Raw genomic sequence first — 53,168 nt, forward strand, 5'->3', positions numbered from 1 at the left:
CAACAACGGCCAACCATCGTCATAAACCGTCAACCGCACACGAACATGGGCATCTACAACAACATCGTCGAAACCGTCGGCAAAACGCCGCTGGTGAAGCTCAACAAAGTCACCGCCGGCCTCAACGCCACGATTGCTTTGAAGTGTGAGTTCTTCAATCCGCTCGGCAGCGTGAAGGATCGTATCGGCATGGCCATGATCGAGGACGCGGAAAAGCGCGGCATTTTGAAGGCCGATACCGTCATCATCGAACCCACCAGCGGCAACACCGGCATCGCGCTCGCGTTTGTTGCTGCGGCGAAGGGCTACAAGCTCATCCTGACGATGCCTGAGACGATGTCTCTGGAACGACGCACGCTGCTCGCGCTGCTTGGTGCCGATCTCGTGCTCACTCCCGGCGCTCAAGGCATGAAAGGTGCCATCGCCAAGGCCACCGAACTCGTCGCCAGCACGCCGAACGCCTGGATGCCGCAGCAGTTTGAAAATCCCGCCAATCCTGCCATTCACTCGAAAACCACCGCTGAAGAACTGTGGAGCGACACCGATGGCAAGATCGACATCCTCGTCGCAGCCGTCGGCACCGGTGGCACGATCACCGGCGTCACGGAAGTGCTCAAACCGCGCAAACCGAGCTTCCAGGCCATCGCTGTCGAGCCCGAGGCCTCCCCGGTCATCAATCAGACCCTCGCTGGTCAGCCCGTGCAGCCCGGCCCGCATAAGATTCAGGGCACCGGCGCTGGCTTCGTTCCTGCCAACCTTCACTTGAAGGATTCTGCCGGTCATCCGCAGATCACCGAGTGCATCAAGATCAGCAACGATGACGCCTTCGCCATGGCACGTCGTCTTGCTAAGGAAGAAGGCATCCTCGTCGGCATCAGCACCGGTGCGAACGTCTGCGCCGCCATTGAGATCGCCAAGCGCCCTGAAAACGCCGGCAAACTCATCGTCACCATCGCCTGCTCCACCGGCGAGCGTTACCTCTCCACCGCGCTGGCCGACGAGGCCCGCGCCAAAGTGGGCGCGTAATCGCCCTTGGTTTTTCATTCACGTTTCAAACCCTCCCGCATGTCTCAACTCGACACGATCTCTCAGGAAGTCCCCGCCACCGGCATGGAAAAGTTCCTGGAGGACAACTTCCGCAAGCTCGTCTGGCTGTTCGCCTTTGTGGTGATCGCCATCATCGCCTATGGCTTCATCCGCCATCAAAGCACGCTCAAAAACAACGAGGCTGCCGAGGCGTTCACAAGCGCGAAGACCGTCGAGGATTGCGACCTTGTCATCTCGCGTTACGCAGGCACCAACGCCGCCGCCAATGCGCTGCTTCTGAAGGCCGACCTGCTTTGGGATCAAAACAAAAAAACCTCCGCCGTTGATGCGCTGAAGGAATTCACCAGCAAGTACAGCTCGCACCCCTTGTTCGTTCACACGCTGCTCGGCCTCGGCACCAAGCTCGACGCCATGGGCGACCGCAAGGAGGCGCGGGCCATCTTTGAGCGCATCGTGAACGAGTTTGCCTCCAACGAGGCCGCTCCGCTCGCCCAGGTTCGCCTTGGCGATCTGTTCTGGGCCGATGGCAAGCAGGACGAGGCCAAAAAAGCCTACGAAGACCTCGCTGTGAAGTTCCCCGACATGGCCGAATTCCAAAGCGTGAGCCAGGACCGCCTCGGATGGATCGCCGCCTCACTTCCGACCAAGGAAGTCGATCCGCCGCCAGCACCGAAGGTCGAACCGAAACCCGGTGACGTTCCGGCCATCCCCGGCATGCCGAAGCTCAATCTGACGCCTGGCGCAGGCGGCATCGGTGCCACCATCGCTCCTCCAGCCATGCTGACTCCAACGCCTGCGGCGGCCACCACACCAGCGGCCGTGACTGCACCATCTCCAGCAGTTCCTGCTCCGACGCCTGCTGTTCCGGCACCAGCCCCGGCTACCGCACCCACGGCACCGACAACGCCTGCTCCTGCGCCACCTGCTACCACTACTCCTCCGGCCACTCCGGCTCCGGCAACACCTGCTGCGGCTCCCGCTCCGACGCCGCCTCCTGCCGCACCGAAACCCTGATGTAAGTGCCGACGATTGTCGGTATTCCATTCATCGTTGAGCGATCACGATGGGCTTGGATTTCTGCGTGGCGTTGTTATCCGCAAAGGTCCGCGAACTCGGAACCACGGCGACATTCATGTCGCTGAGAACCGTGCAGCCCAGCAAGGACTCGTGCGTTATTGTCTTGTCATGCTGCGTGCGCAAGGAACTCAGCGGCACCATCCAGGTAATCGTTTTTTTCGGTTCCAGTTCAATGATGGGCTCGCTCCAAACCGAGGTGAGAAGCAGTCCAAGATACTTTGCATCGTAGGCTTTGTACGGCTTTCCGGCGGGACTGCTGATGATCAGAGTGGCGTGGAACTCCCTATCGTTGACCAAAACATTGAGTTTATGATCGGAGACATTGGTCAGCATCGCCACGAATCGTGCTTCCTTGTCTCCTTTGGCAGCTTCGAACACGAGGCTGTGGCTGAATAGATGAGAGTAACTCCCTCCCTTGGTGGGATCAGGGGGATTGTCAGCCAAAGCAAAGCTGCATCCGATGATCCAGAGGCAGCAGGTGGCGATGGCTTTCATGGCAGGAGCCTATCACAGCCACTCGCTGATAGCAGCGATCACTTCATTCCGCTGCGCTTCGGTGAGTTCACCGTAGATCGGGATGCTCAGCACCTCGCCCGCCACGCGATGCGAGACATCGCAGCCGCTGAGTGAGCTTGCTGGCAGATTCGCAAAGCACTTTTGCTGGTCGAGCGTGACGGGGTAGTAGATGTCGCAGCCGATTTTCTTGGCCACGAGGTGATCACGTAGCGCGTCGCGTTTACCGTCGAGCACGCGCAGCGTGAACTGGTTCCAGATGTGATCGTTGTGCGAGTAACCGACCGGGAGCACGATCTTGGCGTTCTGGGAGGTCAGCCAGGTGTCCTGCGTGCTCACGCACTTGCAGTGCGCCGGATCGGCCTGCACCACGCCGTTCAACTTGCTCAGTTCGGCAATGTAATGAGCCGCGTTGCACTGGCGATCCGCCGTGTACTGCGCGTAGCGCTTCACTTTCACGCTCAGCAGGGCGCATTGCAGGGTGTCCATGCGGAAATTCGCGCCGACGTAGTGATGATAGTACTTCGGCTTGCCGCCATGCACGCGCAGCACGCGGGCGTACTCGGCCAGAGCATCGTCATTCGTCACCAGCATGCCGCCGTCGCCGAATCCTCCGAGGTTTTTGCTCGGGAAGAAGCTATAGATGCCAAAATCGCCCATGGTGCCGCTGTCGCGGCCTTTGTACTTCGCGCCAATCGACTGCGCCGCGTCCTCGACCACCTTGAGGCCGTGTTCCTTCGCCAAAGCGAGAATTGGGTCCATGTCCGCGCACTGACCGAACAGATGCACCGGGATGATCGCCCTCGTTTTGGCGGTGATCTTCTTCCGCGCGTCATTCACATCCAGGTTGAAGCAGATCGGGCAGATGTCGGTGAAGACCGGCACGGCTCCCAGGCGCGAAACCGCGCCCGCCGTGGCGAAAAACGTGAAGGCGGGGCACAGCACCTCGTCGCCTGGTTTGATGTCCAGCGCCATGAGCGCCAGCAGCAGCGCGTCCGTGCCCGAGGAAACCGACAGCGCGTGCTTCACGCCGACCATGGCCGCGATTTCCGCCTCAAACGTCTCCAACTCCGGCCCCATGATAAATCGACCATGTTTCAGCACCTGGGTGAAGGCGGCCTGGAGTTCGGATTCGAGCGGGTGGTTCTGGGCGTTGACGTCGAGGAGAGGGACCATGGGGAAAGCCGAATGAATGAATGACGAATGACGAATGTGCCAGCGATTACTCGCATCGGGCGCTTCTCACGTGGCGGCGAAGGCCTGTGCAAGGCTTAGAGCCTCGGCGCAAGAATGACGCAATGAAGTTTCACGACATGGCGGCCCAAATGCTGTGTCTGCTGTCATGGCAAAGTTTTCATGGATCGGTTTCATCTTGCTGCTGACCGTTATTCCAGCAGGCGCGGATGAATGGTGGACCTGGGTCTGGCTGGAGGCTTGGCGGCAGGAGAAAACCAGCGCGGGGCTGTTTTTTGCCGGTCGTCAGGATGCTCACGATGGCTCGGTCGTTCAGCTTGCCAGTCCACGCATCAAACGTGAGCTGCTGCCGTGGCTGGATGGCGGCCTTGGGTTATCCTTGCTGCAAATCGAGGATGTCAAAAGCGGGCGGCGTTATCTTCAAGGCCGCCCCGAGTTGGAGTTGAATCCGCACTGCAATCTCACGCCAAATCTGCGCCTGGACTGGCGGAACCGGATGGAGTGGCGCTGGAATGAAGACGCCGCGCTCACCACGAGCCGCCTGCGGCATCGCTGGCAGCTCGGTTGGACGCTGCCAGAGGCCATCGGCCCGTTGACCCGCGTCTTTGCCAGCAACGAATGGCTCTTCGACCTGCATCGCAGCCAGTGGAGCGAAAACCGCCTCGTCCCCGTCGGTCTGAGCTTCAAAACCAGCAAACGCACCGACCTGGATCTCTTCTACATGATCGTTTCCACCCGCACACCCGCCGAATGGCGGCACGAGTCCGTCATCGGCACTTATCTGCGGGTGCGATTTTGAGACGGATCACATCCGCTCCGTCGTCTGGATGCCCAGCAGGCCAAGGCCGGTCTTCAAAACACGGCTGGTGGCCTCGCAGAGCGTGAGACGTGTGTTGCGCACGGCTCCTTCGGCACGCAGCACGTTGCAGGCTTCGTAGAAGCTGTGGTAGGTGTCGGCAAGCTCGTAGAGGTAGCTGGCAAGCAGGTTCGGGCGGAAGTCGAGCAGCACGTCGTGCGTGATTTCGGCGAGCTGGGCCAGTTTAAGGGCCAAGGCGCGTTCGGCAGGCTCCGTGATTGTCAATTCAGGCGTGAGCGTGACCTCGCCATCCAGCTTGCGGAAGATGCTCTTGGTGCGGACGTAGGCGTTGATGAGGTAGGGGGCGGTGTTGCCTTGCAGCGCCAGCATCTTGTCCCAACTGAACTTGTAGTCGGTCATGCGGTGCTGGCTCAGCTCGGCGTATTTCACGGCACCGGTGCCGATGACTTCGGCGATCTGGATTTTCTCCAAATCGGTAAGCCCTTCACGTTCGGCGACAACAGCGGCGGCGCGTTCGATGGCCTCGTCGAGCACTTCAAGCAGGCCCACGCTCTCGCCGGAGCGTGTTTTGAACATCTTTCCGTCCTGGCCGAGAATGCTGCCAAAGGCGACGTGCTGCATGCGCGTGGTCTGGCCGCGCTTTTTCGCGACTTGGAAGAGCTGGCGGAAGTGCAGTTCCTGCGGTGCACCGACGACGTACCAGATTTCATCCGCCTTCCACTCGTCGATGCGGTGATCAATCGTTGCGAGGTCGGTGGTGGCGTATAGGAAGCCGCCGTCGCTCTTGCGGATGAGGCAGGGCTTGTCAGCAAGTTCCGGCACGTCACGGAAGAACACGCAGGCGGCACCATCGCTAATCTCAGCTATACCGCTGGTGAGCAGATGCTCGACGAGTGGCGCGAGCTTGTCGTTGTAAGCGCTTTCGCCGAGGTAGTGGTCGAAGTGAATGTCGAGCTTGCCGTAGATCTGGCGCAACTGCTCCAGAGACAGCGCCACGCAGCGCGTCCAGATCTCCACGTTGTCAGGATCGCCCTGCTGGAGCTTCACCAGCTCGGTGCGGCAGGTGGTCAGCACGGCCTCGTCGGCCTTCGTCTGCGCGTTCACCGCCTTGTAAACACGCACGAGTTCCTGGATCGGGTCTTTGTCGAGCGCCTCATGATTGAGGATGGTCTTCCAGCCGTGCAGGATCATGCCAAACTGCGTGCCCCAGTCGCCGATGTGATTGTCAGTGATGACCTGGTGGCCGATGAAGCGAGCGATGCGTGCCAGCGAGTCGCCGATGAACGTGCTTCGAATGTGGCCGACATGCATCGGCTTGGCGATGTTCGGCGCGGAGAAGTCCACGACGATGCGCCGCGCCTGCTCGACCTGCGGCACGCCGACGTGGTCGTCTTTGACGATCACGGCAAGCCTTTGCGCGAGCGCCGCTGCGCTGAGCGTGAAATTGAGGAAGCCGGGGCCGTCCACTGTGATTTTCTCACACAGATCCTCCACCTGAAGCGCCGCCTTGATCTGCTCGGCAAGAGCGCGGGGATTCGTCTTGAGCTGCTTGGCCAGCGTCATGGCCGCGTTGCTCTGGTAGTCGCCGTAGCGCGTGTCGGAAGCGATGACGACGCTTGGCAGAAAACCTTCAGGCAGCTCGATGCCTGCCGCGGTGAAGGCGGCTTGAAGACGGGACGTGAGAATGGCGCGGAACATGGGGCGCGCATTTTGAATGACGAATGACGAATGTCGAGCCGAGAGAAGCGAGACAGACTGCCGTAGGCATCCCGAAGGGAAGCGAAGCGCATCAATGCGGAATTACACCCGGCGCACCTCGTCGGCGCTGGTCAGGGTGTGAGAACTGCCGTCGGCGAATTCGAGGATGAGGTGGCCTTCCTCATTCAAATCGAGCACGCGGCCAAAAACTTCGCCTTGAGGAGCTTGGGCGCGGATCTGGCGGCCGAGCAGCCAGCTTCGTGTGCGCACTTCGGCGATGGCGGCGCTGAAATCATCATCAATGCGTTGGAACTCGGCATGAAGTGACTCAAGGAGGCGGCTGGCGATAGAATTGCGGTCCAGTTCGCCGTGGGGCGTGGTTGGCAGTTCGTTGAGCAGCGAGGTGGCGACGATGCCGGGGGCGAATTCGCGTGAATTGACGTTCAAACCGATGCCGAGCACCAGAACCATGCCCGCGCGCGTTGAAACCGTCTCGGCGAGCAGGCCGCTGACTTTGCGGTCGCTCAGGTAGATGTCGTTGGGCCACTTGATGCGCGGCTGGAGCGGTAGCTCGGCCTCGATGGCCTTGCAGATCGCCAGTGCGGCCAGCGTGGTGACGCGCGGCCATTGTTCAAAAGGTGCTTCAGGACGAAGCAGCAGCGAAAACATCAAATCTTTGCCTCGCGGGGCGATCCAACGGTTCTCACGTCTGCCACGGCCTGCGGTTTGGCTTTCGGTGAAAACGACGCTGCCGACGGGCAGCTCTGCGGCGCGTTGTTTGAGCCAGTCGCTCGTGGAGCCGACTTCATCCAGCACCGTGACATGCCACGGCAGCGTGGGATCGTTCAGGGCGGTGGCATCAAGAGGGATCATGCGCGCTTGCTGTTCGGATCGCTGGCCTCGCCGTGCTGGTGCAGTTCATCGTGATCTCCCTGGCATTCGAGATGGGTGGTGATGAGCACGGGGCGGTCCACGCTGGCCTGCACGGCATGTTCGATCTCGGTGGCGGTGCGGTGGGCGTCGCGGAGCATGATGTCGTCGGCGAAGAGCAGGTGGACCTCGACGTAGTGCATCTCACCGGCATCGCGATGGCGCAGGGCGTGGAATTTGAGGCCGTGCTTTTCGGTTTCACGGCGCAGGGCGGCATCGAGCGCGGCATCGAGCTTGGGATCGGCGCTGTCCATCAGGCCGCCGACGCTTTGTCGCATCAGGCCGTAGCCAGTCCAGATGATGTTCGCGGCCATGAGGATGCCGAAGATGGGGTCCCAGCCATGCCAGCCGGTCAGGGCGACGAGTCCGAGGCCGACGAGGGTGCCGAGGCTGGTCCACACATCGGTGAGCACATGCTTGCCGTTCGATTCGAGAATCAGCGAGCCGCCGCGTTTGCCAGTGCGGATGAGGTAAGTGCCGAGCGCCGCATTGATGGCGATGGTCAGCGCGGTAAGGGCTAGGCCCTCATCCAAGTTGGCCGGTGGCAGATGCAGGAACCAGCGGCGTACGGACTCATAGATGATGAACAGCGCCGCCACGACGATGAGGCCGCCTTCAATGCCGGCGGAGAAGAAGGCGATCTTGCTGTGGCCGTAGGGATGATCGGAGTCGGCGGGTTTGTGCAGCAGGCCGAGGCTGAAGGTCGCAAACATCACTGCGGCGACATGCACGACGGATTCCGCCGCATCGCCGAGGATGGCCGCCGAGCCGGTGAGGACATACGCGCCCATCTTGAGCACGAGCATGACGAAGCCGATGGCCAGCGAGAGCCGCATTGCGCGGGTGGCATCAGAGGAAAGACTCATGGTGGATCAGCTTCGCAGTAGCAGTTCGACCATCGCAGGCACATCGGCAAAGGATTCCACAGTGCGCCAGGGATTCAGGGCGCGGAGTTCATCGGCGGAATACTGGCCGGTGGCGACGGCGAGGCATTTGGCACCGAAGGCCTCGGCGCAGCGGATGTCCTTGGGTGTGTCGCCGATGACGATGACGTCGGCGATGTCGTAACGCATGCCTGTGGCGTTTTGCATGCGTTGCAGCGCCACGGGGCCGAGCTGATTGCGGTCGTGGTGGTCGCTGCCGAAGCCGCCGTCGATGAAGCGGTCGAAAAGGCCGTGCCGCGTGAGCTTGATCTCGGCACCGCGTTTGACGTTTCCGGTCAGGAGGCCGAGGTGCGCCTCGGATTCGACGCTTATCGCATCGAGCAAGGCATTCACGCCGGGGAGCGTGAAGCCGCTGAAGTCGTCGGCATGCAGGCGACGTTGCAGATTGGCGAGATAGCGGTCGAGGAAGGCGAACACATCATCCCGCGTGTGCTCGCGCTTGATGAGATTGAAAATATCCATCGCGATCGCCGGGTCGGTGGCTCCGGCGAGCTGCAAGGGCGGCAGTTCATCGCGATGAATGCCGAAGTGTTCTTCAGCCGCGTCGAGAATCGCGGCCCCACCGGCACCGTTGCTGTCGATGAGCGTGCCGTCGATGTCGAAAAGGAGAAGGCGGGGCATGGTGGGCAGAGGTCAAGGCTTCGCAGTCCAGAGGAAGTCAAGAAGGTCAAGGGGGCGTGTTTGACCCGCTTGACGGCACTTGACCTGCCTTGACGGCATGGCTGGCTCCATCAATGCGGTTTGGCCGCCGCACCGGGCTTGGCACCACCGGTATTGGAAGGCGAGTATTTGGCGACCATCACGGCACCTGCAGCAGCCATGAGGCAGCCGAGGATGAAGGGCAGGGGCAGCGCTTTCAGGCCTCCCTCCGGCGGATGCAGGAGCATGGCTGTGATGGCGTTGATCACCGGTGCGCCACCGAAAACGATGGGCATCACCGCCGCGGCTGCGGCGGAGCCTTTGATGGGCGAGGCGGCGCCGAGCGCGAGAACGAGCGTGAAAGCACCCAAAGCACCCGCGACCCCGGCGATGAAGCTCCAGGTGATGCCGCTGCCGGTGAAGCTCCAGTTTGAGCCGCGCAGCTTGATGAGCACGGCGGCGGCGATGCCAATGACCGCATAGGCGATGCAGACGAAGAGGAAGGCTTTCAGGCTGGCATGCGGCGTTTCAGCGCCCATCGGCATCAGACCGCGGCCTTTGTGAAGAATGACGCCATACACGCCCCAGGAGAGCACGGTGAGCAGGGCAAAGATGATCCAGGTTTCCATTTTCTTGCTTTTGGGTTGGGAGTTCACGGTGGGTGGGAGTGGCAGGCGATGAATTGCCGAGGGAGAACGCCCGCGACAACGGCTTTGTTTATTTTTTGTCACGCCGGACTGATGCTTGTGCGGGCAAGAAAACTCGCCAGTGCCTGGAGCCGCTTGTGGGTCTCGAGCCTGAGCTGCGGGAGCATGATGGGGTGAAGCAGCCAGCGCAGGCAGCGTGGTTTTGCGGTGAACTGAAACTTGTAAACCGCCATGGAGCCGTGCTCGTTGTCCTGATGCCGGATGGAGGCGGCAAAATGATCGAAGAAGGGCGGGCGGTTGATCATTTCCACGGCGGCGACCTCGCCGGGCTTGAAGGTGACGTAACGCGTCTCCATGCCGATGAGACCCAACCACGGCTTGCCGACACAGAGCGACGTGGCTCCCAGTCCGGCTTGCTGATGTCCGCGTGTCAGCCTTGCCTCGCACAGCAGTGTGTCCCACTCCAGGCGGCGCGAGTAATCATGCAGAAGCGCGAAAACTTGCGCGGCAGCGACCGGCATTTGCTGTTTGATAGTTACTGAAGGCATGCTGGATGGATTTTCGGGCCGACTGAGCGCGGGTGACTATTCACCGATAAGTTCCACCGATGTGAGCCCGGTAGGCAATGAGATCTTCGCCGGACACTATGGAGCCGGTTGCTCGTGTTGGTGTCGCCGGGCTATCCGCCGATGAAGGAGCTGGAGGGAGTCAAAACCACCATTACACCGGCCATAACACCGGCTCCAGTTACGAAAACGACGCAGCCAAACGTGCCTTCGCCCCAGCACCAAAAACTCCTGAAACCCAAGCTGACGAGACTTCAAAAGCTTCCGAATCAACAATCTGGCTTCTCGTTGTGCTCTTGCTGGCACTGCGGAAGAGATGCGTCTGATGCTTTATCGCGATGAACATGCTCGGCTTCCTTGGAGGCTGATGACGGCCAGCAGGCGTTCGACATCCCCTTGCGCAGCGGCGGGAAAATCGACGCATGCCTCTGCCGCTGGGTGCACCAAACGAAAAGGCACCCGATCTTGCGACCGGGTGCCTTGAGAGTGAGGGGTGATGAAGGCTCGACCGATCAGGCAAAAATGTCGAGCAGCGGGGCACCCTTGTCGCCGACCGTGAACGGACGGTTGGAGGGGGACATGACCACTTCGTCCACCGGCAGGCCCATGGCGTGGCCGATGGTGGCCTGGAAATCCATGGGGGTGGCCTGTTTGTCGGCCACACGGCGGCCGTCTTTGTCGGTGGCACCATAAACGAAGCCACCTTTGACGCCTCCGCCTGCGAAGACTGTGGAGTAGGCCAGCGGGTAGTGGTCGCGACCGGAGTTTTGGTTGATATCGGGTGTGCGGCCAAACTCAGACCCCATGACCACCATGGTGGACTCCAGCAGGCCGTTGGCGGCGAGATCTTGAATCAGCGTGGCAAACACACTGTCCATCGTCTGACCCGTGCCACCGAGGGCTTGGTCGATGTTGTTGTGCATGTCCCAGCCGCCAAACTGCACTTCAACGAAGCGGACGCCCGATTGCACCAGTCGGCGGGCCAGAAGCGCGCCCTGGCCGAAGCTGCTGTTGCCGTATTTGGCCCGTGTGTCGGCTTTCTCAAGCGTAAGGTCAAAGACTTTGAGGTCTTCGCTCTTCATGAGCTTCATGGTCTCATCGTAGAATTCCGTGTAAGCCTTGACTTCCTCGGACTGATATTTTTTGCGGAAGGAATCGTCCAGCTCATTCATGAGCAAGACGCGCTTCTTGAAATGCAGCTCTGAACTAGTCTGCTGGATGTTTTGCAGGCCGGTCTGCGGATTCGCGATTGGAATCGGGCTGGTGGCGGGGGGAAAGAAGCCAGCTCCGGGGTAGGCGCTGCCGCTGTTGACGATCACGCTGTCAGGCAGGGTGACGCCTTTGATGCGACCCAGGAAGTGGGAAGCCCAGGCTCCCATGCAGGGGTGCACAATGGTGCCACGCGGCTCATAGCCGGTTTTCATGATGTAGGTGCCGGCATCATGCACGCCGGTCTTGGAGCTCATGGAACGCACGATGGTGATTTTATCTGAAACCTCCGCCATCTTGGTCATGGTGCCGCCGAGGTAGTCGATGCTGCCCTTGCCCTTGATGGGTGCTGTCGGGCCTTTGGTCTCACCGGTTTTGGGATCCCAAGTGTCGATGTGGGTCATACCGCCGTTCATCCAGAGGAAGATCACGTTCTTGGCCTTGCCGTAGCCAGGTCCGGGAGCTGCGGCTGCCGCGCGCAGGTTGAGGGCTGGCATGACGGTGACGCCAAGGGCGGTCTGGGCCGTGCGCATGATGAAATCGCGGCGGGCAAGCGGGCTGAGTTTGTTGAGTTCGGTTTTCATGAAGAGTGTCGGTCTGGATCAGTGAATGTGGTGGCTTGAGAAAGGCTGGATTATTGGATGAAAATGAATTCGCGGGTGTTGATGAGCGCCCAGACCATGTTGGCGTAGCCGTCATCTCCACCGCCGATGGCGCGCTGGGCGATCTGTTTTTCATTCATGGTCGGACGGCGGCTCAGGACGGTGAGATACATGGCCTCGACGCGCTCTGAAGGAGTGCGCACTTTGTCCATGGTGCGGAAAATCAGCGAGTCGCTGCTGGTGAGCATTTGCTGCGCCTGACCGTTCATCATGGACAGCACCTGCGGCACCGTGCCGATCTTGGAGCTGCCATCGATGATGTTTCGCGGCGACTGGCCGAAGTCGATGAGGAAATGGCCGTTTGGCGCGGGCTGCTCCAACTCGGAGGCGCGGCGCAGCACGAGTTTTCCGAAGCTCAATGAAGCGTTCTCCATCATCATGTCAGGCTCGGGCTCCTTGGATTTGGACTTGCCCTTTTTGGCATCCTCCATGGTGCCTGCCTCGGCCAGACCACCGCCCAGCAATGCCTCCTCTTTTTGCTGCATCTTCCTGAAGGCATCGTACTTCATCAAAACGGTTTGAGCATCCAGCTTGGGATTGTTCAGATCAAGGTCGATGGTGTTGCCATACAGGTCATCCAGCGGCTTCTCGTATTTGTCGGGCTCTCCGAGCACGAGGGTCATGTAAGAATCCCAGGTTTGTTCAGCGGTCATGCGGCGGAGCAGGGGCCCCTGGAAATAATAAGGCTCGCCCATGGCAACGAACTCGGTGGTCGATGCAGCTTGGTAGGCGCGCGTGTTGTAAATGATGCGCATGAAGGCCTTGAGGTCGAAGCTCACCCGCTTCATTTCCTCCGCCAGGAACTTAAGGAGTTCGGGATTGGTGGACTGGTCTGGATCATCAATGTTGGTCGTCGGTTCGGAGATGCCCAGGCCGAAGGCGCGCTTCCACATGCGGTTGGCAATCGCCATGGCGAAGCGCGGGTTGCTGGGGTGAGTGGCCCAGGCGGCAAACGCCCGGCGTGGGTTCTCAGCGGTGGCCTCACCCGCTATGTAGCATTCAAGATCGCCATCATCCTTGGTCCACTTGATGAGTTTGGGGGCGACCGGCGAGTTTGGTGCCGCGTCGGGGTACTTGTAGTCATGCGGCATCTTGGTGACGTTGCTGCCCGTGTCGTTGACCTCATAGCGGTTGGCATTGATGAACTGCTCAATGCCGTTGCGCAGCCGGGTCATGTCCATGCCGTTCTTCTCGACGATTTTTTCAATCTCCGGCATGATTTTCCCTTTCACATCAGCCATCTGCATTCCCTCGCCGCCTTTGCCGCGCTGAGGGCGGTAACGAGTCTCCGTGGTGCCAAAGAAAGAGGCCATTTCATAGAACTGGCGTTGGGTCCAGTCAGAAAACGGATGATCATGGCATTGGGCGCAGGCGACATCGGTGCCGAGAAACACGGCCAGCGTGTTGGCCAGGTTGTCGAGCGGCATGCCGGAGTCACGGAGGAGGTATCCTGCCGCGCCGTTGTGCCACATTTTGCCGGTGGCGGTCAGCATCTCGTACACCATTTTATCCCAGGTGACGTTGGCTGAAATCTGCTTCTGCAGCCAGTTGATGTAGGGAATGCCGCGGATGTTGTTGCCGCCGTCCATGCGGTCTTTCACGCGCAGCATTTCCGCCACAAAGTTGTACATGTGGCTGCTGTATCCGGGGCTGTCGAGCAGGAGATCAATCAGCTTAGCGCGCTTGTTAGGCTTGGAATCCTTGATGAATGCGGAGGCTTCAGCGTGGTTGGGGATCCGCCCGACAATGTCCAGATACACCCGCCGGACAAACTGCTCGTCACTTGCCAGCGCGTTGAACGTGGTCAGCGGATTTTTCCCGCTTTTGACGCGTTCCGGGTTGGCGCGCTGAATGCCAGAAAGCACCAGGCTGTCGATCGTCACCGGTCGCTCCGCCGGCTTCAGGGTTTTGGCCAGCGCCTGATCTTCCGCGGACAGCTTGGTTAGCGGGAAGGTGTGGGTGCTGCCATCGGCGACCTGTAGGACGATATTCTCACCCTCGAGCCCGATGAAAGTGGCGTTGACTTGACGGCCGGAGGTGTCCGTCCAGGTGCGAACTTCCGCCAGGGCGGAACCCGTGATTAGGAGGGTGACAATGAGACTGCTGAGCAGTTTCGTGGTTTTTTTCATGGTGATATGGAGTCGAAAATGCAGAGTTATCGGGGTGGGAACGCGGTGGGGGGGCATCAAATTGGACAAAAGTGCGTGTTTGTAGATTTAGTTTGGGGCGAGACCAAAGACAGCCCGGCTCTTTCCGCCCTCATCTTTCCCCTTTTCGACCGCCGCAAAGGCGCTACCATCCGCGCCCCATGATCAAAGTCGGCCTCGTCTCCCTCGGTTGCGCGAAAAACCTCATCGACTCGGAAATCATGATCGGCCACCTTCAGCAGGCGGGCATGGTCATGACTCCCGAAGCCGATCTGGCGGATGTGCTCATCGTCAACACCTGTTCCTTCATTGATATGGCCAAAAAGGAGAGCGTGGGGGCCGTGCATGATGCCGTGGACCAACGTGGTGCCTCCAAAAAGCGGGCGAAGCAGAAAATCATCGTCGCTGGCTGCCTCTCGCAGCGTTTTTCCCAGGAATTGCCCGGCTTGATGCCCGAAGTCGATGCCTTCATTGGCCTGGATCAGATCACGCAGGTGGCCCCGATCATTCAGAAGCTCATGGGCACCAAGGAGCACGAGCAGGAAAACCTCGTCACCCGCCAGCCGCAGTACATCCCGGACTATGACACGCCGCGCTTCCGCCTCACGCCGAAGCACATGGCCTACATCAAGATCGCCGAGGGTTGCAACCATCCCTGCTCCTTCTGCATCATTCCGCGCATCCGTGGCCGCCACCGCAGCCGCACGCAGGAGAGCATCATCAAGGAAGCACGTCAGCTCGTCGCCAGTGGCGTGAAGGAGATCAATCTCATCTCCCAGGACACCACCTACTTCGGCATGGACAAGTGGACCGAGGAGCGCCCCAAGCCCCGCAGCGGCGTTGATTCCACCAAGGGCGAGTCGCTTTCCTCCCTCATCCGTGAGTTGAACAAGATCGAGGGCGATTTCTGGATTCGCCTGCTCTACACGCATCCGGCGCATTGGAGCGATGACCTCATCCAAGCCATCGCCGAATCGCCCAAAGTGGCCCGTTACATCGACATGCCGCTGCAGCACATCAGCGACAACATGCTCAGCCTCATGAAGCGCGAGACTGACGGCGCTTACATCCGCGATCTTATCAAGCGCATCCGTGCCGGCATCCCCGGCATCGCCATCCGCACCACCTTTATCGTCGGCTTCCCGGGCGAGACCGAGGCCGACTTCAATGAGCTGCTCCAGTTCATCGAAGACACCAAGTTTGAGCGTGCCGGTGTCTTCAATTACTCCCGTGAGGAAGACACCCGTGCTGCCAAGATGGAGGATCAAATCCATCACATGACCCGCAAGGCCCGCTGGAACGAGGCCATGCGCGCCATCCAGCGCAGCATCGAAGGTTTCAATGTCAGCCAGGTCGGTCGCAAAATGCGCGTCCTGGTCGAAGAGCCCGGTGTCGCCCGTAGTGAAATGGACGCCCCGGACATCGACACCACTGTCTTCGTGAACAAGAAGCTTCCTGTCGGCAGCTTTGCTGATGTCACCGTCAAAGAGTGGCGCGGCTACGATCTCGTAGCCGCCTGATGGCGGATTTATGGCTGCCCGAGCCTGCGCACAGGAACGAGCTGCCACAGGCCGATCACATGCTCCCAGCGCCGGATTCCGGTGTCGATGAGGAAAGTCATGAGCAGCAGCACGAGCAGCGGCGGCCAGAGTTCTTCATGCTGGATGGCCTTCGTCGTCTCCAGATTGGGCACCCGGCCTGCATCGGCCAAAAAATCGCCTCCGGTGATTTTCACGGCTTCTTGGAGCAGCGCCTCATTCACCGTGCCGAGGCTGGCTTCGGACGATGGATTGTGAACGAGTCCCGCCGTGACCATTTCGGCTCCGGATTGGGCGCGGATGAGGTAAACGCCCGCCTGCGTCGGCTGGAAGCTGCTCTCATACGTTCCAGGGGCGCTTTGACGCAGCGTGAGCTTCTGCACCGGCTTCATCGCCGCGCCGAGGGCATCAGCGGCCACATGAAACACCTCGGCCTCGACGACCGCGTTGTTCGCACGCGTGCCCGCATCGGCCAGCAAATCGACGCTGACGCGGGCATCGTCACCTTCGAGCTGGGTTGACAAATCCATCAGCCGTCCCTGCGGTGCGCGGGCGGTTTCGCGCAAGACTTGCGACCAGAAGCGGCCATAACCATTCCAGCGTGCGATCCACAGCGAAGCCCAGCGGCTTTTCGCGTCGGAAGTGAACGCGGTGGCCTTGCCGAGGCCGAATCGCCAGTGCGCGAGCAGCGGATCACCCGTTTCAGTGACGAGTGGCACCTGCGCGGAGGTGCGGCGCGTTGTTTTCACATAACCGAGCAGTGGTGGCGAGTCCCACTTCTCAAATCCGGCCAGGATCGGCTGCTTTTCCTTCAGTTCCGGCGTGAACGGCTCCTCGCGGATCATGCGGCCGGTGTGCATGAGCGTGTCCTGCGTGAAGATGCGCGTGATGCCGCTGGCATCGAGTGTGTTGTAGCTCTGACCGCCGCCGCTGGAGGCGATGGCCTGCAGCAGCGCCACATGCGAGCCTTCACCGATCGCCACGGTGGAGATCGTCATCCCTTCGCCTCGGCACTGCGTGGCGAGCTGTTCGTAGCCCGCGCCTGCCGTTTGACCGTCGGTGAGGATGATCATGTGCTTCACGCGTGCTTTCGCCCGCAGCAATGCCTCGCGGCCAAGCTGGAACGCGGGCTGCAAGTTCGTGCCGCCACCGGAGGCGATGGCAGCGATCTGTCCCGACACGGCATTCGTTGAAGTGAGGCGCGTCATCGGCGCGACGACATGCGCTTCCGAATCAAAGGCCCACACACCGAGCGAATCGTTGTGCCCCAGCACTTCAGCCGTCGCAATCGCCGCGCTCTTGGCCATTTCGAGCTTCTCACCGGCCATGGAGCCGGAACGGTCCATCACGATGGCCACGGCTGCGCTCTGTTTTTCTTCTTCATCTGGCGCTTTGAGCCTCACTGGCAGCACTTCTTCAATCGGCGTGCGGTAATAGCCTCCCACACCGAACGAACCCGGTCCACCGAGCATCACGAGGCCGCCGCCGAGTTTATCGACGTAGTCGCGCAGCGCGTTCATGAGCGGATCGCCGAGCTGATGCGCGGGAACATCGGAGAGAATGACGCCATCGTAACCGCTGAGCTGGTCAAAGGTGATGGCGAGATTACCCGGTTGGCGCAGATCGAGCTCGATGCCCTCCTTTTCCATCGCCTGCATCAGGTAGCGCGCCTCGTTGGCATCGGACTCGATGTAAAGCATCCGCAAACGCCCGCGCACATCGACGATGGCGAGGGCGCTGTCGTTTCCAGGCAGTGTGTCGCCGCGCACGCCTTCAAGCACGGCGCGATATTGAAACGTGTTCCGCGTCGAGGGCGTGCGCGTGAAGGTGATCTCCTGCGTCGCGCCCGGTTTGAGCGTGACGGGCCGTTTCTCCACCTCGATGCCGTTCTCGTAGAGCTTCAGCGTGCCGCTGCCTTCGAGGGTGCTCTCAAACACTGCCTTCAGGCTCAAGCTCGCACCTTCAAACAAGCGTGTGCGGTTCGGCGTGAGCGCAATCATGCGCGCATCGGGCCTGCGCGGGCCGGAAACCGGCAGCGCGTGCAGTTGGATGCCGGAAACCGCGGCCTCGCGTGCCGCATGGAGCAAACTGCCGCGTGTTTCGTGTCCGTCGCCAATGATTAGGATGTTGCGGCTCACACCGGGAGGAAACATTGCCTCCGCATATTCGATGGCGGCGGCGTAATGGCTGTCGCCCCCGTTTTTCTTCTGCCACTCGGCCTGCATGGCCGGAGTGCTGCCTTCGGGCAGAAGTTCCGGCTGCGAACCGAGCTGCACGACGAACGAATCAATCCCGCTGCCGAGCGCCGAGCGCACACGAGCAGCTTCAGTGAGGGATTTCGTCAATCCTTCCGCGCCCATGCTCTGGCTGGCATCCACCACGATGCCGAGCGCCTTGCGGCCGGTCTGCGTCACCCGCGCCGGACCCGCCAGCGCGGCGAGCGCCAGCATCACGCCGATGGCACGCGTGACCAGCAGCAGCCGCTTCCGCAAACCGGACATCGGGTGCGATGAACGCGACTCGATCCACAGCAGCAGGGCGACTGCGGGCAGGATGAGCAGGAGGAGTTTTGGTGATTCCCAGTCCAAGAGATGCGTGAGGTTCGGTGGCGGGCGCTATTTAGAGCGCGCCGCGCAACGTTGCCAGCAGCTTCTCGATGTCCTCCGCGGTGGTGTAACCATGCACGGCGATGCGGATGCGGCCGACTTGGTGCATGACGTGGATGTTTTGCGCGAGCAGCGCTTCGTTGATGTGCGCCGTGTTTTTATGAAGGAAGGCGACGATGCCGCTGGAGCACTCGGGCTGCGCGGGAGCCAGCGGCGTGATGCCGAGTTCCTTCAGCCCCTCATGCACGCGGGCAACGAGCGGATCGGCATGGGCGATGATTTTGTCCATTCCGACGGCATCGAGATAACGCAGCGAAGCATTCAGCGCATACAGCGCGGCAAAGCTGGGCATGCCGACGGAAAAGCTGAGCGCGCCGGGCTTGATCCGGGCGCTTTCAAAGCGGTCGGCGTCGAAGGCGTTGGCGATGTGATACCAGCCACCGGCGCTGGTGGTGAGGCGTGCGGCGGATTTTTTCGGGATGCCGATGACGCCACCGCCGTGGATGCCGAGCGTCCACTTGTGCGTGCTGGAAATCATGATGTCCGCGTCCTGGCAGTCGAGTGCGACGCGGCCGAGCGCCTGGGTGACATCGACGGCGATGAGCGCCTGCGGTGCGAGCAGACGGATCATGTCGCGAAGGCGGGGAAACGCGATGCGGTGGCCGTTGTAAAAGCTCACGAGGCTCACTTGCACGAGCGCGGTGCGGTCATTGAGCAGCGAGGCGAGATCAACGAGGTTAAGGGAACCGCTGCTATTCTTCCACAGCCTGGTTACAGGTCGCGAAGCTTCCGGTGCGGTGAGCCAGGGCGTGGCACCGGCGGGGAAGTCGAGATCGGTGACGACGACTTCGTCCTTCGGCGTGAGTTGCAGGGCGTTGGCGAGCAGGTTGTAGGCTTCCGAGCTGCAGGAGCAGAAGGAGACTTCGTCTGTGGCGAGTCCTAGATGCTTCGCGGTGATCTCGCGGCAGTCTTCGACGCGTGGGAAGTGGAAATCGCGGCCACGCATGCCCAGCGACTTGTGGTACATGTATTCGGCCACGGCTTCATTCACGCAAACCGGCGGGATGCTCTCGGCGGCGGTGTTGAGATAGTGGATGCCTTTGAGGCTGGGGAAGTCGGCGGCGCGGGAGGTGTCGGTGAGCATGAGATGAGGAGTGGCGACGAATCGTCGCCAAAGCAAGACGGGAAAGGCGACGTATCGTCGCCACTCCATAAGCGCCCGGTGCTACTCGGCTTTCAACTCGGGCGCGTTCTCTGGAAGTTTCACCAGCGGTTCACCACCGAGATAGCCGAGGGAGATGAGAAACTCGTCCATCTTCTTCGCTGTGACTCGAATCCACGGCTCCCGATTGAAAAAGCCATGCGGCATGTCGGCAGCGGACCACATCTCGGCGCGCAGGCCGAGTTCGGTGGCTTTTTTCACATATTCATCGCCGCCGGCTTTGAGTTTGTCAGCCGTGCCGAAGAAGAGAATGGCAGGTGGCGTATCCTTCGCGACGAAGCTGTTCGGTGTGATGGCCTCGGCCATTTCGAGCGTGATCGGGCTGTCGCCGGTTTCGCGTTGCTTGAACAGCGTGGCGATGTTCATGGCCGGATTGAACAGCACCATGGCGTTCGGCTTGGCGGAGATGGATTTGTCGTCGGATTCGGCGTCGTAAGCGGAGACGAGGGCCGTGCAGGCGGCGAGATGACCGCCAGCGGAACCTCCGGCGGCGATGACTTTGCCGGGATCAATGCCCAGCTCGGTGGAATGGCCACGCACCCAGCGGATGGCGCTCTTGGCATCCTCCACGGCTTTGTCGGGCGTGGTTTTGTGGATGTTCGCGATGCGGTAATCGGCGCTGATGGCGGTGATGCCTCGGCTGGCGAGGTATTCGGCCTGCGGGACGAATTGCAGGTAGGAACCACTCTTCCAACCGCCACCGAAGAAGAACACCACGCACGGGCGCAATGCAGCGATCTGGACTTCGCCTGCGGGGGAGAAGACGTGCAGCTTCAACTCGCCCTGTGGCGTGGTTTTATAGACGATGTCCTTCGTGGTGACTGCTGCGTCGGTCAGTTTGATCGTGGGCTTGGTTTTACCGTTTTTTTGAGCGAAGGCGGGCAGTGTGAACGCGAGGAGGAGTGTCAGGAGGAGGCGCATGGTGCGGGTGAAACGACGGAGCGGCGCGGATGTTGCGGAGCGCGAGTATGGCGGAGCCTACTCGCCTGTTTTTGAGCGATACGTTGGAGCTGGGACTGACAAGTGGCGAGTAGGCTGAAGCCATACTCACGCTCCATCTGGCGGCGTTGTTTCGTTACTTGAGCGTCATGAGCCACGCGACGAGATCGGCGAGACCTTGCGGTCCAATCGCTGCTGCAAGTCCCGGAGGCATCAGCGAGTCCTTCAACTCGTCCTTCTTGACGATGCTGGACTTCTTGATCGCCATCGTCGCGCCGCCATTGATCCGCATCGTCAATTCATCGGCCGTTTCGCTGATGATGTAGCCCATGGCGGTTTGACCTTCTTTGGTGGTGATGCTGAGGCCGCCAAAGCTGTGCTCCACGGCGGCACTGGGATACAGCACGGCGGTGAAGAGGCCGTCCTGGCTGAGTTTGTTGCCGATCTGGCTGAGGTCGGGGCCGAAGTTGATGAACTGGCCTTTGACCTGATGGCAGGCCACGCAGCCGGCCTGCATGAACATCGCCTGACCTTTCGTGGCATCGCCTTTGAGTTTCATGAGATCGGCGAGCGGCGGGAACTTCTCCGCGCCGAGCGCGGCGGGCAGCGGGAGTTCGGTGGCGGCTTGATTGCGCAGGCCGGCATCGGTGCTGCGGCTGAGGGCCAGCGCGGCGGTGGTCTTGACGGTGTCGGGCAGTTTTTTCTCGCTTTGCCATTTCAGGAGGGCGCGTCCACCTTCACTGCTGAGAGCGAGGGCCTCGACGATGCTGCGGCGCACGTCGTCGCGCTTCTCGGGCCAGAAGGCCTGGTTCAAAACGGCCACGCTGGGCCGGTCGCTGACCTTGCCAAGCGCGGCGGCGAGTTTCTTCGCCGAAGCGGCATCCGCCTTCGTGAGGAAGGCCACGGTCTTGCCGGTGTTCGCGGCGAGAATGCGTGCGGCGTTGATGGATTCGCCCGCATCAGGATGCGCGGTGATGTAATCGACGAGTTCCTGCTCAAACCCGGTCAAATTAAGCCGCTGCACGAGGTCGATGAACTCCGGTTTGCCGATGACGGGCTTCAGCAGCGCATCGAGCCGTGCCTTGGCCTCGGGATTCGACGCAATAGCGTTGCGGTCGAGCAACGCGGTGGAGGCGAGGGCTGTTTCGGCATCGGCTTTGAGGAAGATAGTGAGCGCGGCTTTGGAGACTTCCTCGCGGTGGTTGAACTGTTGTAACTGCAACGCGCGAAGAAACATCAATGGTTGCAAGGGTATCTCGGCAAGCAGGCTGTTCAGGCCAATAGTGGGTGTCTTGGTTTGCTCACGAAATTCCTTTGCAATGAGCGAGTTATTTTCAGGAAACCACATGCTGATCACTTCAGAGATTTGTTCTGGAGCTCCACAGCGCCAAATGAGCCGGGCTTTCTGAACGACCAGATCTGCTTCATCGGCCCAACCTCCCAAATTGGATTTCCAGCGGGCCTCCTGATTTAAGTCGGTGGCAATGCCGGTTGCTTCTACGGACCAACGATCAAAAGGCCAAGCTACCAAACTGACAAGCTTCGAAGCTTCTGCCGAGCCATCAAACCGCAATGCAATCGACGCTTCGCGGCGAACCGCAGGCGAAGCATCCTTCACGACCTTGCCAATTACCTCACGCAGCATCTCAGGATGCGCTTGCTGCACCAGACGACGAACGACGCGGATGGCGGTGATGCGGATGTTGGGATCGGTGTCGGTGAGGGCTTTGGTGAGGCACTCGGGCAGAGCCAGGTCGTGCGGGTTGGGTTTGTCGGCACCGGGATTGAGGCGCTCCCATTCATGACTAGCGAGCAGCCACAAGGCACGGGCGCGATGCTGTGGGACGGATTGGGTGTCGTGGAAGAGCTTGTGAAGCTCGGGCTCGGCTTCGGAGCCGATTTCTTCGAGCTTCTTCCACGCGAGATAACGTGCTTCTTCATTCGGCGACTTCAAGGCAGCCACAGCACCTTCGACGGTGTCCAACTTGAAACTTGGAACCTGAAACTTCTCCGCCGCCTTCGTCGTCACGCGGAACAATCTGCCGCGCGTCACATCTCCCATGCCGTGGCCGCCGACGCCGGGGTCATACCAGTCGGCGACGATCAAAGAGCCATCGGGGGCGACGGCGACATCGCTGGGGCGGAACCAGCGGTTCTTGCTGCCTTCGAGGAGGTTGACGATTTCGGCTTTGTAGCCGGCGCCGTCGGGCTGGGTGATGTAGCCGCGGACGACGTTCGGCCCGGCGTCGCAGTGGATGGACTGGCCGTGGAAGATGCTGGGCAGCAGGTCACCTTCATAGACCTGCATGCCGGTGGGGCTGCCTGCGCCGGTCATGAGCATGTTTGGGACGACGCCGGGATCGTTTTGATGCCAGTGACGCTGCGGGATCTCGCTCTCCCAGCCGATGCGCGGAGTCTGCCAGCCTGCGCCGGTCATTTCGTCGGAGTAGCCGTAGTTGCCGAACTCCATGACGTAGTTGATGCGCACGCCTTTGTTGCCGTCGTCGTCGTTGTCGCTCTGCCACATCGTGCCGAAGCTATCGACGGCGACTTCCCAGTTGTTGCGGAAGTTCCAGGCGAGCACCTCGACGTTGCTGCCATCCAGCTCGCAGCGGAAGACCATGCCTTGCTGATACGGGCGGTTGTTTTGATTGGTACACTTCACGCCGTGGATGTCGGTGATGAGGTTGCCGTCTTTGTCGCAGAGCTGCTTGCCGGCGTTGCCGAAATTGAAGTAGAGGCGGCCATCGGGGCCGAAGTGGAAGGCGTGGATGCCGTGGTCGTGCTGCGCGCCGCCGATCTTGGTGAACATGAGTTCTTTGCGGTCGGCTTTGTCGTCGCCGTTGTCGTCGATGAGCCAGAAAACGTCGTCGCCGCAGGAGATGAGCGCTTTGTTGCCGAGCACGCAGATGCCGTGGGCGCTGTCCACATCGCGGCCCTGGTGGAAGACGGTGGATTTGTCCGCCTTCGCGTCGCCATCGGTGTCTTCGAGGATGAGGATGCGGTCGCCCTCGGCTCGTTCGCCGTTGTGCTTGCGGTAGTTCACGACCTCACACACCCAGACGCGGCCGCGATGGTCGATGTCGATGCTGGCGGGCGAAAGCATCATCGGCTCGCTGGCGAAGAGCTGCACGGTGAGTTCGGGATGCACGTCGAGCTGCTCGGTGGCGGATTCGGGCTCGTGCGCGGCCGTGTTGTTGTCGCTGGCCGTGATGGGACCGGGATTCTCGGTGTAAACGGCGAAGGTGACGCTGGTGCTGCCCTGCCTCGTGCCGCCTTCATCGAGAGCGCCGCGTGCTTTGAAGCGCTTCGTGCCCGCAGGCAGGTTGAAAGCGATGACGCTGTTCGCGTGCGTGCCGAGGCCGTATTCGATGGTCTTTCCGGCGCTGCGCAGGGTCTGACCTTCGCAGTTCGAGTTCACGCGCACATTGCCCCAGCCGGACAGCGCGGATTTCCACTCGACCTCGGTGAGTTTTTTCTCGCTGCCATCGCCGAGCACGAGCCGCGGCTCCGCCCAATCCGCCCAATCAGCAGTGAAGCCGTTTCCGCCATCGGTGACGACCAGAAAGAGCTCTTTCGCACCTTCGAGCGAGACGTCGATGTTCACGCTGTGGTTCGGCGTCTTCTGGTCGATGACCTTGGACTGGAAGAGCGGCTTGGGAGCTGCGAAGACAAGTGCCGGAGCGAGGAGGGCGAGCAGGATGGGTTTCATGCGAAGGTCGGAGAGTACGCAGACATGAAGAATGCGCTATCTCGGAGATGGACGGAACACCGTTGGCGTTCGGCCTAGGGAGAAAAGGAGCGCTGGGAGTAAACCCAAGGGAGCACTCGCCAAGGCTCGGCACCCTTGGGCTGCATGACGCAAGCCCGTTGGGCTTGGTGCGGGTGAGGCATTTGGAGGCGGCGGAGAGCTTCGCCATCGACTTGAGCCGGACACGGAGTGTGCGGACCGCTTTACTTCACATCCTCGCCGAGATGGATGGCGAGGTGCTTTCGCAGCTCGTTGCGGGCGCGGAAGAGGAGGCTCTTCACGGCGGGAAGAGACATCTTCAAAATGGTGCAAATTTCCTCATAGGGGAGGTCTTTGCGACCACGCAGGATGACGGCGAGGCGTTGCTTCTCGGGGAGCGCTTCGATGGCCTTGTCGAGGGCGTCGTGGAACTCGGCTTTGGCGAGGTTTTCATCCGCGCCGGGGACGCTGTGGTCGGCGAAGTGCTTGGGCGCGTCGTCTTCATTCTCCTGCTCGATGCTGACTTCCTTGCGGCGGGAGCGGCGGCGGGTTTCGTTGAAGACGAGGTTGCGGGTGATGGTGTAGAGCCAGGTGGTGAACTTGGCGGTGACCTCGTAACGCGGGGCGCTGCGCCAGACGCGGATGAAGACCTGCTGCGCGATGTCGTGCGCGTCGTCGATGTTGTTCAACATGCGGGCGCAGGTGCCGATGATGGCGCTTTGATGCAACTCGACGAGGCGCTCGAAGGCTTTCATGTCGCCCTCTTTGACGCGGAGCATGAGGCGGACGCTTTCCTGGTCGGATGACTCCTCCAAACCGTCGGCGGCGGCCTGCGGCGTGGAAGTGGGAGCGGTCCGTTCCGGTTCGGGCATGAGATAGGCTGGCAGTGTGAGCGCCATGCTAGCGAGGGTCATGAGCGCTGTAAACCACGGGAGGGGTGGATTGGTTGCGCACGAAAATTTGACGCTCCCAACGGCACCGCTAGTTTCGCGCACGATGAATAATCAAACCTGGGACACGACTTTCGCCGAACTCTTCGAACGCTGCGCCAAACTGCATCGCGGCGGCGACACAAGAGGTGCGAATTGGTTCACGGCGGCGGACAAGGCGTTTCTGGACGACATCGGCCACACGACACAGGAATTTTTCGACTTTGTGGACGATCACTGCCGCTATGGCGCGGAGGGGCCGTCGTTTGAAACCGCGTTGCTCGTCGCGGCGGTGCGGCGGGATTACTTTCGTGTGGTGCAAAACGGCCAACGCAGCGGCAAAATCGTGCCGCCGGGTGATCTGCCCCCCAAACCGGCGATGGTGGACGGGATTCCGTGGCTGCCGCGCTTGATCGTGAAGGCGCGGGCAAAGTTGAAGGGCGAGATGGACCCGGACACGATGTTTGGTTGCGGCGGGGACCGCGCGTTCTTTGAGCAGCACAAGCTTCATCCAGCGGACTTTCTGCGAGTGACGTGGGCGGCTGGGGACGATGATCGGAAGATCATCGAGTGGGTGAAGACGGGGAAGCTATAAAACAGAGTTTCAAGTTTCAGGTCTCAAGTTACCTGTTTCATGGCAGCACTTGGAACTTGGAACCTTGAACTTGAAACGCGAAGCCCTTACTTCTTCGGCTCCACACCGCCTTCTTTGGCGACCTCGTCTTTCTTGCTCTGCACGGCGTCGGAGGCGACTTCGAGGAGCTTGGGGGCTTCGCCGCCTTTGGGGACGAACTTCAGGGCGATGCCGTTGATGCAAAAGCGGCGGTCGGTGGGAGTCTTGAAGCCTTCGCCTTCGAAGACGTGGCCGAGGTGGGCGTCACAGCGTTTGCAGACAGTTTCGACGCGGCGCATGCCGTGGCTGTTGTCCACTTTTTCGAGCACGCCTTTGGCCTTGGACGAATCATAGAAGGAAGGCCAGCCGCAGCCAGAGTGGAATTTTTCCTTGGAGGTGAAGAGCTCGGCGCCGCAGCACACGCAGTAGTAGGTGCCCTCGCCCTGCTTCTCGAAGTCCTCATAAATCTTGCCGAACGGGCGCTCGGTGCCGCGTCCGCGCGTCACCTCATATTGTTCGAGCGTGAGGAGTTTCTTCCAGTCGTCTTCGGTTTTCACAACTTCGGGCTTGGGCATGGCTTTGGGGGCAGGTTTGGGTTTGTCCTCAGCCTGGGCGATGCAGACGGCGGCGAGGAGAACGGAAAAGAGGGCGGGGCGGAGTTTCATGGCGTTGGGAGTTGCTGATACGTGGGAGACGTGTTGAAGATTGCGTATTCCCGCAAAAGAGGCGTCTTCAATCCTCATCCGCACGTGCCATCTGGCCGATGTTCCAGAGCAGGAGACGGAATCCGGCGTCGGGATGGCGGTCTCCGGCGTTGGCCTGACGGCGGAAAGAGGCTAGCAGTTCCTGGCGCTCGGCGGTGGTGAATGATCCACCGCGCAGCACGCCTTGGTCTGGCATGTCCTTCCACGGGTCGGCCACCCATTCCCAGACGTTGCCGGAGAGATCGAAGAGCCCACGGCCATCCGCACGGAAGGAACCGACGGGCGCGGCACCGGCGACGCCGTCGATGTAACCGGCGATGGCCGTCTTACCGCTGCTGTCGGCGGTTTTGTCGAGGTAGTTGCCCGATTTGACCGGCGGCGGCCAGATGAAGCCCCAGGGGTAGATGCCTTCGATGCGCAGGCTGCGTTCGGAGGGTGTGGCACCGAGCTCACGCGAGAGATAGGCGGCCATGCTCCATTCATCGTCACTGGGCAGGCGGTATTCTTGATCGGGTTCGAGCAGGCCCTGGGCGCGTTCGCGGTCGGTGAGCCAGCGGCAGAACTGCTCGGCCTCGGAGCGGTTGACCATGGTGACGGGCAGTTCGGGATCGGTGTCGAGCACGCGGCCATCGATCGGTGGCTGGTTGGTGGCCTTGGCAAACTCGGCAAACTCTTTCCGGCGCGTCTCGGTGCTGGCGAGCATGGCCTTGCCGAGCGGCACAAACTTGATGCCGAGGCTGTTCTGCCACGATTTGCCGAAGACGACGGCTCCTGTGGCCTTGAGGCGGAGATTGAAGCTGATGCTTTGCTTTTCCTTGAGCTTGCCGCTGGCGATCTCGGGCTTGTAGCCGGGCAGGCGCACTTCGTAACTGAAAGCATCCGCGCGTACCTTCGGCAGCGCGAGTGGTGTTCGACCGACAAGGCGCTCGCCATCAAACACATCGGCCCCCACAGGCGTGCTGGCGATGTTCAGGCTGCCGAACTTCACACCCACGACTTCGCAGCGGATGGCGCTGTGGCCGGGCTTGGGAGCGGTGGTGCCGGCAGGGCGGGGGATGTTGGCCGTGCGCCAGACATACTCGTGCTCGGGGTCGAGCCGGTTGGTCTGGCGGTCTGTGGCGGTCATCCAGGCGCAAAAGGCGTCCGCTTCGCTGGAGGGAATGACCGCCGCGTAAAGCGTGGTCTTGTCTGGCAGCGTGAACGGGGCCACCTCGTATTCGGCGGCACGACCAGTGGCTTCGAGGAAGTTGCGGAAGAGCAGCGCATCAAGCGGCAGGTCGGCCACATGACGGTCCTGTTTGAACGTGAACCACTGCTTGAGCCGGTTCTGCCATGGCTTGCCCGGTGTGGGTGGCTGCGGGCGTGCGGGCAAGACGGGCTGCGGCTTCACCGGCAGCGGGATTTCGTAGGCCCACTCGCGCTGATGGCGGGCCATCACCAGACCGCTGGCGAGGAGAAACGACCCCAGCACCGTGAGGATGGCCGCGCGGCTGAAGCGGCGCGCGAAGCTTTCCGGGCGCTTGATGCCCACCTGCTGAAGCGATTCGGCGAAGTCCGATGCTGTGGCAAAGCGCCGCGTGAGATCGCATTCACAGGCCTGGCAGATGACGCGGTTCAGATCCAGCCAGAAGGGCCATTCCTCGTCGGAGAGATTGTCTGGCACCTCGGGGAACTCCATGCGGTCCTTCCCGCTGCTCATTTCATAGAGCACCTTGCCGAGGCTGTAGATGTCCGCCTGCGGTGTGCCGGGGCCTTCCGGTGGCACGAAGCCTTCCGTACCCACGAACGTGCGCTCTCCAAACGCCGCGACGAGGCCTATGTCGGCCAGTTTGCACACGCCACCGACGAAAATGATGTTCGAGGGCTTGATGTCACGGTGCGTGAGGCCGTGGTTGTGCATGTAGTGCAGTGCATCGGCCATGTACACGCCCGCATCGCGGCAGAAGAAGGGATCGAGCCGTCCGTGCCGCCGCATGTCCGTGGTGAGCGTGCGCGGAACGTAGGTCTGCGTGTTGATGATGTTTGCGCCATCCTCGGCGTCGTCCGCCAGTTCCATCACGCAGTAGTAAAAGCCGCGCGGTTCATTCCAGCCGACGTGCAGGATATGAACGAGGCAGGGATGGCCGCGTGAGATCGGCTCGAACTGCTGGATGCCCTGAAACTCGCGGTGGAAGGTGCGGGTGAGCTCAAAGTCCTCGCGCCAGACGATTTTCACCGCGCGCAGAGCCCCGGTGACGCTCTGGGCCAGCCATACTTCGCCATACGCGCCGGAGCCGATGCGCTTCATCAGCGTGTAGTCGGGAATGACGATGTCGTCGCGGTGCGAGGGCGGGCCGTCCTTGTCTCGGCGCTTCACTTTTTCACGCGCCGCCTCTGGATCGATCGGTGGCGAGGGCAGTTCCACACTGGAGTCACCCGCCTCTGACAAATCCGCCTCCGCGACCACCGGCACGCCCGCTTCATCGTCCATGGGCTTGGACGGGGGCGGAAGTGTGTTGGGATCACTCATGAGACAGTCGTGTCAGAATCAACGCGCAAGATCGGGGCGGCTGGTTTAAGCGCATGGAAGTCTCCCACCAAAGCGCGGTGTTCTCAAGCAGTCGGTTGGCTTCTTTGATGGCCGGGCCGGGCTAGAGCATGGTGTGCTCAAGCGCCTGCACCTCTTTCTTCACCAGCGCACCCACGCGGTGCTTGGCCAGATAGACCTGCGCCGCATTGATGCCGAGCGCCTCGGAGGTCTTCTTCACGCCCCAGCCTTTCATCACATAGCAGTCGAAAATCTGGAACTGACGGGGGGAAACCTTCGCCTTCACACGTTCGAGGGCGGCGGCGGTGATGTTGTCACGCCACTCACGGTCCCAAATCTTCTCCAGCAGGTTGTCCTTGTCCTGGGACAGGCGGTCCACGATCTGCGAGCTGGTGTCCTCCGTGTCGGCATTGCCCTGGTCGGCGAGCGAGGGCTGGCGCTTGCGGGCACGGAACACGTCCAGGATGCGCCAGCGCGTCATTTGCAGCAGCCAGGCCTTGAACGAGCCGGCGCGGGGGTCGTACTGCCCCTTTTGGACCTGCCGGGCGATGGCGATGATCGTTTCCTGAATCACGTCAAAGGCCTCCTCACGGGTTAGGCCGGCCTTGGTAGCCACGCTGAAGATCAGGCGCCAGTAGGTCTGGTAGAACTCATTCCACGTCTTCTGGTCCTCCCAGTTGTTGAGACGTTCGATGAGGCTTTTGCGGGTTTTCTCCCACAAGCCTTTGTCTTTCTTCACTTCCTCCGGGATTGGAAGGTCTGGTATCGGGTCGCTCATGAGCTGTTGATTCTCAGCGGATGGCCGACGCTGTCAAACCTTTGAAACCCTTCGTGGAGCACGAAAATCGCCGATAGAACAAATCGTGTCGCGGCGGGGTTGTGGGTTGGACTCCCATCAGCGCGGCTCATGACGGTGATGAAGTCATTTCATCCAACTCGGCGGCGTGGTCACGCATCGCGGGTTGCCATCAGGGGGCGGCGGGTTAGTCTGGCCGTCCTGCGCTGCAGTTGTGGCGTAATCCCTGCTTTAAAGCCATGCCCGAACAGGAAAATCCCTTCCAAGAAACCCTTCTGTCCCGCCACCGTGCGGAACCCTGCACCGTGGTCATTTTCGGTGCCACCGGAGATCTCACGCATCGCAAGCTGATCCCTGCCATTTACAACATCGCCGCCGCCGGTGACCTGCCGCCGCAGTTCAAGGTGGTCGGCTTTGCCCGGCGTGAAAAGACGGACGAGGGCTTCCGTGCCGAATTGGAGACCGGAAACCGCAAAAACAGCCGCCAGGGTCACAGCGACGAGCTGTGGGGCAGTTTCGCGCAGTGCATCCACTACCACCGCAGCGAATTTGAAGACCCCGCCGGTTATGTACAGCTCAAGCTGCTGCTCGATAAATTCGACCAGGAGCGTGGTGCGCCTGCCAACCGCCTGTTTTACCTCGCCTCGGCTCCTGAGGCCTTCAAACCCATCCTGGAGATGATCCGCGCTGCTGGACTCAACGAGGGCGTGGGCGGCAAGTGGGCGCGCGTCGTGTGCGAAAAGCCGTTCGGCAAAGATCTCGCCACCGCGCGTGGCTTGAATGCCGTCGTGGCCGAGACCTTCGAGGAAAAGGACACCTACCGCATCGACCACTACCTCGGCAAAGAGACGGCGCAGAACATCATGGTGCTGCGTTTCGCCAACTCCATCTTCGAGCCGAACTGGAACAGCCGCTACATCGACCACGTCCAGATCACCTGCGCCGAAAACCTCGGCATGGAGGGCGGACGCGGCGGCTACTACGACACCGCCGGGGCGCTGCGAGACATGGTCCAAAATCATCTCTTCCAGCTCCTCACCCTCGTCGCCATGGAGCCGCCCACCGATTTGAGCGCCGACAGCGTGCGCGATGAAAAAGTGAAGGTCATCCGCGCACTGCGTCCGCTCGTCGGCCCCGAGGCCGTTGGCAAAAACGTCATTCGCGCCCAGTACACCGCCGGCAGCGTCGATGGCGTGTCGCGCGTCGGTTATCGGCAGGAGGATCGCGTCAATCCTGAGTCCAAGACCGAGCCGTATGTCGCGTTGCGTATCATGATCGACACCTGGCGCTGGCAGGGCGTGCCGTTTTACATCCGCGTCGGCAAGCAATTGCCGAAAAAGGCCACTGAGATCAGCGTCCACTTCAAAAAACCGCCGCAGGTGCCCTTTGCCACCTCGGATCTGCTCAAGAACAGCGAGAACACCCTCGTCATCCGCATTCAGCCGGACGAGGGCATCGCCCTGCGCATCCTCTGCAAGCAACCCGGCCAGGCCATGAACGTGCAGCAGGTGAAAATGGATTTCCGTTACTCATCGAGCTTCGGCAAGGCCAGCCCCGAGGCCTACGAGCGCCTCCTGCTCGATGCGATGGCCGGCGATGCCACGCTCTTCGCCCGTCGCGATGAGGTGGAGAACGCCTGGAAGTTCATCGACGAAATCGAGCACGCCTGGCACAAGTCCGCCACACCGCCCCCGATGCACGAATACCCCGCCGGAAGCTGGGGGCCGAAGGAAGCCGACGATTTGCTGCGCGCCGATGGTCGCGAGTGGCGTCTGCTTTAACCAACGTGAGGAATCCAACCATGCCCTCCACGCTTCCCTCCGATTCCGACCTCGGCCGTCTCGGCCTCGAAACGCCCATTGCGCACATTGACCGGGCCTTGAAGGAGATTTGGAACGATGACGAGGCCAAAACCCGCGCCTCGCTCATCAATCTGGCCATCTACACCGAGGACAGCGCCATTCTCGCCGCGAACAACGATCTGCTCGCTCACGTCGCCGCCGAGCACGCCTGTCGCGCCCTGCTCATCCTCGCCCTGCCGGAGGCGCGGCCGCCGCGCGCCCGTGCGTGGATTCAGGCGCTGTGCCGCCCGTATCAGGGAAAGCAAATCGTGTGCAGCGAGCAGCTTAGCTTTGTGCTGGAGGGCGGTGATGCCGCGCAGGTGCAAAACATCGTCTTTGCCCACCTTGATTCCGATCTGCCGCTGGTCGTCTGGTGGCAGGCTGATCTCACCCAAAACTTCGAGGAGCGGTTCTATTCCCGCATCGACACTCTTATCATCGACTCCAGCCGCTGGGCCGACCCTGCCAGGCAGTTCGACGCCCTGCTAGCCGCCATGAATGCCGAAACCGCCGGCTTCGATGTGCGTGACCTCGCCTGGACGCGTTCGCACTTCATGCGCACCGCGCTCGCCAGTTGCTTCCAGGACGCCGCTGCGCTGCAAAACATCGGCAAGCTTCAAACCATCCGCATCACTCATCTCAAAGGCCAGCGCACCGCTGCGTTGCTGCTCGCTGTGTGGATCAACCAGCGCCTCAAAACCACACTGCGGCTTGAACTGATCGAAAAAGACAGCGGCCCCGCGCTCCAAAGCCTCGTCCTCGAAGGCGAGGGCGTGCGTGGCGAGGTGCGCCGTGACTGCGACTCCTCCTTCATCCATGTCTGCACCTCCTGCGGCCAACACGAGCACAAAGACCTCCTCCCCGCCGACGTGGACAGCGACGCCGAACTCGTCACCGAACAGCTCTCCCGCTTCCACGGCAGCACGCTCTATTCCACCATGCTTCCGCTCGTGCGCAGCATGCTGAAATGACCGTTCCACCCTTCCCGGTTCGCGGTTCTCTGTTGCAAACCGCGAACAGAGAACTGAGAACAGCGAACTGATGAAACCCTGGCTCCATCTCGCCCGCATCTCCAACCTGCCCACGGTCTGGACCAATGTCACCGCCGCCTGGCTCCTTGCTGGAGGCACATTCACGGATCCACGTCTCTACTGGCTCATCCTTGCCGGTTCATTGCTCTACACCGGCGGCATGATCCTCAATGACGCCGCTGATGTGAAGTTTGACCGCGAACATCGCAAAGGTCGTCCCATTCCCAGCGGCCAGGTCAGTCTGAACACCGCCTGGATCGTCAGCATAGCCATGCTGATCGTCGGCGCGACACTGGCTACCTGGTTCGGAGCCAATCCGCGCATCACCGCCATTCTCGTGGCCGCCATCGTGTTCTACGACCTCTATCACAAGCAGTGGTCCGGTTCCGTCATCATCATGGGCGCATGCCGCATGCTCCTTTATTTGATGGCCGCCAGCGCCGCGCCCGCCGCCGCCCTGCCCGCCGCCGTCGCTCTGGGCTGCTACGTTGTGGGCATCACCATCGCCGCGCGTCTGGAGCACAAAAACGGTGCGCTGCCCGCTGCATCATCCATGCTCGCCCTCGGGCTGCTCTACACCCCTGGCATCGTCTTTGTGATGCGTTTTGCCTCCCCAGGCGGCTATTCGATGCAAATCGTGATTCTGGCCGCCTTTGCCATCCTCATTGCTTATGCCACGCAAATGCTGCGCAAAGGCGGTGCAGCCATCGGTCAGGCGGTCGGCACGCTGCTGGCCGGCATCGCCATCGTCGATGCTCTCGCCGTTTCGACTGTGTCTGTCACTCTCGCGCTCGGCTTTGTCGCGCTTACTCCCGTTTTGCGCCTCTGGCAGCGTTGGGTGGCCGCGACGTGAGGGGAAAGAAGCCCCTCGCAAGATTCGTTTGGGCTTTCCCTTTGACCTCCAACCCATTGCAGGCAAAGAACCCGCCCCCAATGCTGGAGAAACCAATCAGGCTCGAACACACCCACCGCATCTTGTTCACGAGGGAGGTTTTTGCGCCCCGAAACAACACCATCTGTGAACTCCTGGCCCTCGACAAACCGCACAAGCTCCCCCGTGTGCTCGTCTTCGTCGATGAGGCCGTCGCCAACGCGAATCGCGATCTGCTCGATGACATCGTGGCCTACGGCGAGGCGCATGCGGAGTCCTTCACGCTGACGGACTCGCCCATCGTCATCCCCGGCGGCGAGGCCTGCAAAAACGACCTGCGCCTCGTCGAATGCTGCTGGGACGCCATCAACGAGGCCGCGTTGGACCGCCACAGCTACGTCTTCGTCGTTGGCGGCGGCGCCGTGCTCGATCTCGTCTGCTTCGCCGCCTCTACGGCGCATCGTGGCATCCGCCATGTGCGTTTTCCCACCACCACCTTGTCTCAAGGCGATGGCGGCGTCGGCGTGAAGAACGGCGTGAACTACTTCGGCAAAAAGAACTGGATCGGCAGCTTCGCCGTGCCCTTCGCCGTGGTGAACGACTTCGCCTTCCTCGAATCACTCCCGAAACGCGAGCGCCGCAACGGCATCATCGAGGCCATCAAGGTCTCGCTCATCCGTGACCGCGTGTTCTTCGAGCAGATCGAGGCCATGGCCGACGATCTCGCCGCGTTGAAGCAGGACGCGCTCGAAAAGGTCGTCCAGCGCAGCGCCGAGCTGCACGTCGAGCACATCGCCACCGGCGGCGATCCCTTTGAACTCGGCTCCGCACGCCCGCTCGACTTCGGCCACTGGGCCGCGCACAAGCTGGAGCAGATTTCCAAGTTCGCGGTCAGCCATGGCGAGGCCGTGGCCATCGGCATGGCCGTGGATCTCGTTTATTCGCGCATGCAGGGCATCCTGGATGAGCAGACCTGCGAGCGCGTGCTCCAGCTCATCGAGCGCATCGGCTTCGCCACCTACTCACCACATCTGCTCGACAACGGACGCAGCGGCGAGCCCGTCATTCTCGAAGGTCTGGAGGAATTCCGCGAGCATCTCGGCGGCGAGCTGACCGTCACACTTGTGCCGGAGATTGGCTCGAAGCTGGAAGTTCACGAAATGAACCGGGTGAAGATTCTGAACGCGCTGGTTGATTTGAAGCACCGCCAGACCGCCGAAAAGTAAACGCCACCAGCGACAGCGTGCAGAGCGAGCTCAGCGGCATCAAAATCGCCGCCGCCAGCGGACTCAAATGTCCCGCCAGTCCTGCGATGGCGGTGGCGATGTTGTAAGTCACCGAAAACGCGAACACACGCCGCGTCGCCCTGCGATGCAGCTTTGCCACATGCATGAGGCCGCTCACAAAACGCAGGCTGTGGCCCAGGAAGAAGAAATCCGCCTTCTGCTCCAGGAAACTGCGCCCCGTGACCGGACTGCCCGCGCACAGCGCCTCGTCAAAGGCCAGGCTGTCATTCGCGCCATCGCCGACATACAGCGTGTCATCGCGATTCCGCTCCCGCAGCCACTCAGCCTTCGCTTCCGGCGTCAATTCAGCCCGCCAGCAGGATTCCGGCAGCTCCAGCTTTCGTGCGATGTCCGCCACCTTCGGCGCACGATCGCCGCTCAGCACGCAGACCTCGATTTGACGCTCTCGCAGATGCCGAACCTCCTGCAACGACTCCGCGCGCAGTTCATCGCGGAATCGAAACGCCGCCAGCACCGCGCCATCACGCGTCAGCACCGCATCACCGGCGATGGCCGCCTCCGGCCGGCCTAAGCGCCATTCACGACCGCTCGCATCGCTGAACGCTAGCCCATGTCCCACGGTTTCCTTTACCTTGCAGTCATCCAGCGCATGCGAATCGCCCTCAAACGCCACCGCGTCATACAAGCTGCGGCTCACCGGATGCAGATTGCCCGTCACCAGATGACGCAATGCCGCGCGGGCATCCGCATCCAGCCCGCGCAGCACCTCGGGATTCTCCAAAACGGGATTCTCCAGCGTCAGCGTGCCTGTTTTATCAAACACCACGCGCTTCACGCGCATCAGCCGCTTCCACAGGCCCAGCGTGCGTACAAACACGCCCAGCTTCTCCGCGCGTGACGCCGCCATCTCCTCGGCCAGCGGCACCGCCACGCCCAGCGCGCACGGACACGACACCACGAAGATCGAAATCATCACCTGCAAAGCCTGCACGATGCCAGAGCCATGGCTCCACCACCAAATCGCGCCCGCGATGCCGACGATCACCACGATGGCCAGATAAACCCGCAGCAGTTTCTCCAGCCGCACATCGCGAAACTCCGCCTCGCGCCGCGCATCCAGCAAACGACGCAACGTCGAGTCCTCCCACGTCTCCACCGCCTCCACCGTCAGTGCCTGCGTGCCGATGTTCAACGCGCCCGAGGGCAGCAACTGCCCCGTCTCACGCTCCTGCGCCTCGCTCTCGCCATTGATCCATTCCAGGCTCACCGAAGCGCTCTCACTGACCAGTTTGGCCGCCACCGGCACGGTTTGTCCCGGCTTCACCACAAACTGCACGCCTGTCTTCAAGGCCGCCACCGGCTGGATCTCTTCCATGCCGGTTTCGTTGATCACACTCACCGCATCGGGGATCGACGTGTCACGCATCAAACGTCGGCGATTACGATCCACCGCCGCCTGCTGCGCCCAGCGGCCCGTCAGCATCAGGAAGATGAAGATCGCCACAAAATCAAAATACTTCAGCCCCTCCACGCCCGCGATCCAGCCGCCCATCGATCCCACATACGCCGCCGTCACGCCCAGCGCGATCGGCGTGTCAATGTGCAGCACGCCCGCGCTCAGGCTGCGCCACGCACGCTCGATGAAATAACTGCCACCCACCGCCATCGCCAGTGTGGCGGAAAACGCGGCGATCAGATCAAACCAATGCGCGAAGGCAAAATCACGCGGCATGCCGAAATATGCGGGCAGTGAAAAGGCCATCGCATTCATCGCAAACGCCCCGCACACACCCATGCGACGCTCCAGGCCGGAGGATTCCTTTTTCTCGCCACCCTGTCGCGGTGGACCGAGCAGGTAGCCAAAACTTTGCAGATCACGCGCCACCGCCACGGCATCAAACTGCCCGCGCTGCCACGTCAGCCGCACCTCGCCATGCACCACATCGACATTCACCCGCAACGCGCCCGCATGCCGTGCAAACAGCCGCTCGATCAGCCACACGCAGCCCACGCAGGACAAGCCCTGCACCGCCAGCCGCAGTTCCACCGCGTTTGCTTCAGTCGTGCGCTCCGCTTCCGCGCTCAACAGCGTCAGCCATTCATAATCTCGTTCACGCAAAGCTTGTGGTGCCACCGGCGGCAGCGCCGCGTTGCCTTTCAGGTCGTAGAAGTGATCCAGCCCCTCACGATGCAGCAAATCATGAACGTAACTGCATCCCGCGCAGCAAAAACTGTCGTCACGCCCCGCCGGAACCGGCGAGCCGCAATGGATGCAGTTGGGGTGATCCTGAGGCGCGTTCATCTGGTCACTATGGGCGGGTCATCCTCGCCCTCTCGTCCCGCCTTGGCAATGAGAGAGCGTGGTTTGCGCGGAGAGATCAAGACCTTCGTTCTTCATCTGCCCATCTGAGCCAAATACGCCACCAAATCCCGCAGTTCATCACGCGTCATGTTCATGATCAGCCCCTCGGGCATCAGCGAGCCCGCTTCCTGACGCTCGGCGATCTGCGCTGGCGTGAATCGGCTCGTCTGACCACTCGCCAGTTCCCGCAACTGCATCTCCCCGCCCGCTTCGCTCACCTTGTAGCCTTGCAGCTTGCGACCGTCCTTCAGCGTCAACGTTGTCGCCACATAGCCTTCTTTAATTTGCCGGTTCGGCCACACCACGGCCTCGATCAAAAGCTCAACGGGCACGCCACGGCCCACCGCATCGAGTTCCGGTCCCACGATGCCACCTTGGCCGCCGATCTTGTGACACGCGACGCAGCCTGACAGCGGTGCATGGAAAACAGCCTTCCCCTTCGTCGCATCACCATTCGCCTTCACCTCGGCGGCCAAAGCGGTCACCCAGGCCGCGTCATAGGCGGGCACCACATTCTTCACGCCCAAAATCTTCCCAAACGCCGTCGTCAGCACCGCATCGCCACGACCTGCGGCTGTCAGCACGGTCATCGCCAGCTTCGCCGCTTCCGCTGAGCACGGTTTTTCGTCCAAGGCCTTCGCTAAAGCCGCAAGAGAGGCATCACGCGACAACAATGATGCCAGCCACGCCCGCATCGTTTCCGCATCAGCAATACTCGAAATCGCCTCCGCGGCCAATTGACCTGCCACCACCGGCTTTTTCTCCGCCAGCACCGTCAAAGCCGCCGTCCGCACCACCCACGGCTGTTTGGCATCCTTCGCATGCTTCTCAAAAGTCTCCGCAGGCTCACCCAATTTCGCCAGCGCCATCAAAGCCGGAGCCCGCACACCTCCATCGGCCTCCAAAAGTCCGCGCATCGTTGCTTCGGCACTTTTCAGCCGCCAGGCACCCACCAGCGCACACGCCGCCGCCTTTTGCGCCTCATTTCCGTCCTTCAAAATCCCCAGCAGAACCGGCTCCGCGCCTTCTGGCGTCTTGAAACCACGCTGAGCCGCCGCAGCGGCCAAATCCTCCAGCACAGCCTGATCCTTCACTCCCAGCTTCAGCGCCATCAGCATGTCACCCGGCTCGCCCTTGCGCACCAGCGCTGCCACCAGGCCACGCCGCGTCTCAAGCGACATCGACTCGCCCTTCTGCGCCAGCATCGTGCGCACCACACCCAGCAACTCCGCGCTGCCCTCCTTCTCCACCAAGAACGCCAGATGCTTCGGCGGCAGCGAGTTCAAAATCTCAAAAGGCGGCTTTTTCCACTGCGGAGCCGTCGCATGCACCGCCAGCCACAACGCCCGCTCAATGAAACTGTCCATCGGCTTGTCGAGTACCTTCAACGCCACTTTGATCGCTTCGGGTGATTGAATTTTCGCAGCGGCAACGACGGCTTCGAGGCGGACGAGTGGAGATTCATCCATCGAACGTTTTTCAATATGCTTCAATGCCTCCGGCAATTGCGATTCGAATGCTCCAACAGTTCTGGTTAAATACACCTTCACTTCATCTTGCGGATAGTTTTCCGCTAAACTCAAAAAGTCGGCACCCGCCAACTTCTCAAACCACTCACAAACTTGGATCGAGAATATGCCTTGTTTAGCCCAAGGAGCTAAACTCTCGTCATCGTTATAACGCGTCCAATCAAAAAAACTGTGAGCCACTTGCTTGTAGTCGAGCTCACGGAGCATCCTACTTGCCTGGTATGCTTCCCATCGACTTTTCTTCCTCATGCATGAGTCGATCAACTCGGGACACGATTCATCCGCGAGTCCCATATCTCCAACGACGCACAAATCTCTCCCCTTCGCCACCACTCGCCAAATCCGCCCATGCGTCGCATCGCGGTTCGGATGCCGGAAACTCGCCTGATAGTGGCCGATGATCGGATCATACCAGTCGGCGATGTAGAGCGCGCCTTCGGGCCCAAAACGGATGTCGATCGGACGGAAGGCCACGTTGTCGCTGGTGATGAGCGCGGGCTGCTCCACGGCCTCCATGCCGCTGGGGAATTCGCTGTGCGGGATCAGTTTGTGGCGATACACCGCGTTCTCAAAGAAGCCGCCAGTGATGACTTCCTCCTGCATCGACTCCGGCCAATGCGAGTTGCCCACGATGTCCACGCCGCAGAACTTCCGCAGGCCGTCCGTCTTGATGATCTGGCCGCTGTAGGGCAGTTGAAAGCGCTCCAGCAGGAAATGCGGGATGCCGTGGCGATTAGAAACGTGCGAGTCCTCTTCCAGCGACGTGCTCACCTCCATCGGCCGCGCCCAAAACATGCCTGCTGCGCCCGCCACCATGATCGGCTGGCCCCATTTCGTGAAAGCGGTGCCCCAGGCGTTCGCCGGCATGCCGGTCGGATACGGATTCAGCCGCCCGCTCTTCGGGTAGTAGTGCCAGAAGCCCGCGCCGTAGAGGGTCTTCGTGCCATGCACCGTCGTCACCCGCGAGTAACAGTGCAGGCCCTGATGCATCACCAGCGCACCATCCGGCGCCCAGATGAAGCTGTTCAGGCACTGATGCGTGTCCCCGGTGCCAAAGCCGCTGAAGACCACCTCACGCCGGTCCACGCGATCATCGCCATCGTCATCGTGCATCAGCCAAAGCTTCTCGCCCTCGCCGACATACACCGAGTGGCCGTTGGGCGACTTTACACCCGCATCACGCGGTGCCAGCTCCATGCCCATTGGCTGGCTCAGCCCGCCGGTGAAGACCGTGCTCTTGTCCGCACGTCCATCGTGATCTGTGTCCTCCAGAATGATGATCTTGTCATCCGACACGGTCCCCGGCTTCGCCTGCGGGTAATCACTCGTCTGCAGCACCCACAAGCGCCCGCGCTCATCCCAGCGAATCGCGATCGGATTTGGAATCCCGTCCGCCTCACTCGCAAACAGGTTTACCTCGAAGCCATCCAGCACCTTGAATGACTTCAACTCTGCTTCGGGAGAATGATCCGGCGGAGGCTCACCGACCGAGATGCCCTTCTTCGCCGACTGCTGGGCGAAGGCGATGCCGCTCAGAAGGAGCGCGAATAACAGCACGAGGGGACCGCACGCGTCCCGCGTGCTGATTGCGGTGTCCCGCCGCAATCCGTCTCCTGACGCCCGCGTTCCTGATTTGTTGACGCCTGAGCCAAGCGCACGACAGACCGGCAATCCGCGAGACGCGGATCGCTGCACGCGGGACGCATGCGCTCCATTCACGGAAGCTTCCCTCCCAGTTCGTTCGCCAGTTTCCATAGCTCGTTCTCCTTCGCTTCGATCAGCGGTTTGAATTGCTCCACCTCACCGGGGAACCAGCGCTGCGTCGGATCGGTATGATCCCGACTGCTCGGCTGCGCCGTGCGGTCCCCATGCAGAAACGCCCAGTTCGCCGGACGCCAGTAGCGATGCCACAGCTTGTTCTTCTCGCCGATCAGCGCCTTCAATCGCCCATCCGGCACTTTCACATCGCCGGACCAAAGCTTCGCCACACGCATCCCAAGCTGCGCCGAGCCCGTGGAAGTCAGATTCAGTCCATCACGAGTCGATCCCGGCTTCAACTCGCCATCCTGAGCCGCAAACAACGCCCCATGCGCCCTTGCGATCTCCGCCATCACCGCCGCATACTTCTTCAGCGTCGCGTTGTGCTTCGACAGCTCACCTGCAAACGCTGGCGGTTCCACCAGCACCAAGCGCGGCGTCACTTCCGCGCATAACGTCACTAACGTCTCCAGCGCCTCGCGAAACTCCGCCAGTCCGGCCTCGCCACTCTCCAGACACTCCTGTCGTCCAAACATCAGCATCGCCGCCGTGGCACCAGAGCGCACCAGTTGCTGCCTCAAGCCACCAAAGTTCATTGGACGATCCATGCGAAACACCGTGTCCGCTTCCCACGCCAAGCTGCGCACCTTCACGCGACTGCCGGGAAACTGCGTCAGCATCAGCGCCTCCATCGTCCCCTCCTCCATCATCGCCACCGCCTCCGTGCCACCGAGCACGGCCACGACTTCCTCCGTCATCAGCTTCATCGAGTCCGTGAACGGCTCCAGCTTTGCCTTCAAACCTGCCATCGGTGCCATTGCAGCCAGTTCGAGAATCTCCGGGCGGGTCAAAGCACGATTGTAGAGGCGAAGATTCGCGATCTGGCCGCCCAGTCCTCGACTGCACGGATCAAACAACGTTTTGGTGAGCACGATGGGACCAGGAGCCTCGCGCCAGGAGTTCATCTCGACGCCGTTCACCCAAATACCGGAAAGCGCCTGTCGGGCATCTCGCTTCACATTGAGCACCACCTGCCACCAACGGCCTTCCATGGGCTGCGACACAGAAACCGGATGTCCAAAGCCACGACCTTCGAGCGTGATGGAAAAACCCTTCGTGCCGAGATGCCAGTCCAGCAGCCCGCCCTGTGATTCATTGATCAGCGCCAGAATGTGGCTGCCATGCTTCATGTCTGGTGCCTTCTCGACTTGAAACGCGAATGCCACCGCGAAGTCCTCCAACTTCATTGCCTCCGTCTCAGCCGGCAGCCGCAATGTCTTCTCGGTGTCGAGCGGCATCACCTCATCCCACTTCGCCACCAAGCCCGCCTGCAAATCCGACACATCACCACTCACCTGCGCCGTCACCCAACCGAATGACAGCAGCGCAAACAACAGCACGAGTGGAGCGCACGCGTCTCGCGTGCTGATTGCGGTGTCCCGCCGCAATCCGTTCCCTGACTCCTTCTCAACTAATTCGTCCGCACTTGAGCCAGCCTCTGGACAGACCAGCAATCCGCGAGACGCGGATCGCTGCACGCGGGACGCGTGCGCTACTACCGATCTTCGGCTCGCCATGAGTTGATTAAGCATAGAGCCGACAAAACTCGCGCTGTGGAGGCCTTCTTGCAGTTCGTTCTGTTCATGACGCGGCATTGCTGTTATGCCTGAGGAGTTCCAACCTCACACTCATGAAACTCAAGATCGACCTTCACGACTTCCGCGTGCCCGATGGCAAACCGTTTCGCATCAAGAAGGCGAAGACGAAGGTGAAGGATGTTTACCAGGATGACGCGCACTACGAGTCGCTCATCGCCGAGTTCCGCACGGAGATCGACGACTTGCAGCAAAAGATGTACGCGCAGAACCGCCAGGGACTGCTGCTGGTGTTTCAGGCGATGGACGCCGCCGGCAAGGACAGCACGATCAAGCATGTGATGAGCGGGGTGAACACGCAGGGCGTCGAGAGTCATGCGTTCAAGCGGCCCACCGATGCTGAGCTCGACCGTGACTTCCTCTGGCGCACGACGCGTGTGATGCCGCCCCGCGGGCGCATCGGCATCTTCAACCGCAGCTACTATGAGGAGGTGCTCGTCTGCCGCGTGCATCCTGAGATCGTGACCAAGATTCAACGCCTGCCAGCCGCGACGACCAGAAACATCGACAAGCTCTTCGCCGACCGTCTCAAAGACATTCGCAACTTCGAGGGTTACAGCCATCGCAATGGCATCCGCATCGTGAAGTTTTTTCTGCATGTGTCGAAGGAGGAGCAGAAGAAGCGTTTTCTGTCCCGCATCGACACGCCGAGCAAGAACTGGAAGTTTGAGGAAGGCGACGTGAAGGAACGCTCCCACTGGAAGGATTACATGGTGGCCTATGAGGATGCCATTCGTGCCACCGCCACCGAGGAATGCCCGTGGTATGTCGTCCCTGCCGATGACAAGAAGAACATGCGCCTCATCGTCAGCGCAGCGATCCTGGCCGAGATGCAGACGATGAAGCTGAAGTATCCCGAACTGCCGGAGGAGCAGAAGAAGCATCTGCAAGCGGCGAAGCGGTTGCTGCTGGCGGAGTAGGAACCAAACAGTGTTAGGTGTTATGAGTTATGTGGGTTCTGCCTCATAACCTCTAACCCTTAACTCCTAACTTACCCCTCCCACTCACTTCAAACTCCGCAGCCATGCCACGAGGTCGAGCAATTCGGCCTCTGGCATGGTTTGATCGAGACCCATGGGCATGAGGCTGGTCGCTAGCGTGGTGTCTCCAGTGATCATTTGATGGGCGATGGTTTTTTCCTGACCGGCGATGTCCGCGACGAGCAGACCTTCCGCCGTGTGGGATTTGATGACACCGAGGGTTTGCTGGCCGTCGCTGGTTTCAATGACGTGGGCCTCGTAGTCGCGGGCGAGCGTGTTGGAGGGGAAGAGGATGCTTTCGAGCAGGTCGCGCTCGGTGCGGATCGCGCCGATGTGGGAGAGGTCGGGGCCGATGGGGCGGCCAACATCGCCAATCTTGTGGCAGGCGATGCAGGTGCCTTTGCCGACCTTGAAATGTTTTTCGCCGTTCGCGGCGTTGCCGCTGGCGATGACTTTGTCGGCGAGCGGGCCAAGCTGGCGTTTTTTGGCCTCGGTGGCTGCCACGGCGGTGTTGTAGGCGGGCAGGATGATGGTCTCGAAAATCTCCGGCGGCAGATCGGCGAGCGCCGTGCGGTACAGACTCTCCTGCTGGCTGGCGATGGTCGGGTTCTTCGCGATCTCGTGAGCGAGCGTCTTGGCGATCTCGACGTCCTTGTGACGTTTGAGCAGTGGCAGCAGCGTTTTGAGCTCGACGGGGCCGACTGTGGCAAGCAGCGGTGCGATTTGCGGCATCTGCTCCTTCGTCATCGGCGCTACAGAGAGCATGCCTGCGGCCTGAATCTTCGCGGCGGAGGATGATCCAGCATCGGCGAGGACGTTTTTGACCATGTCGAAGGTTTCGCCAGTGAGTTTGACGGATTTGGCGGAGTCGAGGGCTTTAAGACGAATGGCAAGCGGCCGCTTCGTGTCATTCGCGATGGCCTGGAGCGCGGTGTCGAAGTGCGGGGACTTGAGTTTCTTGATGGCGTCGAGCACGAGCGGCGAGGGCGACCTCATGGCAAGAAGTCTGTCGAGTGAAGGCAGCCAGTCGTCATCACAGACGACAGCCGATTGCGAGGCAAGAACCCGAAGAACGCACTCCAAAACAGGCTGGCGATCGTCGCTGAGCATCGATGCAACCGTCTTCTGGCCTTCTTTTGTGTGCAGGGTCCCAAGCAGTAACCTCTCGATCTGCGCGATGTCGTTCGGAAGGATGTTTTTTTCGATCCAACGAGTGACGTCTGGGTTGTCACGAACCGTCTTCCGACGAGGCGCGATTTTGCGCATCAGCCCTTCGAGGCAATCCTTGGCAATCTCATGATCACGCACCGCGAAAGAGACCGCAGCCTCGACCAGGGCTTTGTCAGACAACGCCGACAGATGAACAATCACTTCCGAGTACTCTTTGAGCGATTTCACATTCGCCAAGGAAGCTTTCAGAGCCCTCGCCATGAACACATGCCCAAGTTCATTGTGTCTGGCCAGCGCTGCGCCAAGAAACTCCCCTTCCTGCCCAGGTTGAATGAACCTTGAGCAGGCATGAATCACCGCATGCTCCAAAGAGGGATCAAGACTTGAGGCGAGTTGCTTGAACCAGTCTTCTTTTGAAAGGAATTGGGCGTCTCTGCTTGCTCTGGCGATCTCCTCCAGCGCTTGACGTCTTTCGTGCATGTCCGTTGAGTTCAACGCTTCGATTTGCGATTGGATGTCAGTTCTGCGGACGGGGGCGTCCGCGCTCCGGGTGGCGAGCAGCGGCTTCTTCGGTTTGATGCGATACACAGCGCCAAGCAGATCCGACTTCGCCATCAGGCTGCTGGGGCAGCCGATGCGGAACCAGCCGCCGGTGTCGATGAGGAGGAGGGAGCCGTCGCGTGGGTCCTCCATCACGTCGGTGAGATGGATGTCAGGGTTGTGGAGTTTGAGGAATTCGTTTTCGACGGCTTTGTAAGTGCTGCCTTCGGGCGTGAGTTCCATGCGGACGAGGCGCTGGGTGTTGAAGTGGGTGACCAGGAAGTTCTGAGTTCTTGGTTCTTGGTTCTTGGTTGGATAACTGCGCCAGAAGCAGCAGCCGCTGACGGCGACGTGGCCGAAGTTGTACATGACGGGCATGGTTTCGAGCGTGCGTGGCAAATGCGCGATGGCTTTGAGCTGGTCGGGGCGCTCATAGACGCCGCCATAGAGCCAGTGGATGATGGTGTCGCCGCGTGGCTGGCTGTAATAGAGGTTTTGCACGCCGATGATGTCGCCGTTGCGGGTGAAATCGACTTCGACGGGGTTGTCGCCGCAACCGAGCGAGTGCCAGGCAACGTCGCTGCCGTCCGGCTTGCAGCTCCAGATGCCGCAAGCGAGTGAGGCATCGACGGGCGTGCCGTCCTTCTGCTTCACGTCGTGGCCTTTGCGGCCGTGACACCAGTAAAGGCGGCCGTTGGGATGCAAAAAAGGGCCGTGGACGTCGGCGGCGTTGCCGGTGTATTCGAAGCCGCCGACAATCATCTCGCGCTGGTCGGCGACGCCGTCGTTGTTGGTGTCGGTGAGCTTCCACAAACCGGGCGGCGAGCAGACGTAGAGGCTGCCGTTCAACCAGCACGCGCCTTGTGGAAAGGTCATCTTGTCGGCGAAGACGGTGCTTTTGTCGAAGGTGCCATCGTTGTCGGTGTCTTCGAGCATGAGGACGCGGTTGGGCGGATTCTCCTCAAGCTGCTTCTTGTTCCAGTTCACACCGACGCCATCGCCGACGAAAAGGCGGCCCTTGTCATCGAGACAACCCATGATGGGATGCGTGACGAGCGGTGCGGCGGCGGCGAGTTCGAGCGTGTAGCCGTCGGGAAGATCGTGCTTCGGCAAAGCTTGCGATGATTTGCCGTTGACGACGACCGGACGTTTGCCGCTTTCGGGAATGGTGTTGCCTTTGTCCGGCAGGAGATCGGCGGCGAGGGCGGGGACGGCGAGAAGAGGGAGGATGAATCGGCGCATGATGGGAAATCATACGCTGACCTGGGTCCGGCTTTATTGCGGCAAAGCGAGATAGCCTTACAAACGCCGCACTTCCTGGACTTCGAGGCCGGTGAGCTTCCACTCGCCTTTCGCGGGCATGATGGTGACACGGGCGTTGTAGATGTTCACGCGGGGGTGGCTGTGGCCCCAGTGGCCGACGATGCCGCGCGCCATCCAGTTGCAGTCAGCGATGAAGCCTTCGCCCTTGGTGTTGGCCTCCACCTTGTCCACCGTGGCGGAGAATTCGGCGATGGTGACGCGGGTGCCCTCACGGCCCTCAAGCGTGAGGGCCTGGATGGTTTCGAGGTAAAGCTTGCGCAGCAGCTCGCCATCGACGCTGCGTTCGAGCACGTCGTACACGTCGGATTCGACACGGTGGTCGAAGGCACGGTAAACATTGCGCAGCAGCGGAGTGACAATGCGCTGTGCTTCATCGACTTGGGTGATCATCGGTCCGGCGGCGCTGGTTTGCATGGGAATGACCAGAAGCTGGCTCATCAGGACGGCTCCAAGCAACCAGACGGCGAGGTAGGGCATGCTGCCACCGGGGAGATGATAGTCTTTGACCTTGAGATAGGTGTAAAAAATGATGCCGCCCAGCAGCCATACGATGGCCCCAAACGGCACACGCACGGCCACCGGTGCCTCATACTGTGGCACACGGGCGAGCGGAGCCGGACGCGGCAAACGGCCCTGATTGCGCCAGCGATGCGTTTTGATGGTGGAGTTGATCTCAGCCGTCTCGCTCTGGGTGCCAAAGAAAACTCGCAGTGGCAGCATGCTGCGTTCTTTGAACCAGCCCTTCCAGGTCACTTTCAATTCATCGGGTGCGGGCGGTGTGGCAAACTCCCACATGAAACCGACCATGGCCTGATTCAACGCCACGTCCTCGCCTTCAGCGATGGGGAGTGTGTTGCCCGGCAGGCCTTTGATCACGGACACATACAATTGCGGCGTCGCCAAGGCTTCATCCCCGCTGCTCATGGCACACCAGCCCTCCGCATGTGTGGCGGCCTTCTCGCTTAACTGTCGCTGCTGTTCGGACGTGAGTTTAGCAGGCGGGGTTTCGTCTGGTGACAGCCACGAGAGCATGGTGGCGGCATCAAACAGCACCTCGAAGCGTGTTTGATACGGCTCCACATAAAGATAGGCCTGTGCGAGAGGCTCCTTGATGATCAGAGCATTGCTCGTGGGCAGTGGTGGCGGCGCTGCCTGCGCCGGAGGAGGCGCAGGTGTGGCGGGCTTCATCTCCGCCGCTGGCGTGGTCACAGGAGGTGGCGTTGGCTGGGACGAAAGCGAGGGCAGCGTCTGCAGCGGTTTGAGCGGGCCGATTTTGATCGTCTCGGCGGCGTCTTGGGAGTATGCGGCGGCCAGCAGGCAGGCAATGACGAATGTCGAAATCGGAATGACGAATGAATGCCGAAATCCGAATGACGAAGGTGTGGCCAAACCATGGGTTGAGCCTGTGTCTTCGTGCTTCGTCATTCGGGATTCTCCTTTGTCATTTTGAATTCGTCGTTCGCCGCACATCTCAGAGCGCCCAGGGCTTGCGCCACTCTTTGGAGAGCAGCTTCGAGGCGGCGGCGTTGTCAGCGATGGTCTCGGTCTTCGGATCCCACTTCAAACCCGTGCTGCCACTGCGCAGGGCGACATTGGCAAGGTGGGCGATGCTGATGCTGCGGTGCGAGACCTCGATCGGCGTGGCGGTGGGTTTGCCGTCGTAGATGCAGGAGAGGAAGTTGTCCGTGTGGTCTTTGCTCTCGTAGAGATGGATTTCGCTCTCGCCAGCCTTGTCGCGGAGGATTTCAGGAGTGCTGGCGGTGATCTTGCCACGGTTCACATAGATCCACTTGCCTTCGTCCCCTTCAAACATCACGCCGACATGATCGAAGGGCTTCTTCGCGTTCGGAGTGGCGAGCGCGGCCTCGACTTCCGGCATGAGCTTGTGCTCCGGGCTGGCGACGTGCATGACCACACCGCTTTCATACACACATTCAAAGGAGAAGGCGGTCGCGGTGTTGTAGAGCGCTTCCTTGTTCAACGTGCCGGAGACATTTCGCAACTCGACTGGGCCGGTGTTATCCGTGCCCATGCCCCATTGGGCAATGTCGATGTGATGTGCGCCGAAGTCGGTGATCATGCCGCCGGAGAAGTTGAAATTGTGACGCCAGTTCAACGGCAGCAGGGCAGGGCGGTAGTCCATGTGCTCCGCCGGGCCGAGCCACATCTCATAATCGAAGTCGGCAGGCACAGGCGCGGTGTTGATTTGATCGGCCATGCCGTTCCAATTGGAATGACCGCCAGGCAGGCCAACGCGGACGCGCTTCAGCTTGCCGATGCGGCCGTTGCGCACCTGCTCGCAGGCGAGGCGGAAATACACGTCGCTGCGCTGCTGGCTGCCGGTCTGCCAGGTGATGCCTGCCTTGGCGACTTCATCGGCCATGAGGCGACCTTCGGCGATGTTCAGCGCCAGCGGCTTCTGACCGTAGATGTGCTTGCCTTTGCGGGCGGCATAAATGGCCAAGTAGGCATGCCAGTGGTCGGGCGTGGAGACCTGCACGGCGTCGAGATCTTCTTTTTCCATCATCTCGCGGAAATCCGCGTAGCTGGCGCAGGCCTTGACCGGTTTGTTTGCCGCCTGCGAGTAGTGCGCGTCGATGATCTTCTTCCCGGCCTCACGTCCGCCGGTTTCCTTGCCGTCATAGCCGTAGTGGCCGTATTCCTTCATCGGATCGGCCACGGCAATGACCTGACACTTGTCATTGTTCAAGAAAGAAGGCGTCCAATCACCCGCGATGGTGCCCCAGCCGATGGCACCGACGGTGATGCGCTCTGAAGGCGCTGGACGACCACCTTTGCCGAGCGCGGTGGCCGGAATGATGGTGGGAAAGCCCAGTGCGGCGGCGCTGGTGGTCAGGAAACGACGGCGGGAGAAGGAAGGCTGGGCGGTTGGCATGGTGTGGTGGTTATAGCGAGGCGTTCTCACGAGGCCAAGAAAGATTTCGTGATGAGGTTGCAGCAGAAGCCGTGCTCAACACCTTTCGCGCCCATGTCCCGCATCCCGGAGGAAACCATCCAGCAAGTGATTGCCGCCACCGATATCGTGGCGCTGGTGGGGCGTTCCGTGAAGCTGCGGAAGGCGGGCACGAATTACCTCGGCCTGTGCCCGTTTCACAACGAGCGCTCGCCGTCCTTCAATGTGAGCCCTTCGCGCGGCACCTATCACTGCTTCGGCTGCGGGGCGGGCGGCACGGCGATCCGCTTTGTCATGGAGCATGACGGCATGTCGTTCATCGAGGCCGTGAAACGCCTCGCCGACGCCGCGGGCATTCGCATCGTCGAGGAAGTGTGGGATGCGAACGCTGAGGCGGAGGCAAAGCAACGCGCCCTGCTGCTGCGGGCGAACCGCGAGGCGGCGGAGTGGTTTCACCTGCTGTTGATGAAGCACCAGCTTGCCGCGCCCGCCCGTGATTATCTCAAGGCACGCGGCATCAACGCGGAAATGGCCAAACGCTGGCAGATGGGCTACGCGCCGGAGAACAAAGGATTGTACCGGGAATGGGCGATGCAGCAGAAGCTCTCCGAGCAAGCGCTAGTGGAGGCGGGCATCTTCAGCGTGGCCGACCAGGATGAAAACGGGCGCGGTGGCCGTGCCTACCCGCGCTGGCGGCATCGGCTGATGTTTCCCATTCGCAATGACAACGGCGATGTGATCGCCTTCAGCGGCCGACTGCTCGAAAAGAAGGAGAACACCGGCAAATACGTCAATTCGCCCGAGACGCCGGTGTTTAGCAAAAGCCGCGTGCTGTTCGGTTTCGACAAATCGAAGCGTTTCATCGCGAAAGCGGACCAGGCGATCATCTGCGAGGGCCAGATCGACATGATCATGGTGTTCGAGGCCGGGCTGCAAAACGTCGTCGCAGGGCAGGGGACCGCCTTCACCGAGCATCACGCGAAAATGCTCAAGCGCGTCTGCAACGAGGTCATTCTCTGCTACGACAGCGACAACGCGGGTCGCGAGGCCACGGAAAAGGCCTTCCGCATTCTCTCACCGCAGGGCATCAGCGTCCGCGTCGCGGCGTTGCCGCAGGGCGAAGACCCGGACTCACTCATCCGCAAGGACGGCGCGGACGCGCTGCGCAGCATCATCACGGACGCACCAGAGTTTTTGGAGCATCAAATCCGCCATCTACGGGCCAGCGCGAAGTCTGAGAGCACCGTCGAGCGCGTGCGCATGGCCGAGCAGGTAGCATCCGCCATCAGTGTCTTCTCTGGCGTGGCCCAGCGCATCACCGCCGTGAACAAGGTGGCCAAGCTGCTCGAAATCTCCGAGGAGCAGCTCAATGCCATGGTGAAACGCGCTGCGAACGACACGAAAAACAGCGCGTCACAGCGGCGCGGGTCGGATTCGTCCGTCAATGTCGTCGATGACGCGAAAAAGCTGCTCGCCTCGCAAAACAAGACCGCCGTGCTGCTCTGCCAGATGGCGTTGAGCGACGCCGAGGTGCTGCACTGGCTGCGTGAAAGCGGCTGTGAGGACATGCTGCGCGAAGTGCCCGGCACCGAGTTGCTCTCCCTGCTGGCGCATAGCCGCTACAATCCGACGGATGAAACTTCCCAGCCCGCCTTCATGGCCGGCCTCGACCGGCATCAGGAGGCGGCCTTTACCCAGTTGCAGGCGCACACCCGGCCCCCCGGTGGGCTGCATGAGGCACGGCAGGCGCTTTACGCGCTGGAGATCGTGCGGCTGCAGAGTCTCATTCAGCGCGCGCAGTCCAAACTGCGCCAGCCGGGACTCTCCGTGCCGCAGATGGAGCAGTTGCAGCAGGAGGTCGTGGAACTCAGTGCGATGAGGAAAGAATGCCTTGACCGTGCCAAGGCCTCCCCAGATAGTCCGAATCCCTGACCGACGCTCCCGGAACCCCCGTGGCATGTATGGCCGTCTCCAAAAGCTCCCATAACGGAAATCATCATTCATCCAGCGACAGCCATGCAGAAAAGCCTGCGGCCGCGTCGGGTGAATCTGCGCCTGCAAAGCGCGGACGTGGCAGGCCCCGCATTCATCCGCCGAAAGAGAAGCCTTCCGTCGTGCTCGGCGAGGATGGTCTTCCACTCCGCCGTCGCCGTGGTCGTCCGCCAAAGGGCGGTTTTGCCGGACGCCTCGCGCAGATCACGAATGTAACGCATGATGACATTCACTCGCCGGACGTGCAGGCGCGTCTGCGCAACCTCATCCGCACCGCCCGTGAGCATGATCATCTGACCTGGGATGACATCAATGACGCGCTGCCTTCCGGCTTCGTGACCCCGGATCTGATGGACGCTCTTCTGACGCGTCTGCGGGCGATGGAGATCAAGATCATCGACGAGGCCGAGGTGGATGGTGGTCCTGCGCGTGTCTCCGCCGCGCGCGAGCGCATCGCCGCCGAGCGTGATGCCGCAGCCGCGAAGCTGGACGTGTTTGACGATCCTGTGCGCATGTACCTACGTCAGATGGGCCAGGTGCCACTGCTCACCCGCGAGCAGGAAATCCAGATTTCCAAACGCATTGAGAAAGCGGACCTCAGCCTGCGCCAGTGCCTGCACACCATCGGCTTCATCGGCCAGGCTTATCTCCAGTATGCCGAGGCGCTGCACAACGGCGTGGAGCGCTTTGACCGCATCGTGAGCGACCGCAAGGCCGACGAGCGCGAGTTGTATTTCAAAAAGCTCAAGCCGCTGCTCGACCAGGCTCGGGAAGCGCATGAGAAGGCCGCCAAACTGTTTGTGACCCTTGGCGAGGCCGGCCCGCGCAAGCGCCAGGCCTGCCAGGAGGAGTTCGACGCCACCCGCTTGGCGTTTTTTCGCCAGTGCGAGAAGTTCTACTTCAAATCCAAGCTGGCGGAGGATTTCGTCACGCTGCTGCGCCAGCGCCTGACTGATCTGGAGAACCTGGAGCGCCACGCGCATGACCATCCACGTCAGGAGTCGGCCAAGGAGGCGCTGCGCGCTTTTGAACGCGAGTGCTGGATGACCACCGCAGATTACCGCTCGCTGGTAACGGCGATGCTGAAGCACGTCGCCGACTCTACCAAGGCGAAGACCGAGATGATCGAGGCGAACCTGCGCCTGGTCATCTCCATCGCCAAAAAATACACGAATCGTGGCCTCTCGTTCCTCGATCTCATTCAAGAGGGCAACATGGGACTCATGCGCGCGGTGGAGAAGTTTGAGTACCAGCGCGGCTACAAATTCAGCACCTATGCCACCTGGTGGATTCGCCAGGCCATCACCCGCAGCATCGCGGATCAGGCGCGCACCATCCGCATCCCGGTCCACATGATCGAGACGATCAACAAGCTGATGCGCGTCCATAAGCAGCTCCTCCAGGAGATGGGACGTGATCCGACGCCGGAGGAGATCGCCGAGGAGATTCATCTGCCTGTGGATCGCGTGAACGCCGTGCTGCGCCTTTCGCAACAGCCCGTCTCCATGCAGACCAAGGTCGGCGAAAGCGATGGCGACACCGAGTTCGGCGATTTCATCGAGGACAAGGAGGCCGGTAATCCCATGGAGCTGACCGCCATGCACCTCCTGCGCGACAAACTGCGCGATGTGCTCGACACGCTCAATCCGCGCGAGCGCGAGGTGCTGGAGCAGCGCTTCGGCCTCTCCGACGGCGCGGGTCGCACGTTGGAGGAAGTCGGCAAGCAGTTCCAGGTCACGCGTGAGCGCATCCGCCAGATTGAGGCCAAGGCTCTGCGCAAACTGCGCCATCCGACGCGCATTCGGAAGCTTGGCGGATTTTTCGGGGCGGGCTAAAGTGGTCCGCACAGTCCTCTGTGCGGCTGTGGCAGGCTCTTGGTTGACTTTACGCAGAGGAACTCCGCACATGACAGCTCTGGGAAAATTCGGAGTCTGAGAAGATCTCCGAGCGCCGCACAGAGGACTGTGCGGGTGATGGTGTCATGAGTGCTGCGCGTAAACCCTCGTATCTCCAAGCTTTCCTGCAAAGGGAATCGCGGGTGCAAATACATGATTTCGCAATGTGGTGAGCGTCAGTTGTCGTGTTTTGTCATGCTCCAGTTCTTCACGTTATGATGAATGTGCCGCAGATGGGGTAGCGGGTGGCTTCGGCAATGAGGGGATCGAGGACGGATGGCATTGGCTGAGATTACCTCGGGGGTGGACCCGCATCAAAAGGCAGATTGAAATACTCGAATACGGCCTTGGTGCGATCGAAGATCT

The 53,168-nt window shown here is 61.0% G+C and carries 36 protein-coding genes; 12 read left to right on the top strand and 24 right to left on the bottom strand.

From position 1 onward, the window contains the following. Window positions 1–45 precede the first annotated feature (45 nt). Both cysK and ACILSI_RS16345 read left to right on the top strand, forming a co-directional pair. On the top strand, window positions 46–1,026 hold the full coding sequence (gene cysK, locus ACILSI_RS16340) for a cysteine synthase A (protein WP_395723001.1): 981 nt from the start codon (window positions 46–48) through the stop codon (window positions 1,024–1,026). A gap of 39 nt (window positions 1,027–1,065) precedes the next feature. Next, a complete protein-coding gene (locus ACILSI_RS16345) occupies window positions 1,066–2,061 on the top strand; it encodes a tol-pal system YbgF family protein (protein WP_395722966.1) in 996 nt (331 codons plus the stop codon). Window positions 2,062–2,091: 30 nt separating this feature from the next. Here the strand turns inward: ACILSI_RS16345 and ACILSI_RS16350 are convergent, their stop codons facing one another. Then, a complete protein-coding gene (locus tag ACILSI_RS16350) occupies window positions 2,092–2,619 on the bottom strand; it encodes a hypothetical protein (protein WP_395722967.1) in 528 nt (175 codons plus the stop codon). Window positions 2,620–2,631: 12 nt separating this feature from the next. Then, window positions 2,632–3,813 (bottom strand): DegT/DnrJ/EryC1/StrS family aminotransferase, encoded by a 1,182-nt coding sequence (locus tag ACILSI_RS16355; RefSeq protein WP_395722968.1) that lies wholly within the window; start codon window positions 3,811–3,813, stop codon window positions 2,632–2,634. 166 nt (window positions 3,814–3,979) lie between these two features. On the opposite strand from ACILSI_RS16355, the gene ACILSI_RS16360 reads away from it, so the two are divergent. After that, window positions 3,980–4,630, top strand: a complete 651-nt coding sequence (locus tag ACILSI_RS16360; protein ID WP_395722969.1) for a DUF2490 domain-containing protein — start codon at window positions 3,980–3,982, stop codon at window positions 4,628–4,630. A 6-nt stretch (window positions 4,631–4,636) separates the two neighbouring features. Here the strand turns inward: ACILSI_RS16360 and argS are convergent, their stop codons facing one another. From argS to ACILSI_RS16400, 8 genes are all read right to left on the bottom strand, one after another. Further along, a complete protein-coding gene (gene argS / locus ACILSI_RS16365; protein WP_395722970.1) occupies window positions 4,637–6,346 on the bottom strand; it encodes an arginine--tRNA ligase in 1,710 nt (569 codons plus the stop codon). 102 nt (window positions 6,347–6,448) lie between these two features. Continuing rightward, the gene (locus ACILSI_RS16370; RefSeq protein ID WP_395722971.1) at window positions 6,449–7,219 is read right to left on the bottom strand and encodes a biotin--[acetyl-CoA-carboxylase] ligase; all 771 of its coding nucleotides are present in this window, start codon (window positions 7,217–7,219) and stop codon (window positions 6,449–6,451) included. After that, window positions 7,216–8,142: a cation diffusion facilitator family transporter gene (locus ACILSI_RS16375; RefSeq protein WP_395722972.1), complete on the bottom strand. Its 927-nt coding sequence runs from the start codon at window positions 8,140–8,142 to the stop codon at window positions 7,216–7,218. Before ACILSI_RS16375 ends, ACILSI_RS16370 begins: the two co-directional genes overlap by 4 nt. Window positions 8,143–8,148: 6 nt before the next feature. Beyond that, window positions 8,149–8,841 (bottom strand): HAD family hydrolase, encoded by a 693-nt coding sequence (locus ACILSI_RS16380; protein ID WP_395722973.1) that lies wholly within the window; start codon window positions 8,839–8,841, stop codon window positions 8,149–8,151. Window positions 8,842–8,951: 110 nt separating this feature from the next. Further along, the gene (locus ACILSI_RS16385; RefSeq protein ID WP_395722974.1) at window positions 8,952–9,515 is read right to left on the bottom strand and encodes a hypothetical protein; all 564 of its coding nucleotides are present in this window, start codon (window positions 9,513–9,515) and stop codon (window positions 8,952–8,954) included. 71 nt (window positions 9,516–9,586) lie between these two features. After that, window positions 9,587–10,054, bottom strand: a complete 468-nt coding sequence (locus tag ACILSI_RS16390; RefSeq protein WP_395722975.1) for an SRPBCC family protein — start codon at window positions 10,052–10,054, stop codon at window positions 9,587–9,589. A 530-nt stretch (window positions 10,055–10,584) separates the two neighbouring features. Next, entirely contained in the window at window positions 10,585–11,865 is a 1,281-nt protein-coding gene (locus ACILSI_RS16395; RefSeq protein ID WP_395722976.1) for a DUF1501 domain-containing protein, read from the bottom strand. Window positions 11,866–11,915: 50 nt separating this feature from the next. Further along, on the bottom strand, window positions 11,916–14,072 hold the full coding sequence (locus ACILSI_RS16400) for a DUF1549 domain-containing protein (protein ID WP_395722977.1): 2,157 nt from the start codon (window positions 14,070–14,072) through the stop codon (window positions 11,916–11,918). A gap of 179 nt (window positions 14,073–14,251) precedes the next feature. Here ACILSI_RS16400 and rimO point away from each other — a divergent pair, with 179 nt between their 5' ends. After that, a complete protein-coding gene (rimO, locus tag ACILSI_RS16405; RefSeq protein WP_395722978.1) occupies window positions 14,252–15,610 on the top strand; it encodes a 30S ribosomal protein S12 methylthiotransferase RimO in 1,359 nt (452 codons plus the stop codon). A gap of 8 nt (window positions 15,611–15,618) precedes the next feature. Here rimO and ACILSI_RS16410 read toward each other — a convergent pair whose 3' ends face one another. The 5 genes from ACILSI_RS16410 to ACILSI_RS16430 all read right to left on the bottom strand — a co-directional run bounded on the left by ACILSI_RS16410 (window position 15,619) and on the right by ACILSI_RS16430 (window position 25,039). Then, on the bottom strand, window positions 15,619–18,216 hold the full coding sequence (locus tag ACILSI_RS16410; protein ID WP_395722979.1) for a VWA domain-containing protein: 2,598 nt from the start codon (window positions 18,214–18,216) through the stop codon (window positions 15,619–15,621). 31 nt (window positions 18,217–18,247) lie between these two features. Then, window positions 18,248–19,378: an aminotransferase class V-fold PLP-dependent enzyme gene (locus tag ACILSI_RS16415; protein ID WP_395722980.1), complete on the bottom strand. Its 1,131-nt coding sequence runs from the start codon at window positions 19,376–19,378 to the stop codon at window positions 18,248–18,250. Window positions 19,379–19,459: 81 nt separating this feature from the next. Next, window positions 19,460–20,377, bottom strand: a complete 918-nt coding sequence (locus tag ACILSI_RS16420) for an alpha/beta hydrolase (protein WP_395722981.1) — start codon at window positions 20,375–20,377, stop codon at window positions 19,460–19,462. 154 nt (window positions 20,378–20,531) lie between these two features. After that, window positions 20,532–24,107, bottom strand: a complete 3,576-nt coding sequence (locus tag ACILSI_RS16425) for a PVC-type heme-binding CxxCH protein (protein ID WP_395722982.1) — start codon at window positions 24,105–24,107, stop codon at window positions 20,532–20,534. Between the two features lie 242 nt (window positions 24,108–24,349). Then, window positions 24,350–25,039 (bottom strand): RNA polymerase sigma factor, encoded by a 690-nt coding sequence (locus ACILSI_RS16430; RefSeq protein WP_395722983.1) that lies wholly within the window; start codon window positions 25,037–25,039, stop codon window positions 24,350–24,352. A gap of 82 nt (window positions 25,040–25,121) precedes the next feature. Here ACILSI_RS16430 and ACILSI_RS16435 point away from each other — a divergent pair, with 82 nt between their 5' ends. Further along, window positions 25,122–25,649, top strand: a complete 528-nt coding sequence (locus ACILSI_RS16435) for a DUF5069 domain-containing protein (RefSeq protein WP_395722984.1) — start codon at window positions 25,122–25,124, stop codon at window positions 25,647–25,649. 86 nt (window positions 25,650–25,735) lie between these two features. On the opposite strand, the gene msrB is transcribed toward ACILSI_RS16435, so the two are convergent. From msrB to ACILSI_RS16450, 3 genes are all read right to left on the bottom strand, one after another. Next, entirely contained in the window at window positions 25,736–26,332 is a 597-nt protein-coding gene (gene msrB / locus ACILSI_RS16440) for a peptide-methionine (R)-S-oxide reductase MsrB (protein WP_395722985.1), read from the bottom strand. Window positions 26,333–26,399: 67 nt separating this feature from the next. Beyond that, a complete protein-coding gene (locus tag ACILSI_RS16445; protein ID WP_395722986.1) occupies window positions 26,400–28,880 on the bottom strand; it encodes a protein kinase domain-containing protein in 2,481 nt (826 codons plus the stop codon). Between the two features lie 121 nt (window positions 28,881–29,001). Further along, window positions 29,002–29,676, bottom strand: coding sequence for an RNA polymerase sigma factor (locus ACILSI_RS16450; protein WP_395722987.1), 675 nt, complete (start codon window positions 29,674–29,676; stop codon window positions 29,002–29,004). A gap of 257 nt (window positions 29,677–29,933) precedes the next feature. Here ACILSI_RS16450 and zwf point away from each other — a divergent pair, with 257 nt between their 5' ends. The 4 genes from zwf to ACILSI_RS16470 all read left to right on the top strand — a co-directional run bounded on the left by zwf (window position 29,934) and on the right by ACILSI_RS16470 (window position 34,663). Then, window positions 29,934–31,475 (top strand): glucose-6-phosphate dehydrogenase, encoded by a 1,542-nt coding sequence (gene zwf, locus ACILSI_RS16455; protein ID WP_395722988.1) that lies wholly within the window; start codon window positions 29,934–29,936, stop codon window positions 31,473–31,475. Window positions 31,476–31,495: 20 nt separating this feature from the next. After that, the gene (locus ACILSI_RS16460; protein ID WP_395722989.1) at window positions 31,496–32,506 is read left to right on the top strand and encodes a glucose-6-phosphate dehydrogenase assembly protein OpcA; all 1,011 of its coding nucleotides are present in this window, start codon (window positions 31,496–31,498) and stop codon (window positions 32,504–32,506) included. 70 nt (window positions 32,507–32,576) lie between these two features. Further along, window positions 32,577–33,419 (top strand): UbiA family prenyltransferase, encoded by an 843-nt coding sequence (locus ACILSI_RS16465; protein WP_395722990.1) that lies wholly within the window; start codon window positions 32,577–32,579, stop codon window positions 33,417–33,419. 80 nt (window positions 33,420–33,499) lie between these two features. Further along, window positions 33,500–34,663 (top strand): 3-dehydroquinate synthase, encoded by a 1,164-nt coding sequence (locus ACILSI_RS16470; RefSeq protein ID WP_395722991.1) that lies wholly within the window; start codon window positions 33,500–33,502, stop codon window positions 34,661–34,663. Here ACILSI_RS16470 and ACILSI_RS16475 read toward each other — a convergent pair. The 3 genes from ACILSI_RS16475 to ACILSI_RS16485 all read right to left on the bottom strand — a co-directional run bounded on the left by ACILSI_RS16475 (window position 34,554) and on the right by ACILSI_RS16485 (window position 41,733). After that, window positions 34,554–36,986, bottom strand: coding sequence for a heavy metal translocating P-type ATPase (locus tag ACILSI_RS16475; RefSeq protein WP_395722992.1), 2,433 nt, complete (start codon window positions 36,984–36,986; stop codon window positions 34,554–34,556). The genes ACILSI_RS16470 and ACILSI_RS16475 overlap by 110 nt on opposite strands. Before the next feature lie 92 nt (window positions 36,987–37,078). Then, window positions 37,079–40,132, bottom strand: coding sequence for a PVC-type heme-binding CxxCH protein (locus ACILSI_RS16480; RefSeq protein WP_395722993.1), 3,054 nt, complete (start codon window positions 40,130–40,132; stop codon window positions 37,079–37,081). A gap of 158 nt (window positions 40,133–40,290) precedes the next feature. Then, the gene (locus ACILSI_RS16485; RefSeq protein WP_395722994.1) at window positions 40,291–41,733 is read right to left on the bottom strand and encodes a hypothetical protein; all 1,443 of its coding nucleotides are present in this window, start codon (window positions 41,731–41,733) and stop codon (window positions 40,291–40,293) included. A 290-nt stretch (window positions 41,734–42,023) separates the two neighbouring features. On the opposite strand from ACILSI_RS16485, the gene ACILSI_RS16490 reads away from it, so the two are divergent. Then, window positions 42,024–42,908: a polyphosphate kinase 2 family protein gene (locus ACILSI_RS16490; protein ID WP_395722995.1), complete on the top strand. Its 885-nt coding sequence runs from the start codon at window positions 42,024–42,026 to the stop codon at window positions 42,906–42,908. Between the two features lie 84 nt (window positions 42,909–42,992). On the opposite strand, the gene ACILSI_RS16495 is transcribed toward ACILSI_RS16490, so the two are convergent. From ACILSI_RS16495 to ACILSI_RS16505, 3 genes are read right to left on the bottom strand one after another with little or no spacing between them, the layout of a single operon-like run. Beyond that, window positions 42,993–45,920: a PVC-type heme-binding CxxCH protein gene (locus tag ACILSI_RS16495; protein WP_395722996.1), complete on the bottom strand. Its 2,928-nt coding sequence runs from the start codon at window positions 45,918–45,920 to the stop codon at window positions 42,993–42,995. Window positions 45,921–45,977: 57 nt separating this feature from the next. Continuing rightward, window positions 45,978–47,426, bottom strand: coding sequence for a hypothetical protein (locus ACILSI_RS16500; RefSeq protein ID WP_395722997.1), 1,449 nt, complete (start codon window positions 47,424–47,426; stop codon window positions 45,978–45,980). A gap of 46 nt (window positions 47,427–47,472) precedes the next feature. Further along, entirely contained in the window at window positions 47,473–48,897 is a 1,425-nt protein-coding gene (locus ACILSI_RS16505) for a Gfo/Idh/MocA family protein (RefSeq protein ID WP_395722998.1), read from the bottom strand. Between the two features lie 93 nt (window positions 48,898–48,990). Here ACILSI_RS16505 and dnaG point away from each other — a divergent pair, with 93 nt between their 5' ends. Further along, window positions 48,991–50,847: a DNA primase gene (gene dnaG / locus ACILSI_RS16510; RefSeq protein ID WP_395722999.1), complete on the top strand. Its 1,857-nt coding sequence runs from the start codon at window positions 48,991–48,993 to the stop codon at window positions 50,845–50,847. A 29-nt stretch (window positions 50,848–50,876) separates the two neighbouring features. Further along, the gene (rpoD, locus tag ACILSI_RS16515) at window positions 50,877–52,742 is read left to right on the top strand and encodes an RNA polymerase sigma factor RpoD (RefSeq protein WP_395723000.1); all 1,866 of its coding nucleotides are present in this window, start codon (window positions 50,877–50,879) and stop codon (window positions 52,740–52,742) included. The last annotated feature ends 426 nt before the right edge of the window (window positions 52,743–53,168 follow it).

Source organism: Prosthecobacter sp. (assembly GCF_044232965.1).
Lineage (GTDB): Bacteria > Verrucomicrobiota > Verrucomicrobiia > Verrucomicrobiales > Verrucomicrobiaceae > Prosthecobacter.

Excerpts from the sequence above, each read along its gene's own strand:
- rimO (WP_395722978.1), top strand. The coding sequence starts at position 14,252 with ATGATCAAAGTCGGCCTCGTCTCCCTCGGTTGCGCGAAAAACCTCATC.
- ACILSI_RS16445 (WP_395722986.1), bottom strand. The coding sequence starts at position 28,880 with ATGAGTGATCCCAACACACTTCCGCCCCCGTCCAAGCCCATGGACGAT.
- dnaG (WP_395722999.1), top strand. The coding sequence starts at position 48,991 with ATGTCCCGCATCCCGGAGGAAACCATCCAGCAAGTGATTGCCGCCACC.
- ACILSI_RS16470 (WP_395722991.1), top strand. The coding sequence starts at position 33,500 with ATGCTGGAGAAACCAATCAGGCTCGAACACACCCACCGCATCTTGTTC.
- ACILSI_RS16430 (WP_395722983.1), bottom strand. The coding sequence starts at position 25,039 with ATGACCCTCGCTAGCATGGCGCTCACACTGCCAGCCTATCTCATGCCC.
- ACILSI_RS16370 (WP_395722971.1), bottom strand. The coding sequence starts at position 7,219 with ATGATCCCTCTTGATGCCACCGCCCTGAACGATCCCACGCTGCCGTGG.
- ACILSI_RS16435 (WP_395722984.1), top strand. The coding sequence starts at position 25,122 with ATGAATAATCAAACCTGGGACACGACTTTCGCCGAACTCTTCGAACGC.
- zwf (WP_395722988.1), top strand. The coding sequence starts at position 29,934 with ATGCCCGAACAGGAAAATCCCTTCCAAGAAACCCTTCTGTCCCGCCAC.
- ACILSI_RS16505 (WP_395722998.1), bottom strand. The coding sequence starts at position 48,897 with ATGCCAACCGCCCAGCCTTCCTTCTCCCGCCGTCGTTTCCTGACCACC.
- ACILSI_RS16450 (WP_395722987.1), bottom strand. The coding sequence starts at position 29,676 with ATGAGCGACCCGATACCAGACCTTCCAATCCCGGAGGAAGTGAAGAAA.
- ACILSI_RS16490 (WP_395722995.1), top strand. The coding sequence starts at position 42,024 with ATGAAACTCAAGATCGACCTTCACGACTTCCGCGTGCCCGATGGCAAA.
- ACILSI_RS16500 (WP_395722997.1), bottom strand. The coding sequence starts at position 47,426 with ATGACGAAGCACGAAGACACAGGCTCAACCCATGGTTTGGCCACACCT.
- msrB (WP_395722985.1), bottom strand. The coding sequence starts at position 26,332 with ATGAAACTCCGCCCCGCCCTCTTTTCCGTTCTCCTCGCCGCCGTCTGC.
- ACILSI_RS16425 (WP_395722982.1), bottom strand. The coding sequence starts at position 24,107 with ATGAAACCCATCCTGCTCGCCCTCCTCGCTCCGGCACTTGTCTTCGCA.
- ACILSI_RS16380 (WP_395722973.1), bottom strand. The coding sequence starts at position 8,841 with ATGCCCCGCCTTCTCCTTTTCGACATCGACGGCACGCTCATCGACAGC.
- ACILSI_RS16355 (WP_395722968.1), bottom strand. The coding sequence starts at position 3,813 with ATGGTCCCTCTCCTCGACGTCAACGCCCAGAACCACCCGCTCGAATCC.
- ACILSI_RS16415 (WP_395722980.1), bottom strand. The coding sequence starts at position 19,378 with ATGCTCACCGACACCTCCCGCGCCGCCGACTTCCCCAGCCTCAAAGGC.
- ACILSI_RS16495 (WP_395722996.1), bottom strand. The coding sequence starts at position 45,920 with ATGCGCCGATTCATCCTCCCTCTTCTCGCCGTCCCCGCCCTCGCCGCC.
- ACILSI_RS16395 (WP_395722976.1), bottom strand. The coding sequence starts at position 11,865 with ATGAAAACCGAACTCAACAAACTCAGCCCGCTTGCCCGCCGCGATTTC.
- ACILSI_RS16350 (WP_395722967.1), bottom strand. The coding sequence starts at position 2,619 with ATGAAAGCCATCGCCACCTGCTGCCTCTGGATCATCGGATGCAGCTTT.
- ACILSI_RS16475 (WP_395722992.1), bottom strand. The coding sequence starts at position 36,986 with ATGAACGCGCCTCAGGATCACCCCAACTGCATCCATTGCGGCTCGCCG.
- ACILSI_RS16465 (WP_395722990.1), top strand. The coding sequence starts at position 32,577 with ATGAAACCCTGGCTCCATCTCGCCCGCATCTCCAACCTGCCCACGGTC.
- cysK (WP_395723001.1), top strand. The coding sequence starts at position 46 with ATGGGCATCTACAACAACATCGTCGAAACCGTCGGCAAAACGCCGCTG.
- argS (WP_395722970.1), bottom strand. The coding sequence starts at position 6,346 with ATGTTCCGCGCCATTCTCACGTCCCGTCTTCAAGCCGCCTTCACCGCG.
- ACILSI_RS16420 (WP_395722981.1), bottom strand. The coding sequence starts at position 20,377 with ATGCGCCTCCTCCTGACACTCCTCCTCGCGTTCACACTGCCCGCCTTC.
- ACILSI_RS16345 (WP_395722966.1), top strand. The coding sequence starts at position 1,066 with ATGTCTCAACTCGACACGATCTCTCAGGAAGTCCCCGCCACCGGCATG.
- ACILSI_RS16360 (WP_395722969.1), top strand. The coding sequence starts at position 3,980 with ATGGCAAAGTTTTCATGGATCGGTTTCATCTTGCTGCTGACCGTTATT.
- rpoD (WP_395723000.1), top strand. The coding sequence starts at position 50,877 with ATGGCCGTCTCCAAAAGCTCCCATAACGGAAATCATCATTCATCCAGC.
- ACILSI_RS16390 (WP_395722975.1), bottom strand. The coding sequence starts at position 10,054 with ATGCCTTCAGTAACTATCAAACAGCAAATGCCGGTCGCTGCCGCGCAA.
- ACILSI_RS16460 (WP_395722989.1), top strand. The coding sequence starts at position 31,496 with ATGCCCTCCACGCTTCCCTCCGATTCCGACCTCGGCCGTCTCGGCCTC.
- ACILSI_RS16375 (WP_395722972.1), bottom strand. The coding sequence starts at position 8,142 with ATGAGTCTTTCCTCTGATGCCACCCGCGCAATGCGGCTCTCGCTGGCC.
- ACILSI_RS16400 (WP_395722977.1), bottom strand. The coding sequence starts at position 14,072 with ATGAAAAAAACCACGAAACTGCTCAGCAGTCTCATTGTCACCCTCCTA.